Source organism: Paraburkholderia franconis, from assembly GCF_009362735.1.
GTDB lineage: Bacteria > Pseudomonadota > Gammaproteobacteria > Burkholderiales > Burkholderiaceae > Paraburkholderia > Paraburkholderia franconis.
Window position 1 is genome coordinate 57672 of record NZ_WHNP01000027.1, and the last position, 56962, is coordinate 114633.

A 56962-nucleotide genomic window follows, 5' to 3' on the forward strand; every position below is an offset into this window, starting at 1 on the left:
CGAAGTCGCGCTGCACAAGACGCATGTGCTCGGCGTGCCGCTCTCGGAGATCGTCGAAGCGAGCGGCACGGCGCCGCTGCCGCCGCCCGCGCCCGACGGCCTCGCCGCGATGGGCCGCACGAACGACGCGATCCTGTACGGCGGACGCGTGCAACTGACCGTGACACGCGATGCCGTCGCGCGGCGGGTCGCGGCCGAGTTGCCGTCGTCGAATTCGCGCGACTATGGGCGACCCTTCGCCGACATCTTCGCGTCGTTCAATCACGACTTCTATCAGATCGACCCGTCGCTGTTCGCGCCCGCCGAAGTGTGGGCGAGCAGCCTCGAAAGCGGCACCACGTATCGCGGCGGGCGGCTCGACGGGGCGTTGCTACAAGCGCTCTGGCAAGGCGACGCGTTCGCCTGCGCCGACGATCCCTCCGATGAAAACGCCGCCGGACCAGGCACGCCGGGCGTCACCACGCCGGGGGCGCCATGAGCGATCTGCCATCGGCGGGCGGCCTGCGCGTCGCGATCATGACGGACGAAACCGGCTGGCACACGAGCCGCCTCAAGAAGGCTTTTCGCGCGCGCGGCGTGGAGGCGCGCTGCGTCGATCTCGCCACATGCCGCATCGACACGACATGGTCGCCGTACGGCCTTGCGATTCCCGGCTTCGCGCGCGAGCTGCCCGATGCTGTCTTCGTGCGCGGCATCGCGGGCGGCACGTTCGAGCAGGTAACGCTGCGTCTCGGCGTCCTGCATGCGCTGCGCGAATGCGGCATCCCCGTCTATAACGACGCACGCGCGATCGAGCGCAGCGTCGACAAATCGATGACGAGCTTTCTGCTGCATCGCGCAGGCGTGCCGACGCCCGCCGCGTGGGCGACGGAATCGGCGGCGTTCGCGCAGCGCGTGCTGATGCGCGAGACGGCCGCGCGCCGCCAGGTCGTGCTCAAGCCGCTGTTCGGCTCGCAGGGCAAGGGGCTGCGGCGGCTCGGCGCAAGCGCGGCGCGCGACGGCACGCTGAAGCCGCTGCCACCGCTGCGCGGCTATCAGCAGGTCGCTTATCTGCAGCGGTTTGTCGATACGGCGGGAGCGAACCGCGCCGCTGGCGCGAGCCGCGCGGGCTTCGACTGGCGCGTGCTGGTGATCGGCGGCCGTGCTGTCGCAGCGATGCGGCGCGTCGGCGGCCGCGGCTGGATACACAACGTCGCGCGCGGCGCGCAGTGCGAACCCAGCGCGCTCGATCCGACGCACGCGGCCATCGCCGAGCGCGCGACGGCGGCGCTCGGCCTCGACTACGCAGGCGTCGATCTGATCCCCGATCCGTCGATGCCCGACGAAGCCGGCGTGCCGCTCGTGCTCGAAGTGAACGGTGTCGCGGCATGGCGCGGGCTGCAATCGGTGACACCCATCGATATTGCGGCTGCGCTCGTCGACGATCTGCTGGACCGCAAGCTCGCGGGCAGCCGCGCAGCGGCGCTTGCTGCATTGCCGCTCCATGCAGGCCGCTGACGATCCGCTCGCGCGTGCGCCCGAGGCGTTTCTGCGCGCGTGCCGGCTCGACGTCGAAACGGCGAAGCCGGGCAACGTCAGCATCGCCAGCGCGGGACACGGAATGGAAGCCGCGCAGTTCATCGCTAGCGCACATGCTGCTGCGCCCGCGCTCTTCGCGCGAGGCGCGAGCGTCGGCGCGCGCGTTCTCGATGCGGTGACGCGCACGCAGCAGGTTGCCCGCTGCAATACGAACCTCGGCATCGTGCTGCTGATCGCGCCGCTTGCTGCCGCGCTCGAAGTCGGCAACATAACGAAGCATGTCGCGTTGCAGGCATCGGAATGGCGCCGCTGCGTCGAGCGCGTGCTCGCGGCGCTCACGGTGGACGATGCGCGCGCCGCCTATCGCGCGATCGCGCTTGCGAATCCGGGCGGCCTCGGCGACGCGCCCGAACAATCGGTGCACGCGCCGCCGACCGTCGATCTGCGCGCGGCGATGGCGCTCGCCGCCGATCGCGACAGCATCGCGCGTCAATACGCGAACGGCTTCGCGGATGTGTTCGGCACCGGCCTCGATGCGATCGCGAAGTCGCATCGCGCGACGCCCGCCGCGCTCACGCTCGATGTCTTCCTCGCGTTCCTCGGCACGTGGCCCGACTCGCACATAGTGCGCAAGCATGGCGCGGCGGTGGCGCAAAGTGTCACGCAGGAGGCACGCCAGCGTCACGCTCGATGGCGCGCAACGGAGGACGCGCAGAGCGTCGCGCAACTCGATGCATGGGATGCCGAACTGAAGGCGCAAGGCGTCAACCCCGGCACGAGCGCCGACCTGACTGTCGCCACGCTCTTCATCGGCGCGCTGCTCGATCCGCTGCGCTTCGCAAGCGGGCATAGCTAGCCCAAAACGAACGGTCGCAAACGCTGATTGGCATGTTTCCTGTTAGACGAGAACGCGGTGCGTCCCCCTCATACAACTCGCGGCGGGCGTCACGCGTCGCGAGTTCGTCCCACGTAGACAGATCCCAATTCACTGGAGGAACAGCATGGCCAAGATCAACCGCGTCATGGTAGGCGAGTCGCTTATCGGCGAAGGCAACGAAGTGGCCCACATCGATTTGCTGATCGGGCCGCGAGGCTCCGCCGCCGAATCGGCTTTCTGCCACGCGCTCACCAACAACAAGGACGGCTTCACTTCGCTGCTTGCCGTCGTCGCGCCGAACCTGATGACGAAGCCCAATACCGTGTTGTTCAACAAGGTAACGATCAAGGGCGCCAAGCAGGCGGTGCAGATGTTCGGCCCGGCGCAGCATGCCGTGGCGCTCGCCGTCGCGGATTGCGTCGAAGACGGCACGATCCCGAAGGACGAAGCCGATGACCTGTTCATCTGCGTCGGCGTCTTCATCCACTGGGAAGCCGACGACGACAAGAAGATTCAGGAGTTCAACTACAAGGCGACGCGCGAAGCGCTCCAGCGCGCGGTAGCAGGCGAACCGAACGCCGCCGAAGTCGTAGCGAAGAAGGCGAGCGCCGCGCACCCGTTCGCGCCGAACTAGGCGCATTGAAGCGCAGTTCGGGCAGTGGCAGGCGTGTTGCGTGCGCGAGGCGCGGCAGGACGGAAGCGTTCTGCGGCGCCTCGCGTCGCGCGCTACTATCGATGTATGCAGAACGCTCAAGCAGAGGCTTTGACATGACCTCATGTTGTCGCGCGGGCATCGCGGTCGCGGCGCTCGCGTGTGTTTCGCTCATCGCGCCACTCGCATCGGCGGCCGGTTCCGCCGGCGGCGGCGCGCCCGCCAAAGGCTACGACTACCCGACGCAAGGCCGCGTCGAATACGTGCTCGGCTGCATGGACGACAACGGCCACGATTTCGCCAACGTCTACAAGTGCTCGTGCGTGGTCGACAAGATCGCGGCCGCGCTGCCCTATGACGAATACGTCGAGCAGATGACGTTCTCGAAGTACGCGTCGCTCGGTGGCGAAGGCGGCAACGAGTTCCGCGTCGACCGTGCGCGCGCGCAGACCAAAAAGTATCGTGCGTTGCAGGAAGAGGCCTATCAGGCATGCGGGCTCGCGAAGCCCTCGCCTTCCGCGTCGAAGTGATAACCGCGCGGTGAAACCCGCGCGGCGGCACGTTTAACACGGGCGAAGCGCAGTTGCGCAGTTGACAACCCGCCGACACCGGCGGGCACAGCGCGTGCATGCTATGCGTGGCCGTCGCCGCGCCGCCGTTCGATGATCACGCCGACGGCGGCGACGTCGTCGAACTTCGCGGGCTTGCACAGCTTCACACGCACCCAGTGCGCGCCGAATCTCGCGATCAGCAATTGCGCGATCCGCTCGGCCAGCGCCTCGAGTAACTGGACTTTGTGCGTTGCAAGAAGCGTGTGCAGTTCCGCTCGCACGGCGGCGTAATTGATCGTATCGCCGATCTGATCCGTCTCGCACGCGCGCAGCGACGGCACGCCGATCGACAGATCCAGCTGTATGGGCTGCGGCTCGTGCAGTTCGTCCGTGTCGATGCCGATCACCGTCTGCGCGACGAATCCCTCGATATACACGATGTCGAGCGCGGCGCGCGGCGCGGCGGCCGGCTCCGTCCGATCGGCGGGCGCGGGCATCGGGCGCGCGCTCGACGGCAGCACGACAGTGAAATGGAGGGGACTGCTGGCTGGATTGAAACGGTCCATGTATGTGCTCCACCTTGGGCGCATCGTCGTTGATGAAGCCGCGCGCAGCGCCGCGGCGCGTTGCCGGGTCCAATCGGCCTCTGATGCAGGAAGACCCGGCCGGTGATCCGAAGCAAAAAGCACGCGCACTGGCACATACTGGTACGACTATTTATTGATGTATCGCGACACGGGTTGTACAGTGGTTGCTGAGTGCTCTTGAACGCATTCAAATGACATATCAAGCGGTTCATCCACGCGCGCGACAGACGCGCGGCACATCGGAAGTACACGGGGAAACACTTACATACAGCGCCGGCCGTCGCGCCTCGACATGTCGAAGCGGGTATCGAGCCGGACGCATCGGAGACGCCCCTGATGTCATCGCTCGTTGACATAGATTCGCACGTCCGGGATGTACTGAACATCGTCAACAACAAGTCTGCCACGTGTTCGATGAGCCCGTCGGTGGCGCAGTCGTGGACGCGCTGCCTCGTCGAATTCGGCCTGGACCCCGGACGTTTCGTGATGCCGCCCGTGCTCACGGAGCACGAACTGACCATGGCCCGCGAAGCAGCGGGCGATCTGATTGCCTGCTCGAAGCTGGAAATGACGACGCTCTATCAGCAGCTCGCCGATCCGGAACTGGCCGTGATCCTCGTCGATGCGAACGGCGTGATCGTCCATCAGGTTTCGTCGGTGCCGTTCGGCGAGACGGTCGCCGCCGACGGACTGCGCGCGGGCGCCGTCTGGAGCGAGCGCGAAGCGGGCACGAACGGCATGGGCACGTGCCTCACCGAACGCGAGTGTCTCGCTGTTTATCAGCACGAGCATTTCTATCCGCGCTATACGTCGCTCACCTGCTCGGCTGCGCCCATCTTCGACGAACGTGGCTCGATAGTCGGCGTGCTCGACGTGACGAGCCGCTCGAAGATGCTGCAGCAGCATTCGCTCGTGCTCGTCGGCATGTCACGGCAGATGATCGAGAACCGGCTGATCGACTCGCGCTACCGGCGCGCGAACACGGTCCACTTCCATAGCCGTCCCGAGTTCGTCGGCACACTGCACGCGGGCAAGCTCGCCGTCGACGACGAAGGCGTCGTGCTCGCGGCCAATCGCAGCGCGCTGTTCCAGCTCGATCTGCGCTCGCCCGACCAGCTGTGCGGCAAGCGCATCGAAGAAGCGTTCAGCGCGACGCTCGAAGACATGATCGCGCGCAGCATTCGCGGCTCGTTCCATCCGATCACCGTGTATAGCGCGCATGCGAACAACCGCTTCTTCCTGATCGCGCAGACGCCGCGTGACGCAACCACGCTTGCGGGCGCGAATCACGCAACGACGAGCATCGCGCGCGGGCCATGGAGCGACGTGTCGATCAACCGCAGTGGGCGCGCGAAGAGCGCGCGTGACGCACGCGATGTGAAACCCGCCGCAGCGGGACTCGACAAGCTGTCGCATCTGGAGTTCGGCGATCCGCGCATGGCCGCGCAGAGCCAGCTGGCCGCACGCGTGATCCAGCGCAAGATCCCCATCATCCTCAGAGGCCAGACGGGCACGGGCAAGGAAGTGTTCGCGAATGCGCTGCACAGCATCAGCCCGAACTCGGCGGGCAGCTTCGTCGCGGTGAACTGCGCGTCGTTGCCGGAAACGCTGATCGAGAGCGAGCTGTTCGGCTATCGCGCGGGCGCGTTCACGGGTGCGCAGCGTGAAGGACGGCGCGGCAAGATCGTGCAGGCGAACAACGGCACGCTGTTCCTCGACGAAATCGGCGACATGCCGATGGCCTTGCAGGCGCGTCTGCTGCGCGTGCTGGAAGAGCACGAGGTGACGCCGCTCGGCGCGGAAACGACGATCAAGGTCGACTTCCAGCTGATCAGCGCGAGCCACCGCAATCTGCTCGATCTGGTGCAGCGCGGGCTCTTCCGCGAAGACCTGTACTACCGTCTGAACGGGATCGAAATCAATCTGCCGCCGCTGTGCGAGCGCGCCGATCTGCTGCCGCTCATTCACCATCTGCTCGAAAGCGAATCCGACGATCCGCCCGAACTCAGCGCCGAAGCGCGCCACGTGCTGCTCAATTACTCGTGGCCGGGCAACATCCGGCAATTGAGGCACGTGCTGCAAATGGCGATCGCGCTGTGCGACGGGCCGGAGATCCGATGCATGCATCTGCCGGCGGAGATCGTCGGCGAGATCAACGGCAACAACGGCAACAACGCCGCGCATCCGCGCGCATCGGCTCCCGCGCTCGCCGGACCGGCACGCGCGCCCGCGCCGCCGTTCGACGACGAGACCGATCTTTCCGCGCTCAACGCAATCCAGATCAAGGAGCGCGAAACGGTGCTCGCGATGCTCGACGAGCATCGCTGGAACGTGAGCAACGTCGCGAAGACGCTCGGCATCAGCCGCAACACGTTGTACCGGAAGATGCACAGGTTGCACATCCGGCTTTCGCACGACGGCTCGCAGGCTCCGACGGACGTTGCGCCCGGCGCATGAGTGGCATGTGAATCACGCATGAATGCACCGTCGCCCGCCCGCCGCCCCGGCGATTTCCGCCCCGACGCGCGCTTTGCGTGGTGCATCACGGGCTCCGGCCATATGCTCGAAGAATCGATCGACGTGGCGCTCGCGCTGCCGGGCGTCGATCTGTTTCTGTCGGCGGCCGGCGAAGAAGTGCTGCCGCTCTACGGCTGGCCCGTGCCGAAGCTGCGCGAGCACTTTCGCGTGATGCGCGACAACAGCGCTAGCAGCGTGCCCGTCGGCATGCTGTACGAGGGCTTTTATCACACAGTCGTGATCGCGCCCGCGACCAGCAACACGGTCGCCAAGTGCGCGCTCGGCATCTCCGACACGCTGCCGACCAATCTCTACGCGCAAGCGGGCAAGCAGTGCGTGCCCGGCATCGTTTTCGCATGCGACACCGAGCCGAGCGTGATCACGCAAAGCCCGCACGAGTGGGTCGAAGTGCGGCCGCGCGCGCTCGAACTGGAAAACGTCGAACGGCTTGCGCGCATCGAGCACACGACCGTCGCGCGCTCGCTCGACGAATTGCGCGCGGCATTGAGCGAACGGCTATCGAACCTCGGGCTCGCATGGAACACATCGTCTTCCTGACAGGCAGGCTCGCCGAAAAAAGCGTCGTGCAGGTGCTGGAAGGCATGGCGAACGCGCCGTTCACGTGGGAAGTGCGCGAAATCGGCTTGCAGGTCGCCGCGCTGATGACGGCCGATATGATCCGCCGGCGCGTCGCACTGCCACTGCGCGCCGATCGCATGATCGTGCCGGGCCGCTGCCGTGGTGACCTCGACGCGTTGAGCGAGCATTTCGGCGTGCCCGTCGAACGCGGACCGGAAGAAGCGAAGGACTTGCCGCAGCACTTCGGGCAGGCCGCGCGAAAGTTCGACCTGTCGCGCTACTCGACGGAAATCTTCGCGGAGATCGTCGATGCGCCGCGGCTCGATCTCGACGGCATCGCGGCGCGCGCGAAGCTGTATGCGGAGCAAGGCGCGGATGTAATCGACGTGGGCTGTCTGCCCGACACGCCCTTTCCGCATCTCGAAGACACGGTGCGCATGCTGAAGGCAAGCGGCTATCGCGTGAGCGTCGATTCGATGGTCGCCGACGAACTGTTGCGCGGCGGCCGCTCGGGCGCCGACTACCTGATGAGCCTGAGCGCCGACACGCTATGGATCGCCGATGAAGTAAGCGCGACGCCGATCGTGGTCGGACGCGAGCCGGGCGATACGGCGTCGCTGCATCAGGCCATCGACGCGATGCTCAAACGCGGCCGGCCCTTTCTCGCCGATCCCATCCTCGATCCGATTCCGTTTGGTTTCGCCGCGTCGATTGCGCGATACGTCGCGCTGCGCGAGCGGTATCCGGATATCGCGATCATGCTCGGCGTCGGCAACCTCACCGAACTGACCGAGGCCGACACGAGCGGGATCAACGCGGTGCTGCTGGGCATCGCGGCCGAGTTGAACGTGTCCGCCGTGCTGACGACTTCCGTCAGCCTGCATGCGCGGCGCGCGGTGCGCGAGGCCGATGTCGCGCGGCGTGTGATGCATGCCGCGCACGACGCGCAAGTGCTGCCCAAGGGCATCGACCCGGCACTTTCCGCGCTGCATGCGAAGCGACCTTTTCCGTACGATGCCCATGAAATCGCCGCATTCGCCGCACAGGTGCGCGATCCGAATTTCCGCGTGCAGGTAACGACGGACGGCATTCATGTGTACAACCGCGAGATGCATCTCGTCGATGGCGATCCGTTCGCGCTGTATCCGCATCTGAAGCTCGAACACGACGGCGGCCACGCGTTTTATATGGGCGTGCAGACGGCGCGCGCCGAAATCGCGTGGGAGCTGGGCAAGCGTTTCGATCAGGATCAGCCGCTGGATTGGGGATGCCAGGTCGATCGGCCGGAAGAGAATCTCGATGTGTGGTGCGGGCCGGGGACGACGAGGAAAAAGGGCGCTTCTTCGTAACGTCGCGCCTCCTGGTGCCTGAGTGTGTGCAAGAAAAAAAGCTGACGGCCCCGCGCGGGGTACGGTCTACAGGCCGTCAGCCAACCACACAACTGAGACGCACGACAACACGCCCCCGCCAGCGTCACATACTCACACCCTCGCCTGCCGGTCGCGCAACTGCAGGATCATCGGCGTGAAGATAAGTTGCATCGCCAGGCCCATCTTGCCGCCGGGCACGACGATCACATTCGGCCGCGACATGAACGAGTCGTGCAGCATCGTCAGCAGATACGGAAAGTCGATGCCCTTCGGCTTCGAAAACCGGATCACGACGAAGCTCTCATCGGGCTGCGGAATCTCCCGCGCGGTGAACGGATTCGACGTATCGACGGTCGGCACGCGCTGGAAATTGACATGCGTGCGCGAGAACTGCGGACAGATGTAATTCACGTAGTCGGGCATGCGCCGCAGGATCGTATCGACGACGGCCTCATGCGAATAACCGCGCAGCGTCTGATCACGATGCAGCTTCTGGATCCACTCAAGGTTGATGATCGGCACGACGCCGACGAGCAGATCCGCATGCTGTGCGATGTCGACCTTGCTGGTCACGGCCGCACCATGGAGCCCTTCGTAGAACATCATGTCCGTATCCGGCGGAATGTCCTGCCAGGGCGTGAACGTTCCCGGGTCCTGCTTGTAGACGATGGCGTCCGCATCGTCGTGCACGTACCGCCGGAACTGGCCGGTGCCCGACGCGCCATAGCTCGAAAACAGCTGCTCCAGCTCTTCGAGCAGATTCGCATCGGGGCCGAAATGGCTGAAATTTCGGACGCCGTCCTGCTCGCTCTGCCGCAGCGCTTCGCGCATGCCGAGACGGTCATACCGGTGGAACGCATCCCCTTCGATGATCTGCGCATTGATCTTCTCCCTGCGAAAAATGTGCGCGAAGCTTTTCATGACGGTGGTCGTGCCCGCGCCGCTCGATCCCGTCACCGCGACGATCGGATGTCTGACTGACATACGTTGTCTCCTGTCGGCTGGAGTTAGTGCTTCAGCACTTACTCCAGCCCCATGCAGAGCTGTCGGCTGGAGTTAGTGCTTCAGCACTTACTCCAGCCCCATGCAGAGCACTTACTCTGGTCCCATGCAAAACGTCGATGGCAGCAAGCGCTTCAGCGCTACTGCCGTCCTATGCAAGCAACGCGTCAGACCGACGCTTCCGGAAGGAACAACGAGCGCTCACGAAAAAGCGGCGACGTAAAAGGCGCGTCGATGCCCAGATCGTGCTCGCGGTGATAACGGCCGATGCGCGCCACTTCGTTCGCCGAGCCGAGTATCAGCGGCATGCGCTCGTGGAACGCGCGCGGCGCGGCATCGAGCACGCGCTCGCGTCCCGTCGTCGCCATGCCGCCCGCCTGCTCGACGAGAAAGCCGAGCGGGCTCGCGTCGTAGACGGCGGAGAGCCGCCCGCGCATCGCGGAGCGCGTCCGGTAGTCGCGCGGCATCAGGAAGAGCCCGCCGCGCATCAGGATGCGATGCACTTCGGGCACCAGCGCATCGCTCCAGCGCAGGCTGAAATCGCGGTCGCGGCAGCCCGCGCGGCCTTCCCGGCACTCGTGCACATAGCGGCGCACGGGCGGTTCCCAGAAGCGCTCGTTGGAGGCGTCGACGGCAATCTCGCCCGTGTCCTCGGGAATTCGGATCGACGGATGCGTGAGCACGAACTCGTCCGTGTCGCCATCGAGCGTGAAGCCGTGCGTGCCCTCGCCGAGCGTGAAGACGAGAATCGTCGCCGGACCGTAGATCGTGTAGCCCGCTGCCGCCTGCTCGCGGCCCAATTGAAGGAACGACGCGCCGAAAACTTCGCCATTGTGTTCGCCGTCGGACTCGACAGACGCGCCGCCACGAAGCGCGCGGTTCGGCGCATCGCTGCCTTGCGACTGCACGCGCATCACCGAAAAGATCGAACCCGCCGTGCCGTTGATGTCCGCGTTCCAAGGGCAGTTCAGCGGATCGAATGCGAGCTGGTAGGCGGGGCTGTTCGCGTCGTTCGCCCCGGCGCTGCGCGAAGCCGTTTCCGTCAGCTTGCGCCGACGCGCGGAGTACGCGAGCACGGCGCCGCCTGCGACGAAATCGGCGTGCGCGCTCTCGCCGAGCGTGCCGCGAGCGAGAGCGGCCGCGATCGTCTTCACCGATGCGGCGACTTCATGCAGCACCGCCTGCAACGCGGTGGGCGGCCGCGTCGACATCGGATGCCCGGCATCGCCGCTCAGGAACCTCGTCAACGTAATGTTTGCGTGACGCATGATGCTCTCCTGCGAAGTGGGTAACTCGGGTTCGGTGGCGTGGCTCGCCTCGTCACCGATAGATTCGGAGAACACGCTGCTCGCGCGGATATCGGCGGCGTCAGCAGCGTCAGCGCGGCGGGGTCGGCGCTCGCGCCGCTGCTCGGCGTATCCGCGAGCAGGCGATTGGCCTCGCGCAGGCGCGCGCGGTCCCCGGGCGCGCGTCCGACGAGCCGCCGCTGTGCGGCGAATTCGCCGATACGCGTCCTGATAGGCGCGAGACCGCCCGGATCGCGGTCGATTTCGTCAGGCACGCCAGCGATACCCGATTTGCGAAAGAGAGCGAGCAGATCGACTTGCTGCTGCGCGCCAGGCGCTTGCGCTTTCGTCTGCGCTTCGAGCCCGGTCTCGGGCTTCGCTTTGGAGTCCGCTATTAGCTCCGCTTTGGGCTCCGCTTTCGCGTCTTTAACGACGGCGTTCATGACGATGTCTCCCTGTCGACCACAGCTGGCATATCGACGGGAGTTGGCGCGTCGACCAGAGTTTGGCGCTTTGGCGCCTTACTCTTGTCCCGCGCTTACTCCCGTTTCATGCCTTACTCGGGTCCCATGCAAGATGGTTGCCGTATCGCGTTTTTAGCTGGCGCGTCATGGAGGCAATCGGACGCTGGCGCGGTGCGGCGTGCGCCTTCGTCAGCGAATAGCGCTGCGCGCGCCTTATGGGAAATGCTCGCGGGCATCGACGTCCGCGAGCCTTGCAGGTCAATGTAGGCGGCACGCGGGATGAAGTGAATTCACGATTTTTTTCAGCAGGCTTAAGCGATCCGTTAAGACGCGTGCACATAACGCAAAATGCGCCCACAATGGGATATCGGCTCGTGGAACACTTTGCTGCGGTTCCGCTACAGTAAGGCGCGTAAGCTGGTTCGGGGCGCGTCGCAAAGTACCATTTCCGGCAGTTTGGGTGTCTGGTACGGCAGTTGCATGAGCAACATGGGCCGACGCGATCGGGTGTCCTGTAAGTCACAGAGGGCGTCGGTCGCAATGGGACCGCCGTTTCACTCGTAAAGGAGGACGACTATGCAATGGACTACCCCTGGCTACACCGATATGCGTTTCGGCTTTGAAGTCACGATGTATATCGCTACTAGATAGCCGGCCGGGGCCGGCTCGGTTTTCGGGCTGGCCCTTTGTTTTTTATGTCTGCGACGCTGTTTGGTTTTTCTGACGTCTGCGACGCTGTTTTCCTTTGCCCTTATCGCGGGCAGCTGCGATTGCGGTTTGTGTCTGTGACGGCTTTTGTTTTGGTCTTTATGGCTTGCCGCCGGCATCCGCGATTGCGCCTCGCGGCGCGGGCGTTGCCCCTGTGCGGGGCGGCACTCACTTTCTTTGCCGCCGCAAAGAAAGTAAGCAAAGAAAGCGGGCTCACACCGCCTGTGCTTGACACTTACCCACGGGCTCTCAACGTCCCCGTTTTTCTTGCACCGATGTGCTGGCTTGCATTCGTTGCCAACGCTCCGGCTAAACGCCTGACCCGCTTCATGCAGGTGTGGCACGGCTAAGGGCATCGAATGCTTCAGCGCCGCATGTCGGTAGTGAACGAGGTTGCAGTGTTGTACACGTCAACGCCCGCCACTTGTAGCCGCATCGCGTAGCGAGGGTGTCCTGTGCGGCGCGAATACCTACACACAGTTTGCCGCAAGGGGGCTTGGGAATATTCAATGTCGCGCGCCGCAGTTCAGGTGCATGATGCAGGTGAGGCGTCAAATAAACGCGCTGGCAACGCGTGTGAGATAGCGCTCTGCCGTATGAAGCATGGGGACGTTGAGAGCCCGTGGGTAAGTGTCAAGGACTGGCGGTGTGAGCGGCTTTCTTTTGCCTACTTTTCTTTGCCGCTGCAAAGAAAAGTAGGTGCCGCCCCGCACAGGGGCAACGCCCGCGCCGTGAGGCGCATCGCGGATGCCAGCGCGAGAGCAAGAACACCACAATTAAAAGCCGTCGCGGACACAAACCGCGGATGCCTGCAGCAAGCCATAAAGGCCAAAACAAAAGCCGTCGCAGACAGAGAAAACCACATCCATGATCCATGAAACAGTAATCACAACAGCAGCAGCCGACGGCCACCCCCACGTGGCGCCGATGGGCGTGCGCTTCGAGCATGGACTCGCGATCCTGGCCCCGTTCAGACCGTCGAAAACCCTCGACAACATCCTCGAAACCCAGGCTGCCGTCATCAACTTCACGACCGATGTGCGTGTCTTCGCCGGCTGCGTGACGGGCGCGCAGCGCGACTGGCCGACCCGCGCCGCGAGCCGCGTCGGCAGTGTGCGGCTGCAGCAATCGCTCGCGCACACCGAGCTGCTGCTCGACCACATGACCGACGATCCGCAACGCCCCGTGCTCCACATGCGTTGCGTGCACAGCGAAATGCACGCGCCGTTCGGCGGCTTCAATCGCGCGCAGGCGGCCGTCGTCGAAGGCGCGATTCTGGTGAGCCGCCTGTTCATGCTGCCCGCCGACAAGGTCGACCGCGAAATGGCCTATCTGAAGATCGCCATCGACAAGACGGCCGGCCCCGATGAACTCATCGCGTGGCAATGGATCACGGCCGCCGTCGAACGCTTTCGCGCAACAGGCACCGCGTCGGAGCCGGGGAAAAGCAGCGCGCCCGCGCCGTCGCACGCCGGCACGACATGATGCCGCCATCCGCGCATCGCCTACGCATCGCCCTTTCGGAGACTTCGATGACCGCATTGCTAGCCAGCGTTCGCTCGACGGAAGAAGCGCTCGACGCCGCCGCTGCCGGCGCCGATCTGATCGACCTGAAGGAACCGCTCGACGGCGCGCTGGGCGGCGTGCGCATCGACGATCTCTGGCGCATCGCGCATGCGCTGCGCGCGCGCTACCCTGTCAAGCCGATCAGCGCGACGATCGGCGACCTGCCTTCCGATGCGCTCGATACGATCGCGGCGCGCGTCGCCGAAGTCGGCGATGCAGGCGTGGACTTCGTGAAAGTCGGCGTGATGCCGGGACCGCATGCGCACGCGTGTCTGACGCACCTCGCCGGCCTGGACGCGGCCGTGCTTCCCGTGTTGCTGTCCGACGACGGCGTCGATGCAGCGCTCGTCGACCATGCGGCGACGCTCGGCTTCGAAGGCATCGTGTTCGATACGGCGGGCAAGGCGGGTCGCACGCTCTTTGATTGCATCGACGGCGCGACGCTCGCGCGCTACGTCGCGACGATCCGCGCGTCGGGCGCGATGGCGTGCATCGCGGGCTCGCTGGGCTGGCTGCAACTCGATCAGATTCGCGCGCTCGCGCCCGACGTCGCCGGATTTCGCACGGCGCTTTGCGAAAACGGCCGCACGTCACGGCTCGATCCGCGCCGCGTCGCGCAATGGGCGGATGCGCTGCATCACGCGGCACCGAGCGCTGCCGCGTGATGCGATGCCGTATGCGCGATGCGACGTAACGTAACGTAACGTGATGCGATGCGATGCGGTGCGATGCGATGCGATGTGACGTGACGTGATGCGATGTGACGTGATGCGACGTGACGTGACGTGATGCGTATGCGCAAACGCGCAGTGCGTCGTGCGCCTTGCGCACAGCGCCCGCACAGACGCTCAAAACCGCTCAAACCGCCGATGCATTCAGCAGCCGCTCGCGCACCAGCGCGACATCCGTCTTGCTGAACAGCTCGACCTCGTAGTTCGCCTCTTTCACGTAGTGGACGAAGCCCGGATCGACCACGCCCTTCGACGCGAGTGTGACGAGCGGCACGCCCTCGCCGATCGGGCATGACTTCACGACCATCAGGCGCTCGGCGTTCAGCGTCGTCGACAGCCACGCGGCGAGGCTGTCGGACGTCGTGTCCCAGTTGGTCATCGAATCGGGCGTGACACGCATCAGGCACACGGGCATCCACACGGCGACCTTGCCCTTGCGCAACGCGCGCCGGATCAGCTCCTCGTTCGTCGCGAGCACGAGATCGGGCAGGACGGCCTGCATGAGAAGCGCGTATTGCGTCATCGCGAGCAGACACATGTTGTGCGCGGCGAGATCGTCGAACTGCCATTCCTGCTGATACGCGCGCACGCAGTCCGCAAAGTCCCCGCCGCCGGGCACGATCACGACGCGCCCGCCGCCGACTTCCCAAAGCTGCGTGAGCCAGTCCCGCAGCGACGGGTCGTGACTCAGGCTTCCCCCGATCTTCACCACCCACATGTCCGTTACCTCGCTCTCGTTCGACTCCACGGCGGCGTTGTGCCGCGCTGATGGCCCCCGCTGATGCCCGTCCACGCCCTGCTACGCGTCACCCGCCCGATGCCGCGAGCCTGCATGCGGCCACGCGTGTAGCGCACCGAAGCGCGCCGCATGCCGCGCGGACGCGCACGTGGGGAAACACTCACGCGGCGCGCCCCATGCTCGCGCAGCCGCATACGCTCGCGAAAACATTCACGCAGCGCGCGTCGACGCCCGCCGCTCCTCGAACCCGTTCGCCATCAGCAATGCGACGGCGACACTCGGCGCACACGTCGCGATCCATTCGGCGGCGTGCTCGGGCGCACTCGCCGCCGTGCGCGTCAGCGTGCCGAAGTCCACGTAATCAAGCGCATTCGCGCGCGCCAGCGACGCCGCCAGAAATCTCCCGCATCCCGCGCCGACGATGGGCGCCCCTTGCAACGACGGATGCGCTTCATACACCTGCGCGAAACTCGCGCCGATCGCCTGCAACTGCGCGTCGCGCCATGCGTGCGCGAACTCGCGCCATTCGTGCTCGGGCGCATCGGCGGCATCGCGGCCGATCATGCGCGCGAGCCGCGCGCAACTCGCGGCCACCGTCTTCGGCCCGTTGTCCGCGCTTGCGTGCTGGTCATGCGGTGCCCACAGCTCGCCCGTCAGCCGGTACACGTCGGCGCTCGTCGCGAACCATTCGTTCATTACGCCCGTCGTCTCGCCGCGAAACGCAATCCGATGCGCGATGCCGCACAGCGGCGTGCGCACGACGCCGTGATACGCGAGCTCGCCCGTCGCGAGCCGCGCCGCATCGTTGGAGCCGCGCGCCGCGACGCGCCCCGCGACGACGGGCACGATATCCGTCGTCGTGCTGCCGATGTCGATCAGCACGCAGTCGCGCATGCGCGTCGCGATGTATTGCGCCGTCGCGAGCCAGTTCGCCGATGCCACCGCTCGCCACTGCGTGACACTGTACGCGGCGTCGAGCCAACCGGAAGCGCCCGCAAAGAAGACCGTTGCTCTGCCGATGCGCGCGGCGAGCGCACCGACGATCGCGCGCACACCGTGCTCGCGGTCCGCGAAGAGATCGACCATTTCGCCCGTCATCGTCACCGCATGGCGCGAGCGCGCGTGAAGCGCATCGGGCCAGCGCGCCGCGACATCGTCGATCGCGCGATGCAGATGTTCCAGCCCCTGCCACAGCGGACAGGCCCATTGCGCGATATCGGCGACGGCGCCCGATGCATCGACGCGCGACACCTTCACGTGCGCGCCGCCGACATCCCAACCGAAGATCGCGAATTCGCTCGAAGCAGAGGATGGGCTCATGTTGCCGTTCCGCAAGTGGAGAGCGCGTTATCGGCAGCGGGACGCGCGCGGACATGCAGGCCGTGCGCAGCGAGCACGTCGGCGGCGAGATTGCGGCCCAGCCGCGCGGACTGACCCGCATACGCAACGGTCGCGCGCGGATTCACTTCGATGACGACAGGGCCACGGCTCGGGTGCCACACGACATCGATCCCGACGAACCCGCGCAGTCCCGGCAGCGCGGCTGCGACCTGCTGCGCCAGCGCATCGAGCGCGCGGCCTTGCGCGCCGTTGCGGTCGATGCAGCCGATGTCCACGCCTTCGAAGCCGACGACCTGACCCGGATGCCCCGCCACGGCCGCCGCCACGCCGATGCGCTGCAGGTTGATGCTGACGAGCGTCGTGCGCGATGTATCGCAGCCATCGCAGATCAGCGACACGCTCAGCGGATCGCCGTCCACCCATTCCTGAAGCACCGTATCGCGCCCCGCCGCGCAGCGCGCCGCATATTCGGCGCGCGCGCCGTCCGCGTCGTCGAACACATGCGTATCGAGACCGCCCGCGCCGTCGTCGGGCTTGACGACCCAGCGCCGCTGCGTGCGCGCGTCGATCCGCGCGGCCTCGAGCGCGGGCGTCACGGCGATGCCGCGCGACGCGAGGCGCTGCGCCGTCGCGCGCTTGCTCGACGCGAGCGCGATCGCTTCCTTCGTGCAGCCGATCCAGCGCGCGGGACCGACGGCATCGGCGAGATCGAGCATCAGACCGTCGCACTCGGGCGCGACGATCCACGCATAGTCGTGCTCGCGCGCCGCCCTCGCGACGAATTCGAGCATCGTTTCGCCGGGTTTCGCGCGACAATGCGCGACGCCTTCGTCGACGGTCTCGAAGCGCGAGCTGGCGAAGCTGACCTGCACGCCGTCGAGCTGCCGCAGATCGCCGACAATCGCATCGCGCATCATGCGTCCTTCGACGACGAGCGCGCTCAGGTCCGCGAGACTGCTGTTGTCCGCGAACTGCCGGTCGATGCCTCCGCCGGTGAGATACTCATAAACCCAGAGCTTCATCAAGGAACGTCTCCGCATGCAGGTGATCCCGGTTCTCGATCTGCTCGACGCTCACGCGGTGCGCGCGATACGCGGCGACCGCGCAAACTATCGGCCCATCCAGTCTTCCCTCTGCGCGACGAGCGAACCGCTCGCCGTCGCCCGCGCGCTGCTCGCCGCGAGCCGCACGCGTGTACTCTACGTCGCCGACCTGGGCGCGATCATGTCGCGCGATGCCGACCCGTCGACGCTCGCCGCACTTGCCACGAGCCTCGATGATCCACGCCGGCATGACCCGCAGCGCGCGCCGCTCGAAATCTGGCTCGACGCCGGCTATGCCGACTTCCCGTCGGTGCTCGGCCACTTCGCGCGCATCGCTTCCGCTATCGGCTCCACGCATGAACACGAGGCGATTGCGCGCATCGTGCCCGTGTTCGGCTCCGAATCGCTGCGCTCGCCCGATGCGTTGCGCGAAGCCGAAGCGGCCGGCTACGCGCCCATCCTGTCGCTCGACCATCGCGGCGGCCAGCTCATCGCAACCCACGACATCGCCGATGCGCTGCGTACACCGTCGACCTGGCCTGCGCGCGTGATCGTGATGACGCTCGATCAGGTCGGCGCCGATGCAGGCCCCGACCTCGATACGTTCGGCCCGATCCGCGCGCAAGCGGGCCAGCGCACGCTGATCGGCGCGGGCGGCATCCGTCATCGCGACGATCTCGATGCGGCGGCACGCAGTGGCGCCGACGCGTGGCTGATCGCGTCGGCACTTCATGACGGCAGGCTCATCGACACGCATACAACACGCGCACGATGAACGCGGACGCTTCGGCGTGATCGGCGAAACAATATCCATGCCACGCGGACTGCGTTGCAGCAACGGCGCGCGTCGCTTGCTCATTGCGCGTCGTCGTGTCCCGAAGTGACACACTGTTGCAGCGCGGAGCACATACTGTGCTGCACGCGCCTGGCCGCGCGAAACGCGGAGCCGCTTCATTCGCTGAACGTGCGCACTTGCGTTCGACGGTTCGCTGCGCCGGGCCCAAAAGCGTGTGACGCGTGGGCCATCGGCAAGCACCGCGAGAACGCGCAATAGCGCAATAACGCGTACGCACGCGTCGCGCCATGCGAGCCGCCCCCCATGCGTGCACGACGCGCGGCATGCACGAAATCGGCACGGACCTTGCTGAACGGTTCCCATGCACGAGTCCGACTCCCACGTCACGAAGGCCAATGCGGCGTCGCCCGCCGATGAGCCATTGACGTTCGCCGCGGCGACAACCGACTGGACCTGCCCGTTCTGCCCGCTGCTGTGCGACGACATCGAGGTCCATCCCGGCAACGACGGGACGCTCGCCGCGCCCTTCACCGATTGCCCGCGCCTCGCGCACGCGCTGACGCGCTACGACGCAAGCGACAACGTGTGCTCGCCTTCGATCGACGGCACGCCCGCATCGCTCGATGCCGCGCTCGACGAAGCCGTCACCGTGCTCGCCCGATCGCGCCGCCCGCTGTTCGGCTGCGCGACGGACATCGCGGGAACGCGCGCGCTGTACGCGCTGGCGGCTGGCTGCGGCGCCATCGTCGATTCGCTGCAGGGCGACGCGATGACGGCCGCGACGCTCGCATTGCAGGATCGCGGCGCGTTCTTCACGACGCTCTCGGAAGTGCGCTCGCGCGCGGACCTGCTCGTCGTGTTCGGCTGCGAGCCATCCGCGCAGCATCCACGCTTCTACGAACGCATCGCGAGCGGCACGGCGATGCAGCGCGAAATCCGCTTCGTCGGCTGCGAGATCGATCCCGTCGCGAGCCGCCTCGACGACGCGCGCGCTGGTTCGATTCTTTCCGCCGCGTCGCTGCACGACGTGCTAGCGCTGTGGTCGGCGATTGCCGAAGGCCGCAAGCCCGAAGCGCTCGAAGACGGTACGGGCATCGCAACCGAGCTTGCGTCGCTGATCGCGCGCATACACGAGGCGCGCTACACCGCATTTGTGATCGAGCCCGCCGCTTTGCCGCAGCCGCATGCGGCGCTGCTGATTGAAGCGTTGCACCGTATCGTCAAGGCGATCAACCGGACGAGCCGCGCTGGCGTGCTGACGCTCGGCGGCGCGGACGGCGCATTGAGCGTCAATCAGGCGGTCACGTGGCTGTCGGGGTTTCCGTTGCGCACGCGCGTGTCGAAGCCTGACCGTCTGCCGGGCACGCCGCCGCTCGATCACGATCCCTATCGCTATCGGATGGCGCGCCTGCTTGAGGCAGGCGAAGTCGACGTGCTGTTGTGGATCGCCAGCTTCGAGCCGCACACGCTGCCCGCCGAACTGCGCGACGATGTGCCCGTCGTCGTGCTCGGCGCGCCCACGCTCGCATCGTCGATCGCGCCGCGCGGCGCGAAGACCGTGTTCATTCCCGTCGCTACGCCGGGGATCGACAGCGACGGCCATCTGTTTCGCGTCGATGCGTCCGTCGTCATGCCGTTGCATCCTGCGCGCAACATTGCGCTGCCCAGCGTCGCGACGATCGCCGCGCGTCTTGCCGACGACCTCGCCGCGCGCGCCGCGTTGACGCGGAGGCCGTCATGAGCATCGCGCGACTGCGGGGCGGCCGCCTCTACGATCCCGCTAACGGCATCGACGGCGAAGTGCGCGACATCTATATCAGCGAAGGCCGCATCGTCGCGCCGCCCGCCGATGGCGCCGTCGATGTGGACTACGACGCGCAAAGCATGGTCGTGATGGCGGGCGGCATCGATCTGCATTCGCACATCGGCGGCGGCAAGACGAACCTGTCGCGGCTGCTGTTGCCCGAAGATCATCGCGACGACGCGCCGCGCGATGCATCGTATGAAGCCGTGCAGGACGAACGGGGCCGCTATCTGCGCATGCCGTCGTGCGGGATCTGCACGCCCGGTACGCTCGCCACCGGCTATCGCTATGCGGAGATGGGCTACACGGCCGCGTTCGAGCCCGCGATGATCGCGTCGAATGCACGCCACGCGCATCTGGAAATGGGCGACACGCCGATCATCGATCACGGCGCTTACGTGATGCTCGGCAACGACGAGCTGTTCTTGCAAATGCTCGCCGCGAAGGACGACTTCGAGCGCTTGCGCGATTACGTCGGCTGGACGATGCACGCGAGCCGCGCGCTCGGCGTGAAGGTGGTCAATCCCGGCGGCATTTCGGCGTTCAAGTTCAACCAGCGCTCGCTCGATGTCGACGAGGCGCACGCGCATTACGGGATCACGCCGCGCGACGTATTGCGCACGCTGACGCGCGCGCTGACGGAACTGCGCGTGCCGCATCCGTTGCACGTGCATGCTAGCAATCTCGGCGTGCCGGGCAACATCGATTCGACGATCGCGACGATGGATGCCGCCGACGGCCTGCCCATCCATCTGACGCACATCCAGTTCCATAGCTACGGCACGGAAGGCCCGCGCAAGTTTTCGTCGGGCGCGCGCGCGATCGCGGAGGCCGCGAACGCGCGGCCCAACGTGTCGATCGACGTGGGCCAGATCATTTTCGGGCAGACAGTCACGGCATCCGGCGACACGATGATGCAGTTCAAGAACGCACCGCTCGCACGGCCGCATAAATGGATTGTCGGCGATATCGAATGCGATGCCGGTTGCGGCGTGGTGCCGTTCCGCTATCGCGAGCAAAGCTATGTGAATGCGCTGCAATGGATCATCGGCCTCGAAATTTTCCTGCTGGTGAACGACCCGTGGCGCGTGTCGATGACGACCGATCATCCGAACGGCGGACCGTTCACGAGCTATCCGCATCTGATTCGCCTGCTGATGGACAAGCCGTTCCGCGACGCGCAGCTGGATCGGCTGCATCCCGAAGCGAAAGTCGCGAGCGCGCTACAGGAATTGAAGCGCGAGTACTCGCTGTATGAGATCGCGATCGTCACGCGCGCGGGCCCTGCGCGACTGCTCGGCCTGAAAGACCGCGGCCATCTCGGGCCGGGCGCCGCCGCCGATATCGCCGTCTATCGCGACGACGCCGATCGCGAGCGGATGTTCACGTCGCCCGCGTATGTGTTCAAGGACGGCCAGTTGGTCGCGCGCGACGGCAACCTCGTATCGACGCCGACGGGCGGCATCCACTTCGTCTCCCCCGATTTCGACAGGAGCATTGAAACGACGCTGCGCCAGTACAGCGAAGCGAATCTGGCCACCAGTTTCGCCCATGCCGCGATCAGCGACGATGAAATCTGCGCGTGCTGTCGCGGCGGACGGCTGTTGCCCGTCGCATGTTTCGCGCGGGCGTGAGTCGCACGACAAAGACGAGGACAGACAGGGCCAACGCGCGATGCAGATCAACGACACCCTGATCGACGACACGTTCGCAGAAGCCTTCCCGATGAAGGCGACGCGGCTCGTCATCACCGCGCACACGCCGCGCTGGGCGCGTGCGGCGGCCGATTCGCTGACAGGCTTCGCGACGTCGGTAATCGACTGCGGCTGCGAGGCTGGCATCGAGCACGAAATAACCGCCGACGCGACACCTGACGGCCGGCCCGGCATCTCGGTGCTGATCTTCGCGGTGTCGTCGAAGGAGCTGGCGAAGCAGATCGTGCGGCGGGTCGGCCAATGCGTGCTGACGTGCCCGACGACGGCCGTCTACAACGGCATCGATCCGGCGACCACGCGCGCGCCACTGTCGGACGCTGCGCCGCTCGGCGGCTCGCTGCGCTTTTTCGGCGACGGCTGGCAGATTTCAAAGGTGCTGAACGGCGTGCGCTACTGGCGCGTGCCCGTGATGGACGGCGAGTTCGTCTGCGAGGAAACGGTGCAGACGGTGAAGGCCGTCGGCGGTGGCAATCTGCTGCTGCTCGCGCGCGACCTCGACAGCGCGTTGGAAGCAGCGGAAGCCGCCGTCGCCGCGATGCATCGCCTCGCGAATGTGATTACGCCGTTTCCTGGCGGCGTCGTGCGTTCGGGATCGAAGATCGGGTCGAAATACAAAGGCGCGGTCGCGTCGACGAACGATGCGTTCTGTCCGACGCTGATCGGCTTGTCGCACCGCAGCGAACTCGATGCGCAGACGGGCTGCGTGCTCGAAATCGTGATCGACGGACTGACGGATGCCGACGTTGGCGCGGCCATGACGGCGGGCATCGACGCGGCATCGGCGGCAGGCAGTGGTGTCGTGCGCATTTCCGCGGGGAACTATGGCGGCAAGCTCGGGCCCTACCATTTCAGGCTGCGCGAACTGGCGGCGGGCATTGTGCAGCGCGAAACGGGCGACACATCAGGTAGCGCGACGAACGCCGCGAAGGACGGCGCGCCATGACCGCCATCACGTTGCGCGTGAAGCATGCGCCGGGCTTTCGCGTCGACGGCTCGCCGCTGCTGCCGTCGGCGTTGTCGGCGCTGTCGGGCGACGCGATCGAGCGGCTCCTGCTGTCTGCCGGCAACGAAGCGTGTGCGGTCGGCGATCTGTTCGACGTATCGCTCGCGACGAACGACGATGAAGCGCGCGTCGTGATCGAAGGCGATGCGCGCTGGCTGGACGGCATCGGCGCGCAACTCGATGCGGGCAGCGTGCGCGTGACGGGCCCAGTCGGCGATTACGCCGGCTTGCGAATGACGGGCGGCACGCTGGACATCGAAGGCGACGCGGGGCATTTCACCGGCTGTGAGATGCGCGGCGGGCGCCTGACGGTCGAGGGCCACAGCGGCGATTTCGTCGCGGGCGCGAGGCCAGGCGGAATGGAAGGCATGACGGGCGGCACGCTGGTCGTCGCCGGCAACGCGGGCGCGCGCCTTGCCGACCGGATGCGGCGCGGCACCGTGCTGATCGGCGGCGACACGGGCGATTACGCGGCGTCGCGGCTCGTCGCGGGCACGATCGGCATCGCTGGCCGTCTGGGTGCACACTATGGCTATGGCATGCGGCGCGGCACACTGTTGCTGCTGCAACGGCCGGAACGCGTGCCGCCCACTTTTACGGCAGGCGGGCGCGGCTTCGACGTGTTCTGGTCGCTGTTCGCGCGTGCACTTGGCGCGCAATGCAGCGGGACGGCTCCTGCATCTGCGTTAATAAAGCGACGGCTTACGCCGTTTGCAGCGCTCGATGCGCACAGGCTGCCGCAGCGCTACGCGGGCGATCTTGCAGTCGATGGACGCGGCGAACTGCTGATCGTCGAATAATGCAGGCGCCGCCGAATGATCGAGGGAACCGACATCATGAACGCCACACGCTCGACCGACGTCGCGCGCACGGAAAGGGAGGCGCCAACGCGCTACCCGATGCCGCTGATCGTGCTGCACTGGCTGATCGCGTTCGGCATCATCGCGATGCTGGCGATCGGCCTGTACATGGTCGGCTTGCCGCGCGGCCTGCCCTTCAAGGCCGCGCTGATCAACTTTCACAAGTCGCTCGGCTTGACGATTTTCCTGCTGGCGCTGATCCGCATCGGAGTTCTCATGGTATCCGGCAGGCCGCCGTTGCCGCCGATGCGAGCGTGGCAACGCGCCGCCGCGAGCGCCACGCAGGTTCTTTTATACGTTTCGATGATCGCGATGCCGGTGACGGGCTATCTGGGCTCGTCGTTCAACACGTACGGCACGCGCTTCTGGGGACTCCTGCTGCCAAAGTGGGGCTGGGACGACAAGCCGATGCGCGACTTGTGGTTCGGCATTCATCAGATCGTCGCATGGATCTTCATCGTCATAATCGCGCTGCACATCGCGGGCGCGATCAAGCATCAATTGATAGACCGCGACGGACTGTTGCGCAGGATGCTGCCATGACTGCCATGACACGCAACGCTCATCAGTCGAAGCGCTTTTTCACGGCCTATTCAGGAGCGCGCGGACAATGAAGATCAAGGTGCTCGGTTCGTCGGCGGGCGGAGGCTTTCCGCAGTGGAACTGCAATTGCCACAACTGCGACGGCGTGCGCAAGGGCACGCTCAACGCGCAGCGGCGCACGCAGTCGTCGATTGCGGTGAGCGTCGACGGCATCGCGTGGCTGCTCGTGAACGCGTCGCCCGATATCCTCGCGCAGATCGCCGCGAATCCGGAGATGCAGCCCGCGCGCCATGCCCGCGATACGGGCATCGCCGCCGTGCTGCTGATGGATGCGCAGATCGATCACGTGACGGGTCTGCTGATGCTGCGCGAGAATAGCGCGCCGCTCCCGCTGCATGCAACCGGGGCCGTGTGGCAAGACCTGTCGACGGGCTTTCCCATCGTCTCGATCCTGTCGCACTACTGCGGCACCGAGCGCCACACGATCGCGCTCGATGCAGGCCCGTTCGAAATCGGCGCGCTGCCCGGCGTGCGCATCGAAGCGCTGCCGCTGTCGAGCAAGGCGCCGCCCTACTCGCCGCATCGCGCGGCGCCCGAGCGCGGCGACAACATCGGCCTGCTGCTCACCGCGCCCGATTCGGGCAAGCGCGTGTTTTACGCGCCCGGCCTCGGCGTGCTCGAGCCACACATCCGCGAGGCGATGCGCAGCGCCGATCTGTTGCTCGTCGACGGCACGACGTGGACGAACGACGAAATGATCGCGCTGGGCCTGTCGAAGAAAACGGCCGCCGACATGGGCCATCTCGCGCAAACAGGTGCGGGCGGCATGATCGACGTGCTGGATTCGCTCGATAGGCCGAACGCGCGAAAGGTGCTAATACATATCAACAACACGAACCCGATCCTGATCGACGACGGACCCGAGCGGCGCATCCTCGCGCAGCACGGCATCGAAGTCGCGCACGACGGGATGCTGTTCGAGTTGTAGGCGGCAGCGCGCTGCCAGTACAGACATGGAAACGGAGAATCGATCGATGACTCTCAAGAGCGACACCGGCCCTGCATGGACCCGCAAAGAATTCGAAGCGCAATTGCGCGCGAAGGGTCAGGCGTATCACATTCATCACCCGTTCAACGTGAAGATGAATAGCGGCGGATGCTCGCGCGAGCAGATTCGCGGCTGGGTCGCAAACCGCTTCTACTATCAGATCAACATTCCGCTGAAGGATGCCGCGATTCTCTCCAATTGCCCCGACCGCGCGACGCGCCGCCGCTGGGTGCTGCGCATTCTCGATCACGACGGCTACGGCAACGACGAAGGCGGCATCGAAACGTGGGCGCGGCTGGGCGATGCCGTCGGCCTGTCGCGCGACGAACTGTGGTCGCTCGAACACGTGGTGCCCGGCGTGCGCTTCGCCGTCGACGCGTATGTGAATTTCGCGCGCCGCGCGCCGTGGCAGGAGGCCGTCTGCTCGTCGCTGACGGAAATCTTCGCGCCGCAAATTCACAAGGACAGGCTCGCCACGTGGCCCGAGCACTATCCGTGGATCAAGCCCGAAGGACTCGCGTATTTCCGCTCGCGCATTTCGCTTGCGCAACGCGATGTCGAACATGGCCTCGCCGTCACGCTCGATCATTTCCGCACGCGCGAGCAACAGGAACGCGCGCTCGACATCCTGCAGTTCAAGCTCGACATTCTGTGGACCATGCTCGACGCAATCGAGAAGGCTTTCCCCGCATGAATACGCCCACGAACACGCCGCACGACAGCGCCGCGCAAGGCGGTGAACAACGCGGCCCGAAGCTCAGCAGCCTGTTCCGTCTGCAATGGGAACCGGCGCAGGATGCGCATGTGCTGCTGTATCCCGAAGGGATGGTGAAGCTGAACCAGAGCGCCGCGCAAATCCTGTTGCGCTGTGACGGCACGCGCGACATGCCGACGCTCGTCGCCGAGCTGGAACAGGCGTTCAACGCGACAGGACTCGCGCCCGAAGTCCAGGCATTCGTCGACCACGCGCGCTCGCGTGGCTGGCTGGAGTAACACCATGAGCGATCTCGCGATTGCGGAACGGGAGCACGCGCGGCAGGCGGCGCGCAGCGACGTCGGCCCGCCGTTGTGGCTGCTGGCGGAACTGACGTACCGCTGCCCGCTGCATTGCGCGTTTTGCTACAACCCGGTCGACTACACCGACCATCGCAACGAGTTGAGCACTGCGCAATGGATCGGCGTATTGCGCGAGGCGCGCAAGCTCGGTGCCGCGCAGCTCGGCTTTTCAGGCGGCGAGCCGCTGATGCGCGACGATCTCGAAGAACTCGTCGCCGAAGCGCACAAGCTCGGCTTCTACACGAACCTGATCACATCGGGCGTCGGCCTGACGGATGCGCGGCTCGACGTGCTCAAGGCGAACGGGCTCGATCATATCCAGTTGTCGTTTCAGGATTCGACCCAGGAGCTGAACGACTTTCTGAGCAGCACGCGCACGTTCGACCTGAAGAACCGCGTCGCGCGCGCGATCAAGGCACACGGCTTTCCGATGGTGCTCAACTGCGTGCTGCATCGCTACAACCTGCCGCACGTCGACAAGATCATCGACATGGCGCTCGCGATGGGCGCCGAATATCTGGAGCTTGCGAACACGCAGTACTACGGCTGGGCGCACGCGAACCGCGCGCAACTGATGCCGACGGCCGAGCAGCTGCGCGAAGCGGAAGCCGTCGTCGAACGCTATCGCAAGGAGATCGGCAACCGCTGCAAGATCTTCTTCGTCGTGCCCGACTACTTCGAAACGCGGCCCAAGCGCTGCATGAACGGCTGGGGCTCGGTGTTCCTCGGCGTCGCGCCCGATGGCGCCGCGTTGCCCTGCCATTCGGCGCGCTCGCTCCCCGGCCTCACGTTTCCGAACGTGAAGGACATGCCGCTCGCCGACATCTGGTACACGAGCGACGCGTTCAACCGCTTTCGCGGCTTCGAATGGATGAAGGAGCCGTGCCGCAGTTGCGACGAAAAGACCAAAGACCTCGGCGGCTGCCGCTGCCAGGCGTATCTGCTGACACACGACGCCGCCAATGCCGACCCCGTCTGCGACAAATCGGAGCATCACGAGCAGGTCGTGAAGGTCGTACGCGATGCGGCCCGACGCGGCGCGGCGCTTGCACCCGACGAACAGCCCGTCACGTTCCGCAACGACGCGAACTCGCGGCGGTTCGTCGGCGATGCACAAAGCGGTGCGCAAAGCAGTCCGCATGGCGGCACGCGCGCGGCAACGGGAACGACGGCGACGGCGACAGCGACGCCATCCAAAGAGAAAGCGCGATCATGACGACGCCCGCCATCTCCGTGCTTCTCGTCGACGATCACGCCGTCGTGCGCGAAGGCTATCGACGTCTGCTCGAACTCAGCCCCGATGTGCGCGTCGCGGGCGAAGCGGCCGACGCGATGCAGGCTTACCAGCGCTTCTGCGCGTTGCAGCCCGATGTCGTCGTGATGGATCTTGCGATGCCGGGCGCAAGCGGCATCGAAGCGATGCGCCGGATGCTTGCGCGCGAGCCCGATGCGCGCGTGCTGATCTTCAGCGTGCACGAAGAGGCGCTCTTCGTGCGCCGCGCGTTCGATGCGGGCGCGAGCGGCTATGTGACGAAGGCGAGCGCGCCCGATGTGCTCGTCGAAGCGGTGCGCGCCGTCGCGCGGCGCGTGCGTTATCTGAGCGCTGACGTCTCGCACGCGCTCGCGTTGCGGACGATGTTCAACGAAGGACCACCGGGACGCCAGTTGTCCGCGCGCGAGTTCGAAGTGCTGCGTCTGCTCGTGCAGGGCTATACGCTGCCCGTGATCGCCGAGCGGCTCGGCCTGAGCCAGAAGACGATTGCGAATCATCAGTCCGCGATCAGGCAGAAGTTCGGCGCGAACAACGGCGTGCAGCTCGTGCAGATCGCGCAACGCCTCGGACTTCAGTTCTCCGAGCTCGCCGCGCCTCACGAGCTCTTCGGCTCATCGGGTTCGATGGGTACGCTCGGAACGCTAGGCTCGGGCAGCCCGACATGAGGCGGCACGCGGGCGCATAGCAGAAAGCCTCGTCCCGGCTCGCTCGCGACATGGAACTCGCCGCCGAGCGCCTCGACGCGCTCGCGCATGCCGACGAGCCCTAGCCCCGTGCGAGGCTTCGACAGATCGGCGCCGGGGCCGTCGTCGGCGACCGTCACGACGATCTCGCCGCCGCGCTCGCCGTCAAGCGGCGCTCTCACCAGATAGATCTCGACGCTCGACTCGCGCGCGAACTTCGACACGTTCGTCAGCGCTTCCTGCACGAAGCGGTAGAGCGTGATGTTGAGCGCGTCGGTGAAGCCATCGAAGTCGCCGTCGATGGTGAGCTTGAACGACGCATCGGGCAGCCGCTCGCGCCAGCCTTCGACGCAATGCTCCAGCGCGCTCGGCAAGCCGAGGTCATCGAGGCCGATGGGCCGCAGCTTGCGGATCATCCCGCCGATCTGCCGGTAGACGAAGCTCGCGCTTTGCAACACGGCAAGCGACGCGCGATGAATCTCTTCGCTATCCGCCGACAGATCGCGAATCCGCGCGGCATCGAGCGCGATCGCGTTCAGGTACTGGCCCAGTTCGTCGTGCAGCTCGCGCGCGAGATGCCGGCGCTCCGCTTCCTGCGCTTCGATGCCTTCGCTCGCAAGGCGCCGGTTGTCGGCCAGCAGCCGCTCGGCCTCCTCCTCCGCTGCGCGCCTGCGCAGCAATTCCCTCTGTGACTCCCGATAGCGCCGCCATGCAAACCATGCGCAGCCCGCCGCGAGCACGAACATCGTGACGGGCAGTTCGTCGAGCTGATAGCGCTCGCTATTGCGGCTCCAGCGATACGCGAGCTCGCTGACATCGAACGTCGCACACAGCGCCCAGACGATCGCAGTCAGCGTCACGACACATGCGAACTCGATCCATGCGGCTGAGTGCGGTTCTTTTGCGCGGTCTCTGCCGTGACTTTTCGCGTGGCCTTCATCCCGCGGTGGCATCGCGCGCTGCTGCGCGGCGGGCGCTTGCGTCGCGCTCGCCGCATCGGCCCGGCTGCCTGCTGCTTGCCGCGCGACCGGCGCCGGGTTGGCCGGATTCACTGGAGAGAGAGCTTCGGGCATGAGCGTATCGATGGAAGCAGTGACTCATTCTACTCATCCGACGGGCGCTTTTCGCATCGTCGATGCGTGAGGGAAGGCTTCCCGAAAGAATCGGGAAAGCTTCCCGCGCGATCCACGTCCCTCGTATGCGACTCTGCATTGAGCGGCGATCAGGGCAGAAGCAGGCAACGAGCAGCAGACAGGGCATTCATGCGCAGCCCGAACGACCGGCCGCCGCCGATAACGCTAGAACAACCCGCTGGAGAGGACAACCATGAAACATCCGCGGCGCACATCGCGGCGCGCGCGCCTGTATCCGCGTAACGGCGCGTTTCAGATCGTAGTCGGCAGCGCGCTGGCGAGTCTTTGTGCGGCCTCGTGGTCGCAGGAAGCCGCTACAACGCCCACCAGCATGCAGCAAGCGACAACGCAGGAAACACCACAAAACACGGCGCAAAACGAGTCGCAAAGCGGGTCGCAAGACGTCGCGCAAAACCAGAACCCTCCGCAGCAAACCGAACAGCCGTCGATACTCGTGATCGGCACGACTCCGCTCGTCGGCATCGGCACGGCTATCGAACTCGTGCCCGCGAACGTGCAGACCATACGCGGACGCGAGATCGACGGGCAGCATCCGAACACGCTGACCGACTACTTCGCGAGCAATCTGCAGAGCGTCGATATCAACGATGCGCAAGGCAATCCGTCGCAAGTCGACATCAACTATCGCGGCTTCACGGCCTCGCCGCTGGTCGGCACGCCGCAGGGGCTGTCTGTCTTTCTCGACGGCGTGCGCGTCAACGAGCCGTTCGGCGACGTCGTCAACTGGGACCTGATACCGCAAGCCGCAATCGAAACGATCCAGCTGATTCCCGGCTCGAATCCGACCTTCGGCCTCAACACGCTCGGCGGCGCGATTGCGATCACGACGAAGAACGGCAGCACATCGCCGGGCGGCGAGGCCGAGATCAGCGGCGGCTCGTGGGGACGCAAGAGCGCGCAGATCCAGCAAGGCGGAATGATCGGCGGCAACCTCGACTACTACTTCACGGCAAACGCGACCAACGACGACGGCTGGGCCGATCACAACGGCAGCCGTCTGCGCCAGGCATTCGGCAAGCTGCGCTATCACGATGCCGACAACACGCTGTCGATCTCCGCTGGCGGCGCGGACAACACGCTCGACGGCTCGCAGACGATTCCGCGCTCGTTCCTCGACAACCGTTCGCAGGCTTACACGTTTCCGGATCAGAACCGGAACGAGGTCGGCTATCTGACGATCGCAGGCGAGCATTACTTCACGCCCCATATCCAGCTGAGCGGCAATCTCTACTATCGCCACTACCGCAACGAAAACGTGAGCAGCAACGTCAACGACGACTTCGATCCCGGCAATCCCGACGATGTGTCGCCCGCGACCAACCTGCAATCGACGATCTTCACCGAAAGCTACGGCGGCAGCCTGCAGCTGTCGCTGCTGCAACAGCTCTTCGGCAAGCGCAACGACCTGGTGCTCGGCATGGCCGCCGATCTGGCGAACTCGCATTTCACGCAGTCGTCACAGGACGCGCTCTTCACCGACACGCGCGCGACGATCGGCACGGGTCCATTCGTGCCGGCCACCGATGCGAAGACACGCAACGAAACGTATGGCATCTATTTCAACGACACGTTCTCGTTCAACGAGCAATGGTCGATGACGCTTGCAGGCCGCTACAACTGGTCGCGCACGACGATCGGCGACGAGAGCGGCCAGCAGCCGCTGCTCGATGGCCGCCATGTGTTCTCGCGCTTCAATCCCGCTGTCGGCGTCAACTGGAATCCGACCGACAACTTCACCGCCTACGCGTCTTACAACGAAGGCATGCGCTCGCCGACGTCGATCGAGCTCGCGTGCGCGGACCCGGACGCGCCATGCTCGCTGCCGAACGACTTCATCGCCGACCCTGCTCTGAAACCCGTGATATCGAAGACGTTCGAAATCGGCGCGCGCGGAAGGCTCGGCAGGAATACGACATGGAGCGCGGCGCTCTATCGCACGACGCTCGACGACGACATTCAATTCGTCAGCAGCAATGGCGCGTCGAGTACGCTCGGCTTCTTTCAGAATGTCGGCAAGACGCGCCGTCAGGGCATCGAGCTCGCGGCGCGCACGAAGTACGGCCCCGTCGGCGTGAGCGCGAGCTATAGCTATGTGGACGCGACGTATCGATCGACGTGGACGGAAAGCAGCGCGAGCAATTCGAGCGCCGACACGAACGGCAACATCACCGTGAAGCCGGGCGACCGCATTCCCGGCATTCCCGCCAATACCGTGAAAGTACGCGTCGACTACACGCCGATCGCGAAGTGGAACATCGGCACGAACCTCACGTACCGGGGCGGTATCTTCGCGCGCGGCGACGAGAACAATCAGGATGTGAACGGCACGGTGGCGGGCTACTTCCTGATCGATCTCGATACGACCTACAACGTGACGAAGCAGCTACAGGTATTCGCGACAGTCAAGAATCTGCTGAACAGGCACTATGCGAACTTCGCGATTCTCGGCGAGAACTTCTTCAATGGGCCGAACCATACGTTTGATCCGAACAATCTCACCAACGAGCAGTTTCTCGGTATAGGCGCGCCGCGCGGCGTGTGTGTCGGCTTGCGCTACGCGTGGAAGTAATTGAAGCGTGCCCGCTTTATATTCCCGCTTACCACCAAAGTCATATAGCCCTGAGCGCCTGCGAAAACCATACTGGGTTCAAGCCGCGTGGCCGCACAGTCATCTTTCGCATGGCCGAGCTTTCGCGAGGCTGACTACGTGTCAACGAATTCAATCCTGTCTTGCCACAGATTCTGATGGTTGTGCACGTCTAAAGGTCGGCGTGGCTGTCCGCTTTCTTCGAATGCGACCCACGCTTTCGTCCCGGTCTGGCGCAACCGCGTAATGCGCTGCAATTGTTCGATGGAGACTCAAATGAAGACGATGCTCATCCTCTGCGGCGGCGCGCTCTGCCTGTCAGCCTTGCAAGCGTATGCGCAGGAAAGCGCTACCGGCACGGCAACCTCGACGTCCACCACGCCGGAAACCGTTCTCAACTCGGAAGGCCCCGGCATGTCGGCAACGTCGATGTCCGGCAGCGCAGCCATCTCGCACGGAAAAACGCGCGCTGAGGTCTATCAGGATCTCGTACGCTCGCAAAAGAGTGGCGAAGCCGATCGCCTGAACGAACTCTTCAAGGGTGGCAACTGAGCGAAACGGTTGCATGCCGTTCGAAAGCCCGGCACGAAGCGGGGCCCGTCAGCGATGACAGGCCCCTTTGCACATTCATCTTACGGATCGATGCCGCGTTTCTTCGATCGGCGTGACTTAAAGCGGCCCGCGCCGCCCCGCTCCGCTGGCAATTTCGGCAGCCACGCATGCTCTCCGACGGGCACGGTAGGCGGGCGCGCCGTGGCAGGACAGGTGTCGACAAGCTCATGCGGCGATGCGCCCAGCGTGGCTGGGTCTTCATCGGTCGCCTTCTGCTCGATCCACTTGCGGCTCGCGAGCGGCTTCGTCGTCGGCGCGATCTGCGCTGCATTCTTCGCTGCAATCTTCGCTGCTTTCTTCGACGCATTCTTCGACGCGTTCTTCGCGGCCGTCATCGGCGTGAGGACTGCGGCCTCTCCTGTTACCTTCGCTTGCGCGAATAAACGCGATACCTGCGGCGCGGCCGCGCTCGTCCCCGTGATGGCGGCGAGGCTCCCGCTGCGCGTGCTCGCGCCCAGCACGCCGGCGCAGGCGGGCGAGTCCTCGCTGACGGCAGTCGCATCGGGTCCGTTTCTCTGCTTCGTGCGAAGCGAAGGTCCCGTCGATGAATAGAGCGCGGCCTTGCCGTCCGTGCGCCGATAAGCGCCGACCACGACGGTATAGTCACCCGTCGCGATCGAACTCAATGTGCTGCTGCGCCTTATCCACGATTCCGTGTTGCCTTTGTCGAAATCCCTCACATGCGAACCCGAGATGAAGCGCTTGTAAAGCGGATCGTCGAAGCGCGACTGGCGTCCGCGCATCGGGTAGCCAAACGCCGTTTCGTTGCGCTGTACCCACGCGTGTATGTTCAGCGCTTCGCCACGGCGCGCCGTGTTCGAGACGGTCACGCTCCAGTTGCCTGCCGGCGTTGCGTCGCGCGAAGGATCGCGCGTGATCGTGGGCGCAAGCGCGATCAGGATCATCCTGTTGTCGCCCGTCGCGACGCGGTCCAGATACACGGATGCGCACAGCACATTGCTGCCCGGTTGCCACGCGTAGAAATTTTTCACCGACATGGCAGGGCTTTTATCGCCCGTCGGCGGACACACCTGGATTTTGACCTTCGACGGATCGGCATGCTCAGGCAACCAGATCTCCAGAAAACTGGGCGTCGCGCAATCCGGCAGCACACGCCATGTGAGGCTCTTCGATTCGCCATGCGCAAGCTCGACGTTCGCATGACAGCGCAGCACGTTGCTGTTTCCAGCGGGCACGACGACGCACAGATCACGATGCTGATCGATCAGCTCGTCGATGGCTCGTTCGATGATCGAGCTGCCGTCATGCGCTCCCGCCATATAGCCGTAGCTCAGATTGAGCACCACACAGTAATCGTGGCCGTGACTTTGGGCGAGATCGTCGGCGCGGCGCAGGATGTAGCGCATCGCATCGAGCGCGTGTGTGGCGAACCAGAGTCCCGACGTATCGCGCACCGTTCGCCCAGGCGTCCTGAACTGCACGCCGATCAGCCGCACTTTCTCGAGCGCCTTCGTTTCGTCGCCCAGCCGCTGCAGGAAAGCCGCATGCAGATCGCCGGGACGCACGCCGCCTGCCAGGTCCATCGCTTCCGTGCCGTGCGCCCAGCGCTTGCGCACGCCGATGTACCCCGCCTCCCGATGCACGGCGTCTTCATCGATCAATCCGCCTTGCGTGTAACGCGCGAGCATATCGTCTATGCCGGCCTTCGACAGTTCGCGCCCATAGTGCAGACCGGCCAGCGTGCCGGGCGCGTCGTCCTGATTCCAGAAGTATTCGATCCGCGTGGCCGATGGATCGCCAGAAGAACGAAAGCGTTCGTGCGCGAATGCGAGGCCATCGTCCATCACGCCGAGGAACACCATGCGCTCGCGCTTCGCGCCCGCTGCCCTGGTCTTTGCCTGAGAAGCGGCAGCGAACTGCGGGCCCGTGCCCGTTGCGAGCACCGTCGCAGCCTGCGATGCGCCGACAGGCTGATCGTCGGGCACGATCGGCATGCCGAGTTCGAAACGCTTCACGAAGCCCTTGAGCGTCGTGTCGAGCTTTGCAAAGAACACCTTCGTGACGGCGGCAGTCAGGAAGTGCGTGTGCGCGAGATCGCGCGGCGGATAGCGATAAAGCGACGACACCCGTAGCCACGCTTTCCACGCCGCGTGCGTGCTTTCGAGACTCTCTGCGAACGACTGTGCCGTCAGCGGCGTGCCATCCGGTCCGAACACTTCGAGTTCGATGATGACGCGCACCCAGCCCGCAGGCGGTCCGCCCAGGTCGGCGAACAGCGTCGCATCGGCCCATGCGAGATACGGGTCGGCCCGCGCTACGCCGTTCGCGCGCCCCGTCCAGTCCAGACCGCTCCACGCGCCGGCCTTGCCTGTCAACGATTGCCAGGTCATCGCCCACCTCGCTTGAACAGGATCGAAGGGCTAGAACGCCGTGTTCGCGAGGGCGTTGCCATTCCACTCGCTCTCGGCCTGATTCCACAGCCACGACAGAATGTTCGAACCGTCGACGGATTGCGCGCCCGGCTTCTTCCAGCCGAGAAACGGAAACTTCGCCACCACGGCAGGCTTCGACATCTTGTGCGCCTTTGCGTATGCATCGACATCGTCGTCGCTCAACGGCTCGTGATAATCGAAATCGGGATTGCCGTCCGGGCTCTTCGCCGACAGCACATGTCCTTTGAACTCGCGCGACGTGATCTTGCCGTCTGCGAGAGGATCGCGCTTCGCATTCGGACCACCTTTCGGCTTCCTCAGGTTGCGCGTGCAGCGCGCGACGAAGTACTCGCCGAGCGCGGTGCCGAGCACATGGCCCGCAATGCTGTCGATGGGGAAATGAACGCCCGCCACCGTTCGATTGACGGCGACGCGATACGCCTGGCGCATCGCCTGCTGGTAGTACACGGAATCGCGGCCCTGCTTGAACAGCGCGCACAGCACGACGGCGATGATGAACGCCTGGGTCGAGTGGCCGCTCGGCAGCGAGCCGTGCCCCGGCGTCTGGATCATCGGCTGCACCTGCTGCGAGTACTCCAGCGCTCTTGCCGCCGCGATTGCGTGCTTGAAGCGGATCTCGACGAAAATCGCGAGGCGCACTGCCGTGTCGAGCAATTCGATCGTCTTCGGCGTGCGGCTCGGATGCAGATAGATCAGCATGCTCCAGAAGGCCACCTGCGGCCCCATCTGGCAGAGTATTTCCGCAGAGCGATCCTCGCGAAGGTCCGCATAGAAGTCGAGCCATTCGGCCTGCTTCGCGAACACGTCCTTGTCCGGACGATGCAGGCTCACGATATCGACTTCGGCGCCGCCCTTCGCCGGCCGGTGCGAGAGCTGCGGATACGCGAGCGACTTGCTCCCTTCGTTCTGTATCCGGAATTGCAGGTTGGACAGCAGCTCGAAATCGAACACCGTCGCGCGCACCCACGGCTCCCATCGCCATAGCTGACGGTAGTCGTCGATTGTCCGGAAGTTCTGCTTGTCGAAATCGACCGTGACGCGCTCCGGCGGATGCCAGCTGCCGACAATGCCATCGCGATGCCCGATCAGCGCCCCGGCGAGAAGCGGCCCATCGGGCGACCCACCGCCCGCATCGTACACACCGCCCGCGCCGCCGCCGCCCGAAGGCACGCCTGCACCGCCCGCTCCGCCTGCCCCGCCTGCACCGCCTGCACCACCCGCTCCGCCTGCTCCTCCTGCACCGCCAAGTCCGCTCACGATAGGCCTCCTCTGTCAGGAATCCTGCACCGCATTCAAACCTTCTTCTACGCAGGCAAGCCTGCCTGCCGCAATGCTTCCGACCATATCTTCCCGGTCTTATACGCGCCGCTCGGCGAGCGTTCGAGATAGCTCGTGACCGTCAGCGTCGGCTCGATGGCGAGCACTTCGTTGAGCGTCAGCCTCGCGGCATAAACATCGCCGAGCAGCGATTGCGCGATCGCCAGCGCGCGCAACGTCGATGTATGGGTGCGATTCACGCGTAACGAGCGCTGCGCGAGCTCGACGGCGCGCTCATAGCGCCCGGCCGACAGCGCCGCCGTCGCGCCCAGTGATTCGTAGAAGTAGCGCAATGGATCGAGCGGCGACAGGCGCAACGCGCGCTCGGTCGCGTCGACGGCATCATCGCCTTCTCCTTCGAATGCGAGCAGCGTGCCTTTGAGCAGCCACGCAAGCGAATCGTTGGGATTGACCGCGAGCGCGCTTTCGTAGCGCTGCTGTCCGACGTCGAGCTGCTTGAGGAGGTTCGTATGCACGAAGCCGTCGATCGTCATCGCGAGCGAGCATTCGGGATCGGCGTCGAGTGCGCGGCGCGTGCAGCCAAGCGCGGCCTGCGCTTCGGCAGCGCGATCGTTGGTCCAGCCGCGATTGAAACGCAGTACGTGCCATTTTCCGAGCCACGCATGCGGCAAGGCCTGTCTGCGCGCGCGCTCGATCAGCGCTTCGAGCATGTCGCGCGCGCGGTTGAAGTCATGCGAGACACCGCGATGCATCAGCACGATCGCGCTCATCAGCAGCGTCGAGCTTTCGAGCGTCGGCAGCGCCTGCGAGCGCGCGCGCTGCAACTCGCGGTCGATGATCGCGCCGCTCGTTTCGGCGACGATGCGATCGATCATTTCGTCTTCGCCGAGCATGACGTGCGTCGCGCGGCCTTTGATGCTCGCCGTCCACAGAATGTGGCGCGACTTCGCTTCCGCGAGTTCGGCGACCAGCACGACCTGATCGCCCGACGTCCGATACGCGCCCGACAGCACGTAACGCGCGCCGAGAAACGCGCTGATTTCGTCGAGCGTCGCGTCGCGCTCGCGAAACGCCGTCGTCGACAGACGCGAGATGACTTGCAGCTCGGCCGTGCGCGACAGCGACGAGATGATCTCGTCCGCCATCACTTCGCCGAGCACCTGTTGCCCCGCCTCGCCGCCGCGCGACACGAAAGGAATCACGGCGATCGTGGGGCGCAGCTCGGGCAGGAACGCGGTCCCCCGCTCGATCACGGGACGCGGACCAGGCGGGCCGATCCGATACGCGCGCACGGGCTGATCGAAATGCTTGACGTGGCATTCGCCCAGATCTTCGATGTCGGCATCGAGATCGGGTGTCAGCTGGTCCCGCACCTGCGCCGAAACGACGATCTCTCCGGGCCCCGCGAGCGTATAGAGCCGCGCGGCGAGATTCACGCCACGGCCATATACGTCGCGCTCGTCTTCGTAAAGCTCGGTGACGTGCAGGCACATGCGCAACAACATGTGCTGCTGCGGCGGCAGCCCCGTGTTGGCTTCGCCCGACGCGTGCTGGATCTCGAAGGTCGCCATGAGTCCATCGCGCAGTTCGACGAACGTGACCATCAGTCCGTCGCCTTCCGTTCTGATCAGACGTCCGCGATGCGCGGGTACGATGTCGTTCTCGATGTGCGCCTTGAACTTGCGCCACCGTCCCGCTGCTTCCACTTCGTTGTCCTGGATCAGCCGGCACGATTCCACGAGGTCCATGAACAGAACCGTGCGGACGACGCGCGCCAATCCGTCGGATGGGCAGGAAGAATCTGTGATCACTTTCTTCAAGCCTTTTTAAAGAGCACCTGCTGCCGGCTCACGATCCGTTTCCTGGCGATGAGGCAGTTCTGCGAATGTCTCGCAATGCAATTGCGGCACACGCGCCATGCGGCGCTGCGCAGAGTTGATCGAACAAACGGATGGTTCGCCTGTCTTGCCGGGCGCTGTGGAATACGCCCGGCACCTCGGATCGACGTGCGATTGCTATGTGTTATAGATCAAAAAGCACCGTTTAAAACGGGCTTTTTTCTTCCAGAGCACTTGCGTCATGCAAGGGCGGGAAACGGGGCGCAGCGATTGGTATCGCGTATGTAAATAAACCGCTGCAAACGAAACTAGTTTTTCGAGCGCAGCGTGTCCGCTTCGAGTCGCCGCGTGATCAGGTGGATCAGATACGTCGCGAACTCGGGGTCCTGGTAGTAGAGGCGCATCGCGTCGGTGGCCGATACCATCAGCAGTTCGCAATCGGTGATGCAGCGCGCGGTGCAGGTGCGCCGTCGGTCCGGCGAGAAGAGTCCGATCTCGCCGAGTATCGCGCCGCGTCCCACTTCGATATTGATCTCCGCGAGACTCACGGTGCCGCGCACGACGTAGTACAGCGCATCGCTGGGATCGTTCTTGTGAAAGAGCACTTCGCCGGACTTGAAGCGCGTGGGCGTCGTGAATGCGAGCAGCCTGCCGACGGAAAGCTGGCCGTCGAGCGCGCGATGCAACTGCGCATCGCCGATCTGCCGCAGCCGCGCAGCCGCTACGCTCGCCTGCCCGCGGCTGCCGACCTTCAGCGCCTTGTACACGGTGTACAGATGCACCTTGACGGTGCCCTCCGTGATGTTCAGCTGCTTCGCGATCGACTTGTTCGTTTCGCCGCGCGCCGCCAGCGCGAGCACCTGGATCTGGCGCGGCGTCAGCACGTGCTCTTTGATTTCGTCGGCGAGCGCTTCGGATGCGCGCACATCGTTCGCAGATGCGGGCAGCGCTGCTTCATCCGGCACGAGCGGCGTCGACGCAGGATAACGGCTGCCCGCGAGCAGAAGACGCAGCGCATCCAGCAGCGCCTCGCCCGATTCCGATTTGTCGAGATGGCCCGCGACGCCCGCCGCGACGAATTCCTCGACGGTCTGCGGATCGACGGCCGTCAGCAGCACGAGCACGGGTAGTCCTGTCTGCAGCCGCTGCGACGCGTTGGCCACGCTGAGCGCGTCGGGCACGCTGTCGCCGTCGAGCACGACGAGATCGGCGAGCCGTTCATCGTCGAGTACGTTCGAGGCGAAGTCCGCGCATTTCACTTCGACGCACTCGGCCAGGTCGCCGAGCAGACGCGCGACGCCATCGCGAAACAGACCTGCGGGAGCGATGAAAAGAATCAGCATGCGCGTGAAGTGCCTTCCGGATGGTCCAGAATCCCTACGCGCAGCTTGCGGCCATCTTTATCGTATGAATATAGTGTCGTGGCGAGATGAAAGCGTGCGCATCGCTAACCGTTATAGGCGATGCGTCTCGCTGCCGATTGGGTTTCAGTGCTTCAACGCACGAACGTCTCGACGATTCCAGCACCTGCGCACAACAGCACGACGAACAAAGGCCGCACATTCCAGCGCGTGAGCAGCAACAGCGACACGACTGCGACGGCGAAATCGGTTGCCGACAATACCGCGCTCGTCCACACGGGCGCATAAAACGCGCTCGCAAGCAGACCGACGACGGCGGCATTCGCGCCCGCAAGCAATGCAGCAACGGACGGACGCGTTCTCAGCGCCTGCCAGTGCGGCAGCACGGCGATGACGAGCAGCAGTCCCGGCAGAAAGATGCCGACGGTTGCGCAGAGTGCGCCGAGCCAGTGAGCGGATGACGGGCTCATCATCCAGCCGAGGTACGACGCGAACGTGAAGAGCGGACCCGGAACGGCCTGCGCCGCGCCGTAGCCCGCAAGAAAATCATTCGCAGAAATCCATCCGCTTGCGACCGTCGCCTGTTGAAGCAGCGGCAGCACAACATGGCCGCCGCCGAACACGAGCGCCCCCGAACGATAGAACACGTCGAAGACCCTGATCGTCCACGTGGCAGGCAGAAGCGCTTCCAGTGCGGGCAAGCCTGCGAGCAGCACGCAGAACAGCACGAGCGCAATGCCGCTTGCGGCGCGCGGCAACGCGAATGCGCGCGCATCGGCGGACGCGTTGCTTGCAACCGGTGCAGCGGAAGACGACGATGCCGGCGACATTCGCGACACGACAGTGCCGAGCAACGCGCCACCGCCGATCACGATGAGCTGCGCGTACACCGTATCGAGCACGCTCAGCAGCGCGAGCGCGGCGAGCGCGATGGCCGCGCGCGCCCGGTCGGGACACAGGCGGCGCGCCATGTCCCAGATCGCTTGCGCGACGACGGCCACGGCGACGAGCTTCAACCCGTGAACGAGTCCCTTGCCGAGCGTGTTGTCGAGCAGTCGCGCAAGGCTCGCGTAACCGGTCAGCAAGACCGCCGAAGGCAGCGTGAAGCCCAGCCACGCCGCGAGCCCGCCCCACCATCCCGCGCGCAGCAAGCCAATCGAAAAACCGACCTGGCTGCTGGCCGGTCCGGGCAGGAACTGGCATAGCGCGATGAGATCGGTGTATGTCGTATCGTCGAGCCAGCGGCGGCGCTCGACGAACTCGCGGCGGAAATATCCGAGGTGCGCAATCGGCCCGCCGAAGCAGGTGCAGCCCATTTGCAGGAACACCCATAGCACTTCGAATGCGTTGCCTGCGCGCGTCTGCTGACGCGACGTGCTTTCACTTTCCATAAAGGTCGCCAACAGGCGTGAAGTCCGGATTTGCGGATTGCGCCGATGCGCGTTGATATGCACGGCGATGCGCGCATCACTCTAACGCAAACCGCGAGCGCGAGGTGTTATCCAACTTGCGTGAGTGCGTCGGCAGTGAGATGAACGGGACACAGCGCGCCGGGTCTCGCGCCTGAAACCGGCGTGCAGAGCGGGCATCGTGTGCCGATCGCCCGCCCTGCTTCGCGCTTCACTTGAGATCGACGGTCACGAAGCTGCGCGCGTGATTGCGCTGGATCAGCAACGCGGCCTTCTTGCCCGCCTTCGACGCGAGCGACGCGAGTTCATCCTGCGATGCGACCAGCGTGCCGTTCAGCGACAGCACGACATCGCCGGGCTTGATGCCGGCGCTGCCCGCCGTCCCCGACACGTCGTCGACCATCAGGCCTTCGGCGAGGCCCGTGGTGCGCCGCTCGTCATCCGTGAGGGGATGCATCGTGAGGCCAAGACGATCCAGCGGACCTGCACCGCTCATGCTCGTGCTCACGTCCGTGCCCCCGGCTGCATCCGGCTGTTGCGCCGATGCGCCGACGCCGACCATCACCGTCATCTGCTTGCGATTGCGAATGAGCGTCAACGGGACTTTCGTTCCCGATGGCAGCGCCGCGTCCTGCGCGGCGAAATCGGCTGCGTGTTCGACGGGCTTGTCGGCGAGCTTTACGATCACGTCGCCGGGCTTGAGATTGCTCGCCGCCGCCGGACTGCCGGGCTCGACGGCGATCACGAGCGCGCCCGCCGCGCGCGGCAGGCCGAATGCGCCCGCCAGCCCCGGATCGACATCCTGCACCTGGATGCCCAGGCTGCCGCGCGCGTTCTTGTCCTGGCTTTGCAACTGCGCGCGCACCTTGTTCGCCATATTGATCGGGATTGCGAACGTCAGGCTCTGGGAGCGTTCTCCATCGCCGTACACCTGCACGTCGATGCCGACCACTTCGCCCGCGCGGTTGAACACGGGGCCACCCGAATTGTCGGGGTTCAACGAAACGTCGGTCTGGAAGAACGGAAACGTGCTGCCATCGGCGAGCGTGCGCGAGGTCGCGCTGACGATGCCCGCCGTCACCGTGTTCTGGTAGCTGTCGGGCGAGCCGATCGTCAGCACCTGCTCGCCGACTCGCACGCGCGTCGAGTCGCCGAGCTTGACAGTCGGCAGCTTCGTCGCGTCGATCTGGATCAAGGCGACGTCGCTCTGCGTATCGACGGCCACCACCTTGGCCTTGAACTCGCGCCGGTCGGTCAGACGAACGGTCACGTCATCCGACTGATCGACGACGTGCGCCGTCGTCAGAATGAGGCCGTTTGGGCTCACGATAAAACCCGAGCCGACACCCGAGATCGCGCGCGGCGAACTACTCTGGCCGTCCTGCGAATGGGGCATGGCCTGCTTGAAGAACGCGAAGAGAGGATCGTCGCCGTCGATCGCTTCGGAGCCAGGCCCCGAAGCCGGCGCGGAAGCCGAAGCGGGCACCGCGCCCGCCGGCGTCTTGTCCTGCACCACCGCGCGGATGTTCACGACAGCCGGCCCATAACGCTCGACGATCATCGGAAAGTCGATGGACGTGTTCGCCGGTGCGGACCGCTTCTCTTTCATTGGCGTGACGGCCGACGCGGATGCGGACGCGGACGCGGCGGCGGGAGACGCGGTCGCCGCGAATGCGTCGGTGCACGGATAACCGGCAAGACATGCCGTCGTCACGGCGATGTAAAACCCGGTGCGGGATACGGTCGAGTGAAACACAGCGCACCTCCATGGCGGTCGTTATGCCTGGCACTGTGAAGAAATTATTTCGCGCGCGGCGGCGAGCGAGTGTGACGCAGCACACCGATGAAGTCGAAAAGAAAAGGAGCCCCGTCAGCCGGCGCGACGGATAGAGCCAGGCGCTCCATGCGCGAGCGCGTATGGATGAGATCGACCCGTTATGCGTTTTTCGGCGGATCGAAGCCGACGTGAGATTCAGCTGCATGTTTGCCCGCGATGGACAATCAGGGACGCGAACGATTCGCTCGCACGCGCATTCTCAACGGCTTCGTCCGTTGTGAAGATCGCAGCGTTCGTCCTGAGTTATTTATAGGGAAGCGCCGGGCAAATTGCAGCGAGTACAAATCCTGGCGTGCGGCGAATGCACGGCTGCCGGTACGCCCATCATTTCAGGTGCGTTGAATGCCAAGCCGTCACGGCTTCTGATCACGCTTGCTCGCGATCACGCAGAACGCATCGCCGTCCTTCTGTGTCAGTTTTGCGTCGGCGAAACCGGCGCCCGTGACGCGTTCGAGAAGGCCGTTTTGCTGTTGACCCGAATGGACGGTGAAGGCGAGCGCGAGCGTTGCGCCCGGCCTCATCACGCGCCGCAGTTCGGCAAGACCCGCAGCCGCGTCGGGCCAGACCTGCATCGAGTTGATTGCGAGCGCCTTGTCGAATGTGTCGTCGTCGAAGGGGAGGCGCCCGGCCGAGCCCTGGCGCAGATCGACCTGTCCGCGCGCGATCGCTTGCGCGTTGCGCGCGGCGGCCTGCGCGAGCATCTCCGGCGACGGATCGACGCCCGCGATCTTGCCCGCCGTCGCCTTCTGCGCGAGAAGCCGAATGCCGACGCCCGGTCCGAAGCCGATCTCGATCACGCGGTCGCTTGCGCGGACGTCGAGCAGATCGATCGCCCACGCCGCGCACGCTGCGTTCATGTTCGCCATGATCTTGCCGCCGATTCGTCCCAGCACGCCTTGCGGGCGGCCGAACGTTCGCAGCAGGACACACCTGAAAAAGCTCACGTCTGCTCCTCTGGTTAAGCCAAAAAAAAAGCGCTGGCAAGCACGCGCCTGCCAGCGCTTCGACATTTGCGGCGGACCGCTATTGCGCGCTTTGCAAGTCCGCAATGGTGGCCGCGAGAAAGCGCGCCGCCTCGCCGCCCGTGACCACGCGATGATCGAACGTGAGGCTGAGCGGCAGGATGCGGTGCACGGCGGGCACGCCCTCCGCCGCGACGACCTGCTCGTGGATGCGCCCCGCGCCGAGTATCGCGACGGTCGGCGGCACGACCACGGGCGCCGCGTATTTGCCCGCGATCATCCCGAAGTTCGACAGCGTGATCGTGTTGCCGCGCATCTCTTCGGGCGGAATCTTGCGCGCGCGAATGTCGGCGCGCATCCGGTCGAGCCCGCCGCGCAGATCGGCGGCGTCGCGATGCGCGACATTGCGCAGCACGGGGACGAAGAGTCCATCGGGCAGATCGACGGCGATGCCGAGATCGATCTTCTCCAGCACGTGACGCCGCCCCGTATGGCCGTCGAACCATGCGTTCAAACCCGGCTCCACGCGGCAGCCCGCGACCAGCGCGCGGATCAGCCGGATCGTCACGTCGGTGTGCGGCGGCCACGCGTGGATGTCGGCGTCGTCGATCACGGTCGCCGCGGCCACTTCGCTCTGCGCGCGCGCCATGTTGTGCGCCATCGCGCGTCGCACGCCACGCAGCACTTCGGGCGGCCCGAGCTCGCCGAGTATCTTCGCGACGCGCTGCACGTCCGCCGCCGTGATGACGCCTTCGGGCCCCGACGGCGTCACCATCGACAGATCGACGTCCAGCTTGCGCGCGAGCGCGCGCGCGGCCGGAATCGCCTTGATCACGCCGCCTGCGCCCACACCCGACGTGAGCGGCGCGGGCGCCTCCTGCACGACATGCTGGCCGACCTCCACGTGGCCGACCACGGTGCCCGCGTCGGCGGCGTCCTCGCCCTCGCCTTCAAACGCGACGAGCGGCGCGCCGAGATGCACGATATCGCCCGTCTGTCCGAACAGCTTCGCGATGCGGCCGGATTGCGGCGACGGAATATCGACGATCGCCTTCGCCGTCTCGACCGACAGCAACGGTTGATCCGCGCGGACTTCATCGCCGCTCTTCACGTGCCACTCGACGATTTCCGCTTCCTGCAAGCCTTCGCCCAGGTCGGGCAGTTTGAAGATCTTCATGGCCTCACGACGCCTCCAGAGCCTGCCGGACGGCCGCGACGATGCGCGCGACGCCGGGCATGTATTGATTCTCGAGCCGGTACAGCGGCACGACGACGTCGTAGCCGGTCACGCGCTGCACGGGCGCGAGCAGCGAGTAAAGCCCGCGCTCCGCGATGTTCGCGGCGATCTCCGCGCCGATGCCGCCCGTGCGCGAACCCTCGTGCACGATCACGCAGCGGCCCGTCTTCGCGACCGATGTGAGAATCGTGTTCATGTCGATCGGCTTGAGCGTCGCGACGTCGATCACCTCGGCCATCACGCCTTCCTGCGCGAGCAGATCGGCGGCGGCCTGCGCGTCCTGCACCGCGCCGCCCCAGCTGACGAGCGTGACATCGGAGCCGTCGCGCAGCGTGAAGCAGGTGTCGAGCGGCAGCGCTTCGCCCGTGTCTTCGACCGTTTGCCGGTAAAGACGATAGAGGCGCGTCGGCTCGAAGAAGATCACCGGGTCGGGATCGCGGATCGCCGCGAGCAACAGGCCGTACGCGCGCGCCGGCGACGACGGCGTCACGACGCGCAAGCCCGGAATGTGCGCGAACAGCGCCTCGGGGCTTTCGGAGTGATGCTCGGGCGCGTGGATGCCTGCGCCGCACGGCGCGCGGATCACGAGCGGACACGCGAGGCGTCCGCGCGTGCGGTGCCGCAGGCGCGATGCGTGATTCAGCACGTGATCGATCGTCGGATAGAGGAAGCCGCTGAACTGGATCTCCGCGACGGGCCTGAGCCCCATCGCCGCCATGCCGATGGCCGTGCCCGCAATGCCCGCTTCGGCGAGCGGCGTATCGAGCACGCGCTGCGCGCCGAAGCGCGCCTGCAAGCCGGCCGTCGCGCGAAACACGCCGCCGTTCACGCCGATATCTTCGCCGAGCAGCACGACGGCGGGATCGTGTTCGAGTTCGTAGGCGAGCGCCTGATTGAGCGCATCGATCATGTTGAGATCAGCCATGACCGTTCTCCTGACCGTTGCTTTGCCCATTTACCCGGCCATTCGCCTGCCCATTCGCCGCAACGGGCGCGAAGCGCTGTGCGGCTTCGAGCTGCTCGCGCAATGCGTGAGGCAGGCTCTCGTACAGGTGATCGAACATCGCGGACACATCGGGCGGCGGCACGGCGAGATACGCTTCGACAGCCTCTTCGACTTGCGCATGACAGGCCTTGCCGAGCGCTTCGTCCTGCGCCTTGTCCCACACGTTCATCCGCATCAGATACGTGCGCAGACGCAAGAGCGGCTCATGCGCCCATTGCTGGCGTATGACTTCGGAGTCGCGATAACGGGTGGCGTCGTCGGCTGTCGTGTGATCGCCGAGGCGATAGCTGAGCGCTTCGATCAGCGTCGGGCCGTCGCCGCGCCGCGCTTTCTCAAGCGCCGCATGCACGACCTGACGCATCGCGATCACGTCGTTGCCGTCGACCTGCAAGCCGTCGATGCCCGCCGCTATCGCTTTCTGCGCGAGCGTCTGCGACGCGCTCTGCATGCTGCGCGGCACCGAGATCGCCCACTGGTTGTTGTTGATGACGAGCACGAGCGGCGCCTGCCAGACGCCTGCCATGTTCATCGCTTCGTAGAAGTCGCCTTTCGACGTGCTGCCGTCGCCGAAGATCGCGACGGCCACGCGCGGCTCGCCGCGCAGCTTGAACGCGTACGCCGCGCCCGCTGCATGACACACCTGCGTGCCGATGGGCACGCAGTTCGGAAAGTCGAGACGGGGTCCGCTGAAATCGCTGCCGCGCTCGTCGCCGCCCCAGTAAAGCAGGCTTTCCGTCATCGTGACGCCGCGCAGCAATTGCGCAGCGTGATCGCGGTAGGAAGGAAACAGGACGTCGTCGGCGTGCATCGCGCTCGCGACGCCGACGCCGATCGCCTCTTGCCCCACCGACGAAGCGAACGTCCCGAGCTTGCCGGTGCGCTGCAGCGCAACCGCTTTGGTATCGAAGGCACGCGTCAGCACCATCGCGCGATAGAGCGGGATCAGCGCCGCCGGTTCCCGCGCGAAGGCCGGCAAGGGCTGCACGGGCTCGCCGTCGCGGCCGAGGTATTGCGTATACCCGATGTGAAAACTGGCAGTCGTGGTCATGACCGCCCTCCTTGTTCGTTCAGATCTGAATGCGTGCAGGAGCTCACGTGCACATCCTGTGCCGGTTGGCGCGGGCGTGCCCGGCTGCCGAGGACGCGACGCCTGACAGCCCTCTCCTTTGACAACCGAAGCGGGCATAAGGTGCGAACTTTTTGTCGATTTACACGTAACGCGGGCGCAGGGGCGCGCGGCCGTTGTCGCAATGCAATAACCGCCGGCTTTGACACGCGCAGCTACTTCCGACAAATCCGCGACATCGGCGCGCTTTACCTTTAGGTTGCGCGCGCTTTAGGTTGTGCGAGCCGTGCAGTCTCTTTCATTTTTCGTGGTGCGATGTTCATCGCCGCGCATGGTGACAATGAATAGAACGATCGTAATTTCGGATTGCAAATCTCTTTATGCACGGTTCCATTTTTCATGCAGCACTGTTGCATATGAACGAAGAGGAATCGATGGGAGGACAGTCCGCAAAGCCTTCGATAAACTGATGATCGAGCATGTAGCTATCCGCCGAAAAACACCCGCACTCGCGGCCTCACCGATCAATGCGAGGTTGAGCATGGAAACGAAACTGACCGCCCATTTGCCGACCGTCGACGTGGAAATCACACGACGCAAATTGCCCGATCTGGGAGCGGAAAGCATCGCGATTCACATCACGGCCGTGCCGACCGTCGAAGCGGCCGCGCAATGGTTCTTGCAACCCAGCCTCTTTTCGCTGATGTCTCCGCTCATGTCTCCTGTTTCGATGTGGGCGATGTGGATGCGCGCGTGGCAACCGTGGCTCGCCTCCGTCGCCGCGCCGGGGCACGCGGCGCAAGCGCGCGAAAAACGGCTGCCGGATGACAATGCGGCCTCTGGTACGCGTTGACGCAAACGCACGCCGCCACAGCGCGCTAACATTCATCTTGCACATGTGAATCGACGGGCCGCATGACGCGGTTGCGCGATTCAATCGGTAGCGGCCATCGCTCGCTCCGTGCGAGGAGGATTGATCATGCGCGCCATGGTTTTCGACGGTTCGAGTCCGCAACTCGCAGAACGCGATCTGCCTGACCGCGCGCCCGCGGCAGGCGAACTGCTGATCGACGTTCACGCGTGCGGCGTGTGCAGAACCGATCTGCATGTCGTCGATGGCGAGTTGAGCGAGCCGAAGCGTCCCGTAATTCCGGGTCATGAAATCGTCGGCAGAGTCGCGGCGCGTGGCGCGGATGTGACCGCGTTCGAAATCGGCGATCGCGTCGGCGTGCCGTGGCTCGGCAAGACATGCGGCGTCTGTCCGTACTGCACGGGCGGCCGTGAAAACCTCTGCGATGCGCCCGCCTTTACCGGCTACACGATCGACGGCGGTTACGCCGAGCAGGTCGTCGCCGATAGCCGCTACTGCCTGCACCTGCCCGCGAACTACGACGACGCGCAGGCCGCGCCGCTGCTTTGCGCGGGGCTCATCGGCTACCGGACTCTCAGCATGGCGGGCGAAGCGCAGCGCGTCGGCATCTACGGATTCGGCGCGGCAGCGCATATCGTCGCGCAGGTCGCGCGTCATCAGGGCCGCAGCGTGTACGCGTTCACGCGCCCCGGCGACACCACCGCACAACAACTCGCACGCAGACTCGGCGCCGTTTGGGCAGGCGGCAGCGACGAAACCGCGCCCGATCCGCTCGACGCCGCGTTGATCTTCGCGCCCGTCGGCGCGCTCGTGCCGGTCGCGCTGAAGACCGTCGTCAAGGGCGGCATCGTGGTGTGCGGAGGCATCCACATGAGCGACATCCCCGCGTTCCCCTATGCGTTCCTGTGGGGCGAGCGCCGCGTGGTGTCGGTGGCAAATCTGACGCGAGCCGATGGCGCAGCGTTCATGAAAATCGCCGGCGAAACGCAGCTCGATATCGAAGTCACGCGCTACCCGCTCGCCGAAGCAAACCGCGCGCTCGACGATCTGCGCAGCGGCCGCGTCTCAGGCGCGGCTGTGCTGATCGTGCGTCAGTGAAAAGCAAAGACTGATTGCGGCCGGGAACACGGACAATGCGCCGCCTACGGTGCGGACTTGTCCCTTGTCGCACGAAGCGCGGTAAGAATGCCTCGAAGCAGTTCCACGGGCGGCGGCGGACAGCCCGGTACGGTGACATCCACGGGAAGAAGATTCGACAGCGGCCCGCATACCGCGTAACTGCCGCCGAAGATGCCGCCCGTGCACGCACAATCGCCGGCGGCAACCACCAGCTTCGGATGGGGCGTGGCCTCCCACGCGCGGCGCACGGCCTCCTTCATGTTCAGCGAGAGCGGCCCCGTGACCAGCAGCATGTCAGCATGCCGCGGACTCGCGACGAATTTGATGCCGAGACCCTCGATGTTGTAGTACGGATTGTTCAGCGCGTGGATTTCGAGTTCGCATCCATTGCACGAGCCCGCGTCGATCTGGCGAATGCACAGCGCGCGGCCAAGCACGTCGAGAATCTCCGCGTGCAGTTGCTGATGCTCGGTTCTCCACGCGTCGTTGTCGGTGGGAATGCGCTGGGACGGAATGTCAGTCCGCGCGATCTGCTTGAGAAGTTGCCACATTAGAGATCGTGTCCCGCGTAGTTCAGATTGAACGACTTGTTGATCAACGGGAAATCGGGAACGATGTTGCCGATGATCGCGTGCTCCAGCGCCGGCCAGTTCTGCCATGATGGATCGTGGCAATGACAGCGCGAGATCGTCCCGTTTTCGCCCGTCTCGATCGCGACGAACACATCGCCGCGCCAGCCTTCGACCCAGCCCACGCCGCAAGACGGCGGCTGGCCAGCGTCGATTGATTCTGCAATGTCGCCATCGGGCAGGCCGTCGAGAAACGCGCAAATCAACCGCAGCGACTCGTAGACCTCGTTGAACCGCACGGCGACGCGCGCGGCCACGTCGCACCGGTTGTCGGTGACGACTTGCGCCTCGACTTCGTGATACGGCGCATACGGATGATCGGCGCGCACATCGATTTTCAGCCCGCTCGCCCGTGCCGCGAGGCCACACACGCTGAAATGCGTCGCAACGTTTGCGGCGAGCCTGCCTGCGCCCGCAAAGCGGTCCTGCAAGCCCGACTGGTCGTCGTAGATGCGCTGCATCACGCGGACTTCGGCTTCGATCCGTTCGCATTGGTCCGCGAGGGCCGCGATGAAATCCGCAGCCACGTCACGCGCGACACCTCCCGGCACTATCTGATCCATCAGATAGCGATGACCGAATACCCGATCGTTCAGGCGCAGCCAGTCTTCCTTCATCCGGGAAAACTGCGCGAGGCCGAATGCGAATCCCGCATCGTTGCCGAGCGCTCCCAGATCGCCCAGGTGATTGGCGACGCGCTCACGTTCGAGCAATAGCGCTCTGAGCCACTGCGCACGCGGCGGAACGAAGACGTTCCACGCGCGTTCGACGGCCATGCAATACGCCCACGAAAAGGCAACCGTCGTGTCACCGGCAATGCGCGCAGCGACGCGCTGGCCGAGCAGCGCGGGCGTCTGCTCGAACAGCCGCTCGATGCCCCGGTGCGCGTAGCCCAGCCGCTCCTCCAGCCGCAGCACCTTCTCTCCGACGACCGAAAAGCGAAAGTGCCCCGGCTCGATAGTGCCCGCGTGAATCGGCCCAACCGCTATCTCGTGAACGCCGTCGCCGGCGACGGGCACGAACGCATAGTCCGCTTCTTGCGACTCGAAGCGCTCGGTTCCGGACGACAGCTTCTGAAGCGGAAAGTAATCGGCGGGCCAGTTGCCATGATTCAGCCAGGGCCGCGTATCGGCGGCTCCCGTCGCGCGCACGCCGAGCAGATCGTAGATCGTGCGCTGCATCCGCGATGCACACGGAAAGATGCTGGACAGGTCCGGATAGCCGGCGTCTCCGTCGTCGTCTCGCGCGACGGGCAATTGCGCCCACAGCAGACCATCTTCCATCGCATAGGCAGCCGAAACGACGAACGCGCCCGTCGCCGCTTCCTTACCCCACAGCGAAATCATGCGCCCGCCATGTTCCCTAACCGTGCCGGCAACGCGAACCCACGTCGCGGAATCGACTTGTGCCAGAAAGGCCGACGCCTTGCCGGTGAACACCGACAGCCGCACGACATCAGAAAGCCCGAGTGCGTCGATTCGCATGCATCACCCCGCGAGCATCGCCGCCGCCTGCCGATACCACGTCGCAAGGTAAGGCGGAATGTAAAGCCCGAGCATCAAACCCAGGCCCAGGTGAACGAATACGGGCAGCAGCGCCGGCGGATGCTCGAGCGCCGTCGCCGTGGTCTTGCCGAACACCATGTGCTGCACGCGCGCGAAAATGATCGCGAACGCCACGGCAAGCGCGAGAAGCAGAAACGGTGTCGCCCACGGCAGTTCGCTGATTGCCGTCGTCAGAATCAGGAACTCGCTTGCGAACACGCCGAACGGCGGCATGCCGAGGATCGCGAGCGCGCCGAGCATCATGCCCCATCCGACCGTCGGGCTCACACGCAACAGTCCGCGAATATCGTCGATCACCTGCGTGCGCGCCTTCTGCGCCGCGTGCCCGACAGTGAAAAAAATTGCGGACTTGACGAGCGAATGGACCGTCATATGCAGCAGAGCCGCGAAGGTTGCGGTAGGACCGCCGAGCCCGAACGCGAATGTCATCAGGCCCATGTGCTCGATCGACGAATACGAGAACAGGCGCTTGACGTCTTTCTGACGCAGCAGCGAAAACGTCGCGACCAGCACCGACACCAGTCCGAATCCGATCAGCAGCCGGCCCGGCAGACCGTTTTGCAGAGCGCCGTCGGCGAGCACCTTGCAGCGGAGCACCGCATACAGCGCGACGTTGAGCAGCAGCCCGGAGAGCACGGCGGAAATCGGCGTGGGACCTTCGGCGTGCGCGTCGGGCAGCCAGTTGTGCATCGGCACGAGGCCGACTTTCGTGCCGTAGCCGATCAGCAGGAACACGAACGCCAGCGACATGATCGTCGGGTCGAGTTGGCCCTTGACTGCGTTCAGGCTGCTCCACAGCAATGCGTCGCCACCGCTCAGATGCCGGCTCGCTGCCAGATAGAGCAGGATCGTGCCAAACAGCGCCTGTGCAATGCCGACGCCGCACAGGATGAAGTACTTCCACGCCGCTTCGAGACTCGCCGCCGTGCGATAGACGCTGACGAGCAGCACGGTGGCGAGCGTCGCGGCTTCCATCGCGACCCAGAGGATGCCGACGTTGTTGGTCAGCAGCGCCAGCAGCATCGCGAACACGAACAGCTGATACATGCTGTGATAAAGGCGCATGCGCGCGCCCGTCATCTTGCCGCGGCTCTGTTCGATCCGCATGTACGGTCGCGAGAAGATCGACGTCGTCCACCCGACGAATGCCGTCAATGCAACGAGAAAGACGTTGAGCGGATCGACGAAGAAGAGCTTGCCGAGCGCAAACGCGGGCCCGTGCGCGACCGTTTGCTCTGCGAGCACCATCGCGGCGATGAAAGTCAGGAAGCTGAATCCGACGTTCAGCTCCGGCGCCACGGCATGCTGCCCAACGAGCGCGAGACAGGCTCCCGCGCACAATGGAATCGCGAATACGAGCAGCAGAACCCAGGCGTCAGTCATCTTTGAGCTTTTCCAGGTGATGGATGTCGAGGCTGTCGAACTGCTCGCGAATCTGGAACATGAAGACACCGAGAATCAGGATGCCGACCAGCACATCGAGCCCGATGCCGAGCTCGACGATCATCGGCATGCCGTTGGTCGCTGCCGCGGCCGCGAAGAACAGGCCGTTCTCCATCGAAAGAAAGCCGATCACCTGCGGTATCGCCTTTGAGCGCGTGATCATCATCATGAACGACAGCAGCACGCACGCGAGCGCGATGCCGAGCGTGCCGCGCGCAACGGACGACGCGAGCTGGCTGATCGGCGTCGCGACGTTGAACGCGACGATCACGAGCACGATGCCGATCAGCAGCGTCGTCGGGATGTTGAGCAGCGTCTCGACATCCGTTTTCACGTTGAGGCGCTGCACCAGCCGGTAGAGAATCCACGGAATCACGCCGACCTTGAGCACGAGCGTCAGCAGCCCGGAAATGTAGAGGTGAACGTCGTCCGTGACGAAGCCGAGCACGAGGTTCGCCGAAACGAGCGCGATGCCCTGGAGCGTGTAGAGGTGGATCAGCGAGAGGATTCGCCGCTGGCTCAGCATTGCGAACGACACCATCAGCAGAACGGCGGCCAGCAGGTTGATGATCTGCGTCGCGAGACCGTGCATTCACGCCCCCAGCAGAAAATGCACAAGCATGCCGATCACAGCGAGCAGGAACGCTGTGGCGAGAAACTCCGGCACACGGAAGATGCGCATCTTCGCGTTCGTGGTCTCCACGACCGCAAGCGCGGCGCCGCCGATCAGCAGCTTGACGAACAGCGCGGGAATTGCGAGCAGCAGCGCAACGGGATTGCCGGCCTCGGCAATGCCCCACGGCACGAAGAGCGCAAGCCCGATGCACGAATAGGCAAACAGCTTCAGACTCGCGGCCAACTCCATCAGCGCGAGATGCCGGCCCGAATACTCGAGGATCAACGCCTCGTGGATCATCGTCAGCTCGAGGTGCGTCGTCGGATTGTCGACGGGCAATCGTGCGTTCTCTGCGAGCGACACCATCGTGAACGCAATGCCCGCGAACGCGAGGCTCGGGTAGATCGCAAGCTCTTGATGGCTCAACGTGCCGACGATGTGCGTGAGCAATGTGGAATGCGTGATCAGCGACGCGGAGAACAGCACCATCAGCAGGGCCGGTTCGGCGAGAAAGCCGACGAGCATTTCGCGGCGCGCGCCGAGCGTGCCGAATGCCGTGCCGACATCCATCGCCGCCAGTGAGATCGCGACGCGTGCCAGTGCGAAAAGCCCGACGAGCGCGATCGCATCGGCGGCAGGCGACAGCGGCAACTCCGTCGACAGCGTCGGCACGATCGCACACGCGAGCGTCATGCATGCGCAGATCACATACGGCGCGCCGCGAAACACGGGACTCGCATGCTGTGCGACAACCGATTCCTTGTTGAACAGCTTGTGCAGCGTCCGGTACGGTTGCCAGATGGAAGGCGCGCGTTTGTTCTGCAGCCACGCGCGGCACATGGTGATCCAGCCGGACAGCAACGGCGCGGCCGCCAGCGCCAGCACGATTTCGAGCATCTGCGAAAGCAGTCCGGAGGGCGTCATCATCGCCGCACCAGGATCAGCAGGACGATGAGCACAAGGAAGCTGTACATCAGATACACGGCGATACGGCCCGTCTGAAGCAACCCCGCCACCGCCGCGATACGCGCGACGATGCGTTCGATCGGCTGGTAGATCAGCGCCCATGCGCGGTCCGTTACGACCACGCGATACACGGGGCGTGCATCGAAAGGCGAAGGCAACTGCCGTTCGATCCGGAAGAGCGGCGCAAAGATTTCGCGGATCGGCTGTCCGAAGCCTTCGGCCGTGTCCTGCATGCGCGCGTTCACGAACGGATGGCCGCATGCCCACGGAATCGCGCGACGCAACCGCCCGTGATAGAAGCGGCGCACGAGAATCCAGACAAGCGCGCAGAACGCAAGGAGGAACAGCAGAAACGCGACGGGCATGTAGCTCGCGCGTTCGACATTGACGGGTGCGAGCAGCAGCCAGCCGTTGCGGGCGACCGTCTGGCCGATCCCCGCTCCGATCATCGCGTGTGTCACCCGGTCGAGCACCGCAACGAACTGCACCGGCAACAGCCCGAGCAACACGCACATCGCCGCGAGCCACACGAAGCCGGCCCGCTCCCACGGGCTAGCGTCGTGGGCCTCACTCAGTTTTGCTTCGCGCGGCTGTCCGAGAAAGATGATCCCGAAGAACTTGACCATCGTGTAGCCGGCAAGTGCGGCAACGAGTGCGATCAGCGCCGCGACGAGTGGAACGATCATGTTCAGGAACGAATTGGGCAGCTCCGGCGTGAACAGGAAGCTCTGCAGCAACAGCCATTCGGAGACGAATCCGCTCAAAGGCGGCAGCCCCGCGCTCGCGAGCGCGCCCAGCAACGCGACCCATGCGGTCCATGGCATGAAGCGGATCAGTCCGCCGAGGCGTCCGAGATTGCGTTCGCCCGTTGCATGCAAGACGGAGCCCGTCGCGATGAACAGCAGGCTCTTGAAGGCCGCGTGGCTCGCGATCTGATAGAGCAGCGCGGTCAGCGACAGCGCCGCGAGCGCCGGCATGTCGAACGCACGGAAAAGAATGGCCAGCCCCATGCTGACGAACATCAGACCGATGTTGTCGATCGACGAATACGCGAGCAGCCTCTTCATGTCGGTCTGGATCGCGCTGAACACGACGCCGAACAGCGCCGTGAAGAGCCCGAGCGCGAGCAGCACCACGCCCCACCACGCGATCTGCACGTGCAGCAGGTCGAACACCGTGCGCAACACGCCGTAGAGCCCTGCCTTCAGGACAAAGCCGCTCATCAATGCCGATACGGGCGATGGCGCGGCTGGATGCGCCTCCGGCAACCAGACATGCAACGGAAAGATGCCCGCTTTTGCGCCGAATCCGAACAGCGCAAGAACGAACGCAATGGAGGCCCAGAATGTGTCCAGATGCTGCTGCCGCATGCCGGCAAACGTGTAGTCCCCCGTATTCGCCTGCAGCAAGCCGAAACACAGCAGCAAACCAAGCGCGCCGACGTGCGAGATCAGGAAGTACAGGTAGCCGGCACGGCGGATTTCGTCGATGCGATGATTGCTCATCACGAGAAACGTTGCCGCCAGCGTCATCGTTTCCCATGCAACCATGAAGCAGTAGGCATCGTTGGCCACGAGCACGAGCGCGAGGCCCGCGAGGCACACGTGATATTCAAAGCAGAGCAGACCGGGTGGCGTGCCTTCGCCCTTGCGGAAATAGCCAGCGGAGAACGCGCTGACGCCGGCGCCGACCATGCCGAGCACGGCGAGGAAGTACGAGGAGAGGCCATCGAGCCGCACATGAAACGGCAGGCCGGGCAGCCCGAGCGGCAGGACCGTTTCCTGAGGAGCGAAAAACACGCCGGCAAGTCCCAGCGCGCACAACAGGACCCCGAACGCCGCGCCAGCCGGAAACAGCCCGTGTGCCACGACGCGCGTGCGGCGCAGGCTGGCGAGCCCCAGAACCGCGATGGCGAGCCACCCCGCAATCACGAGCAGCACGGCCTGAAGGATGGTGGGAGAAGCCATCGCGTGTCGTTTCTTCTTGTGCCCCTAGGGGCGGACAGCGATGACACCGGTCCACGCCGGGCGATCGACGGTTCTCGCACAGCCTTTAGTGCACCGTGGGCGCGAGCGCTTTCCTTCGCGTCCTTCCGTTTGAACAGGCTGTCCGTCTGCCGCAAATCCGCACTGCATGGGATGTCTCCGCTCGATGTCGGGACCCGAAACATCGGTCCCGCGTCAGGAACATACAGTTATCAGAGTATGATAATGGCGTTATCATCCTATCAGCTTTGCCCGCAGGATTCCATACAACGTCGATGACGTGCGCCGCTTCATGCCGGCACCTCCGTTTTCGCCGCTGCTCCACTGCGATCCGTGCTTTGAACCCAGGGCCAGCGTGAAATCCGACGCGCAGGAGATCACGCCCCATACGTACACGCGTACACGCCACGCGGCGACAGCAGTCGATCTCACATGCCAGCACAGTTTTTTCGAACATTGACGGGAAGGGACCGGAGTACCGCGGCAAACCGACGCCTCGGGTTTTCACTTGCGTTCGTCGCGGGCGCGGCGAATGCAGGCGGATACCTGGCCGTCAGGCAGTACACGTCGCACATGAGCGGCGTGGTCTCCTCGATCGCCGACGATGCCGTGCTCGGCGATTTCGCGCTGGTGCTCGCGGGTATCGGCTCGCTGATTTCTTTTCTGCTGGGCGCCGCGTGCTCGGCCGTGCTCGT

At 65.0% G+C, this 56962-nt stretch carries 52 protein-coding genes (2 of these 52 only partly in view); 28 read left to right on the forward strand and 24 right to left on the reverse strand.

Annotation, left to right across the window (positions count from 1 at the left end):
- The 5 genes from mch to GCT13_RS25925 form a co-directional block, all read left to right on the forward strand.
- Positions 1 to 478, forward strand: the end of a protein-coding gene (gene mch, locus GCT13_RS25905; RefSeq protein ID WP_152762979.1) for a methenyltetrahydromethanopterin cyclohydrolase. Its footprint begins 644 nt before the window's first position; only the last 478 of its 1122 coding nucleotides appear in the window; its start codon lies off the left edge, out of view; its stop codon occupies positions 476 to 478.
- Positions 475 to 1497 carry an ATP-grasp domain-containing protein gene (locus tag GCT13_RS25910; protein ID WP_152762981.1) on the forward strand — a complete coding sequence of 341 codons (1023 nt, stop codon included), beginning with the start codon at positions 475 to 477 and terminating at the stop codon, positions 1495 to 1497. Before mch ends, GCT13_RS25910 begins: the two co-directional genes overlap by 4 nt.
- Positions 1484 to 2374 carry a triphosphoribosyl-dephospho-CoA synthase gene (locus GCT13_RS25915; RefSeq protein WP_152762983.1) on the forward strand — a complete coding sequence of 297 codons (891 nt, stop codon included), beginning with the start codon at positions 1484 to 1486 and terminating at the stop codon, positions 2372 to 2374. The genes GCT13_RS25910 and GCT13_RS25915 overlap by 14 nt, the downstream gene beginning before the upstream one ends.
- A 145-nt stretch (positions 2375 to 2519) precedes the next feature.
- Positions 2520 to 3029, forward strand: coding sequence for a formaldehyde-activating enzyme (fae, locus tag GCT13_RS25920; protein WP_152762985.1), 510 nt, complete (start codon positions 2520 to 2522; stop codon positions 3027 to 3029).
- 134 nt (positions 3030 to 3163) lie between these two features.
- Complete coding sequence (locus GCT13_RS25925) at positions 3164 to 3577, forward strand: hypothetical protein (RefSeq protein WP_152762987.1); 414 nt, start codon at positions 3164 to 3166, stop codon at positions 3575 to 3577.
- 101 nt (positions 3578 to 3678) lie between these two features.
- On the opposite strand, the gene GCT13_RS25930 is transcribed toward GCT13_RS25925, so the two are convergent.
- A complete protein-coding gene (locus tag GCT13_RS25930) occupies positions 3679 to 4164 on the reverse strand; it encodes a dihydroneopterin aldolase (protein ID WP_152762989.1) in 486 nt (161 codons plus the stop codon).
- A gap of 357 nt (positions 4165 to 4521) precedes the next feature.
- On the opposite strand from GCT13_RS25930, the gene GCT13_RS25935 reads away from it, so the two are divergent.
- From GCT13_RS25935 to GCT13_RS25945, 3 genes are read left to right on the forward strand one after another with little or no spacing between them, the layout of a single operon-like run.
- A complete protein-coding gene (locus GCT13_RS25935; RefSeq protein WP_152762991.1) occupies positions 4522 to 6642 on the forward strand; it encodes a sigma-54-dependent Fis family transcriptional regulator in 2121 nt (706 codons plus the stop codon).
- A gap of 18 nt (positions 6643 to 6660) precedes the next feature.
- A complete protein-coding gene (locus GCT13_RS25940) occupies positions 6661 to 7260 on the forward strand; it encodes a flavoprotein (RefSeq protein WP_152762993.1) in 600 nt (199 codons plus the stop codon).
- Positions 7239 to 8630, forward strand: a complete 1392-nt coding sequence (locus tag GCT13_RS25945) for a DUF6513 domain-containing protein (RefSeq protein WP_152762995.1) — start codon at positions 7239 to 7241, stop codon at positions 8628 to 8630. Before GCT13_RS25940 ends, GCT13_RS25945 begins: the two co-directional genes overlap by 22 nt.
- A 132-nt stretch (positions 8631 to 8762) precedes the next feature.
- Here the strand turns inward: GCT13_RS25945 and GCT13_RS25950 are convergent, their stop codons facing one another.
- The 3 genes from GCT13_RS25950 to GCT13_RS49510 form a co-directional block, all read right to left on the reverse strand.
- Positions 8763 to 9635: a phosphoribulokinase gene (locus GCT13_RS25950; protein ID WP_152762997.1), complete on the reverse strand. Its 873-nt coding sequence runs from the start codon at positions 9633 to 9635 to the stop codon at positions 8763 to 8765.
- A gap of 185 nt (positions 9636 to 9820) precedes the next feature.
- Positions 9821 to 10921, reverse strand: a complete 1101-nt coding sequence (locus GCT13_RS25955; RefSeq protein WP_152763070.1) for a class 1 fructose-bisphosphatase — start codon at positions 10919 to 10921, stop codon at positions 9821 to 9823.
- Entirely contained in the window at positions 10897 to 11382 is a 486-nt protein-coding gene (locus GCT13_RS49510) for a hypothetical protein (RefSeq protein WP_227747011.1), read from the reverse strand. The genes GCT13_RS25955 and GCT13_RS49510 overlap by 25 nt, the downstream gene beginning before the upstream one ends.
- 597 nt (positions 11383 to 11979) lie before the next feature.
- Here GCT13_RS49510 and pqqA point away from each other — a divergent pair.
- The 4 genes from pqqA (at position 11980) to GCT13_RS25985 (ending at position 14342) form a co-directional block, all read left to right on the forward strand.
- On the forward strand, positions 11980 to 12054 hold the full coding sequence (gene pqqA, locus GCT13_RS25970; protein ID WP_082426903.1) for a pyrroloquinoline quinone precursor peptide PqqA: 75 nt from the start codon (positions 11980 to 11982) through the stop codon (positions 12052 to 12054).
- Between the two features lie 44 nt (positions 12055 to 12098).
- Positions 12099 to 12461 (forward strand): hypothetical protein, encoded by a 363-nt coding sequence (locus GCT13_RS48545; RefSeq protein ID WP_193727763.1) that lies wholly within the window; start codon positions 12099 to 12101, stop codon positions 12459 to 12461.
- Positions 12462 to 12978: 517 nt separating this feature from the next.
- The gene (locus GCT13_RS25980; RefSeq protein ID WP_152763001.1) at positions 12979 to 13596 is read left to right on the forward strand and encodes a DUF447 domain-containing protein; all 618 of its coding nucleotides are present in this window, start codon (positions 12979 to 12981) and stop codon (positions 13594 to 13596) included.
- A 47-nt stretch (positions 13597 to 13643) separates the two neighbouring features.
- Positions 13644 to 14342 carry a (5-formylfuran-3-yl)methyl phosphate synthase gene (locus GCT13_RS25985; protein ID WP_152763003.1) on the forward strand — a complete coding sequence of 233 codons (699 nt, stop codon included), beginning with the start codon at positions 13644 to 13646 and terminating at the stop codon, positions 14340 to 14342.
- A gap of 193 nt (positions 14343 to 14535) precedes the next feature.
- On the opposite strand, the gene GCT13_RS25990 is transcribed toward GCT13_RS25985, so the two are convergent.
- From GCT13_RS25990 to GCT13_RS26000, 3 genes are all read right to left on the reverse strand, one after another.
- Positions 14536 to 15126, reverse strand: coding sequence for an amino acid kinase family protein (locus tag GCT13_RS25990; RefSeq protein ID WP_152763006.1), 591 nt, complete (start codon positions 15124 to 15126; stop codon positions 14536 to 14538).
- 231 nt (positions 15127 to 15357) lie between these two features.
- Positions 15358 to 16467 carry a hydantoinase/oxoprolinase family protein gene (locus GCT13_RS25995; RefSeq protein WP_152763008.1) on the reverse strand — a complete coding sequence of 370 codons (1110 nt, stop codon included), beginning with the start codon at positions 16465 to 16467 and terminating at the stop codon, positions 15358 to 15360.
- Positions 16464 to 17510, reverse strand: a complete 1047-nt coding sequence (locus GCT13_RS26000; RefSeq protein ID WP_152763010.1) for an ATP-grasp domain-containing protein — start codon at positions 17508 to 17510, stop codon at positions 16464 to 16466. The genes GCT13_RS25995 and GCT13_RS26000 overlap by 4 nt, the downstream gene beginning before the upstream one ends.
- 16 nt (positions 17511 to 17526) lie before the next feature.
- Here GCT13_RS26000 and GCT13_RS26005 point away from each other — a divergent pair, with 16 nt between their 5' ends.
- From GCT13_RS26005 to GCT13_RS26055, 11 genes are all read left to right on the forward strand, one after another.
- Positions 17527 to 18306, forward strand: a complete 780-nt coding sequence (locus GCT13_RS26005) for a HisA/HisF-related TIM barrel protein (protein WP_152763012.1) — start codon at positions 17527 to 17529, stop codon at positions 18304 to 18306.
- Positions 18307 to 18688: 382 nt separating this feature from the next.
- Positions 18689 to 20068: a molybdopterin-binding domain-containing protein gene (locus tag GCT13_RS26010; RefSeq protein WP_193727764.1), complete on the forward strand. Its 1380-nt coding sequence runs from the start codon at positions 18689 to 18691 to the stop codon at positions 20066 to 20068.
- Positions 20065 to 21765 carry a formylmethanofuran dehydrogenase subunit A gene (locus GCT13_RS26015; RefSeq protein WP_152763014.1) on the forward strand — a complete coding sequence of 567 codons (1701 nt, stop codon included), beginning with the start codon at positions 20065 to 20067 and terminating at the stop codon, positions 21763 to 21765. Before GCT13_RS26010 ends, GCT13_RS26015 begins: the two co-directional genes overlap by 4 nt.
- Before the next feature lie 40 nt (positions 21766 to 21805).
- Positions 21806 to 22789, forward strand: coding sequence for a formylmethanofuran--tetrahydromethanopterin N-formyltransferase (gene fhcD, locus GCT13_RS26020; protein WP_152763016.1), 984 nt, complete (start codon positions 21806 to 21808; stop codon positions 22787 to 22789).
- Positions 22786 to 23649 carry a formylmethanofuran dehydrogenase subunit C gene (locus GCT13_RS26025; protein WP_152763018.1) on the forward strand — a complete coding sequence of 288 codons (864 nt, stop codon included), beginning with the start codon at positions 22786 to 22788 and terminating at the stop codon, positions 23647 to 23649. Before fhcD ends, GCT13_RS26025 begins: the two co-directional genes overlap by 4 nt.
- A 36-nt stretch (positions 23650 to 23685) precedes the next feature.
- Entirely contained in the window at positions 23686 to 24252 is a 567-nt protein-coding gene (locus GCT13_RS26030; RefSeq protein WP_152763020.1) for a cytochrome b, read from the forward strand.
- A gap of 67 nt (positions 24253 to 24319) precedes the next feature.
- Positions 24320 to 25240: a pyrroloquinoline quinone biosynthesis protein PqqB gene (gene pqqB / locus GCT13_RS26035; RefSeq protein ID WP_152763022.1), complete on the forward strand. Its 921-nt coding sequence runs from the start codon at positions 24320 to 24322 to the stop codon at positions 25238 to 25240.
- 46 nt (positions 25241 to 25286) lie between these two features.
- Positions 25287 to 25994 (forward strand): pyrroloquinoline-quinone synthase PqqC, encoded by a 708-nt coding sequence (gene pqqC / locus GCT13_RS26040; protein WP_152763024.1) that lies wholly within the window; start codon positions 25287 to 25289, stop codon positions 25992 to 25994.
- Entirely contained in the window at positions 25991 to 26293 is a 303-nt protein-coding gene (gene pqqD, locus GCT13_RS26045) for a pyrroloquinoline quinone biosynthesis peptide chaperone PqqD (RefSeq protein ID WP_152763026.1), read from the forward strand. The genes pqqC and pqqD overlap by 4 nt, the downstream gene beginning before the upstream one ends.
- A gap of 4 nt (positions 26294 to 26297) precedes the next feature.
- Positions 26298 to 27572 carry a pyrroloquinoline quinone biosynthesis protein PqqE gene (pqqE, locus tag GCT13_RS26050; protein ID WP_227747012.1) on the forward strand — a complete coding sequence of 425 codons (1275 nt, stop codon included), beginning with the start codon at positions 26298 to 26300 and terminating at the stop codon, positions 27570 to 27572.
- The gene (locus GCT13_RS26055) at positions 27569 to 28294 is read left to right on the forward strand and encodes a response regulator transcription factor (RefSeq protein ID WP_152763028.1); all 726 of its coding nucleotides are present in this window, start codon (positions 27569 to 27571) and stop codon (positions 28292 to 28294) included. Before pqqE ends, GCT13_RS26055 begins: the two co-directional genes overlap by 4 nt.
- On the opposite strand, the gene GCT13_RS26060 is transcribed toward GCT13_RS26055, so the two are convergent.
- Positions 28225 to 29265 (reverse strand): sensor histidine kinase, encoded by a 1041-nt coding sequence (locus tag GCT13_RS26060; RefSeq protein WP_152763074.1) that lies wholly within the window; start codon positions 29263 to 29265, stop codon positions 28225 to 28227. The two genes, GCT13_RS26055 and GCT13_RS26060, sit on opposite strands and share 70 nt — an antisense overlap.
- 373 nt (positions 29266 to 29638) lie before the next feature.
- Here GCT13_RS26060 and GCT13_RS26065 point away from each other — a divergent pair, with 373 nt between their 5' ends.
- Together GCT13_RS26065 and GCT13_RS26070 are read left to right on the forward strand one after the other, a co-directional pair.
- The gene (locus tag GCT13_RS26065) at positions 29639 to 32035 is read left to right on the forward strand and encodes a TonB-dependent receptor (RefSeq protein WP_152763030.1); all 2397 of its coding nucleotides are present in this window, start codon (positions 29639 to 29641) and stop codon (positions 32033 to 32035) included.
- Positions 32036 to 32329: 294 nt separating this feature from the next.
- Positions 32330 to 32605: a hypothetical protein gene (locus GCT13_RS26070; protein ID WP_152763032.1), complete on the forward strand. Its 276-nt coding sequence runs from the start codon at positions 32330 to 32332 to the stop codon at positions 32603 to 32605.
- An 80-nt stretch (positions 32606 to 32685) separates the two neighbouring features.
- Here GCT13_RS26070 and GCT13_RS26075 read toward each other — a convergent pair whose 3' ends face one another.
- The 10 genes from GCT13_RS26075 to pdhA form a co-directional block, all read right to left on the reverse strand.
- A complete protein-coding gene (locus GCT13_RS26075; protein WP_152763034.1) occupies positions 32686 to 35016 on the reverse strand; it encodes a S8 family serine peptidase in 2331 nt (776 codons plus the stop codon).
- 30 nt (positions 35017 to 35046) lie between these two features.
- Entirely contained in the window at positions 35047 to 36336 is a 1290-nt protein-coding gene (locus tag GCT13_RS50935) for a phosphatase PAP2 family protein (protein WP_321574625.1), read from the reverse strand.
- 47 nt (positions 36337 to 36383) lie between these two features.
- On the reverse strand, positions 36384 to 38105 hold the full coding sequence (locus tag GCT13_RS26085) for an adenylate/guanylate cyclase domain-containing protein (protein WP_227747013.1): 1722 nt from the start codon (positions 38103 to 38105) through the stop codon (positions 36384 to 36386).
- 398 nt (positions 38106 to 38503) lie between these two features.
- Complete coding sequence (locus GCT13_RS26090) at positions 38504 to 39538, reverse strand: LuxR C-terminal-related transcriptional regulator (RefSeq protein WP_152763038.1); 1035 nt, start codon at positions 39536 to 39538, stop codon at positions 38504 to 38506.
- Between the two features lie 152 nt (positions 39539 to 39690).
- The gene (chrA, locus tag GCT13_RS26095; RefSeq protein ID WP_152763040.1) at positions 39691 to 40947 is read right to left on the reverse strand and encodes a chromate efflux transporter; all 1257 of its coding nucleotides are present in this window, start codon (positions 40945 to 40947) and stop codon (positions 39691 to 39693) included.
- A 229-nt stretch (positions 40948 to 41176) separates the two neighbouring features.
- Complete coding sequence (locus GCT13_RS26100) at positions 41177 to 42721, reverse strand: trypsin-like peptidase domain-containing protein (protein WP_321574626.1); 1545 nt, start codon at positions 42719 to 42721, stop codon at positions 41177 to 41179.
- Between the two features lie 434 nt (positions 42722 to 43155).
- Complete coding sequence (locus GCT13_RS26105; RefSeq protein ID WP_321574627.1) at positions 43156 to 43746, reverse strand: class I SAM-dependent methyltransferase; 591 nt, start codon at positions 43744 to 43746, stop codon at positions 43156 to 43158.
- A gap of 79 nt (positions 43747 to 43825) precedes the next feature.
- A complete protein-coding gene (locus GCT13_RS26110; protein WP_152763042.1) occupies positions 43826 to 44941 on the reverse strand; it encodes a dihydrolipoamide acetyltransferase family protein in 1116 nt (371 codons plus the stop codon).
- Between the two features lie 4 nt (positions 44942 to 44945).
- Positions 44946 to 45926: an alpha-ketoacid dehydrogenase subunit beta gene (locus GCT13_RS26115; RefSeq protein ID WP_152763044.1), complete on the reverse strand. Its 981-nt coding sequence runs from the start codon at positions 45924 to 45926 to the stop codon at positions 44946 to 44948.
- Positions 45919 to 47055, reverse strand: a complete 1137-nt coding sequence (gene pdhA / locus GCT13_RS26120) for a pyruvate dehydrogenase (acetyl-transferring) E1 component subunit alpha (RefSeq protein WP_152763046.1) — start codon at positions 47053 to 47055, stop codon at positions 45919 to 45921. The genes GCT13_RS26115 and pdhA overlap by 8 nt, the downstream gene beginning before the upstream one ends.
- Before the next feature lie 358 nt (positions 47056 to 47413).
- On the opposite strand from pdhA, the gene GCT13_RS49520 reads away from it, so the two are divergent.
- Together GCT13_RS49520 and GCT13_RS26130 are read left to right on the forward strand one after the other, a co-directional pair.
- Positions 47414 to 47926 (forward strand): hypothetical protein, encoded by a 513-nt coding sequence (locus GCT13_RS49520; RefSeq protein WP_227747014.1) that lies wholly within the window; start codon positions 47414 to 47416, stop codon positions 47924 to 47926.
- A 126-nt stretch (positions 47927 to 48052) separates the two neighbouring features.
- Entirely contained in the window at positions 48053 to 49042 is a 990-nt protein-coding gene (locus tag GCT13_RS26130) for a zinc-dependent alcohol dehydrogenase family protein (RefSeq protein ID WP_152763048.1), read from the forward strand.
- 44 nt (positions 49043 to 49086) lie between these two features.
- Here GCT13_RS26130 and GCT13_RS26135 read toward each other — a convergent pair whose 3' ends face one another.
- The 6 genes from GCT13_RS26135 to hyfB are packed head-to-tail and all read right to left on the reverse strand — an operon-like array spanning position 49087 to position 56249.
- Positions 49087 to 49614 (reverse strand): NADH-quinone oxidoreductase subunit B family protein, encoded by a 528-nt coding sequence (locus GCT13_RS26135; protein WP_152763050.1) that lies wholly within the window; start codon positions 49612 to 49614, stop codon positions 49087 to 49089.
- Positions 49614 to 51176 (reverse strand): hydrogenase large subunit, encoded by a 1563-nt coding sequence (locus GCT13_RS26140; protein ID WP_152763052.1) that lies wholly within the window; start codon positions 51174 to 51176, stop codon positions 49614 to 49616. The genes GCT13_RS26135 and GCT13_RS26140 overlap by 1 nt, the downstream gene beginning before the upstream one ends.
- 3 nt (positions 51177 to 51179) lie before the next feature.
- Positions 51180 to 52640, reverse strand: coding sequence for a hydrogenase 4 subunit F (locus tag GCT13_RS26145; RefSeq protein ID WP_152763054.1), 1461 nt, complete (start codon positions 52638 to 52640; stop codon positions 51180 to 51182).
- Complete coding sequence (locus GCT13_RS26150; protein ID WP_087736440.1) at positions 52633 to 53292, reverse strand: formate hydrogenlyase; 660 nt, start codon at positions 53290 to 53292, stop codon at positions 52633 to 52635. Before GCT13_RS26150 ends, GCT13_RS26145 begins: the two co-directional genes overlap by 8 nt.
- Complete coding sequence (locus GCT13_RS26155; RefSeq protein ID WP_152763056.1) at positions 53293 to 54243, reverse strand: respiratory chain complex I subunit 1 family protein; 951 nt, start codon at positions 54241 to 54243, stop codon at positions 53293 to 53295.
- A complete protein-coding gene (gene hyfB, locus GCT13_RS26160; RefSeq protein ID WP_152763058.1) occupies positions 54240 to 56249 on the reverse strand; it encodes a hydrogenase 4 subunit B in 2010 nt (669 codons plus the stop codon). The genes GCT13_RS26155 and hyfB overlap by 4 nt, the downstream gene beginning before the upstream one ends.
- A 450-nt stretch (positions 56250 to 56699) precedes the next feature.
- On the opposite strand from hyfB, the gene GCT13_RS26165 reads away from it, so the two are divergent.
- Positions 56700 to 56962, forward strand: partial view of a YoaK family protein gene (locus tag GCT13_RS26165; RefSeq protein ID WP_152763060.1) — the 5' end (the start) only. It continues 508 nt past the right edge of the window; only the first 263 of its 771 coding nucleotides appear in the window; its start codon is at positions 56700 to 56702; its stop codon lies off the right edge, out of view.

Bases quoted from the DNA above. Each gene is read 5' to 3' on its own strand.
- GCT13_RS25910 (WP_152762981.1), top strand. From the start codon at position 475: ATGAGCGATCTGCCATCGGCGGGCGGCCTGCGCGTCGCGATCATGACG.
- GCT13_RS25915 (WP_152762983.1), top strand. From the start codon at position 1,484: ATGCAGGCCGCTGACGATCCGCTCGCGCGTGCGCCCGAGGCGTTTCTG.
- fae (WP_152762985.1), top strand. From the start codon at position 2,520: ATGGCCAAGATCAACCGCGTCATGGTAGGCGAGTCGCTTATCGGCGAA.
- GCT13_RS25925 (WP_152762987.1), top strand. From the start codon at position 3,164: ATGACCTCATGTTGTCGCGCGGGCATCGCGGTCGCGGCGCTCGCGTGT.
- GCT13_RS25930 (WP_152762989.1), bottom strand. From the start codon at position 4,164: ATGGACCGTTTCAATCCAGCCAGCAGTCCCCTCCATTTCACTGTCGTG.
- GCT13_RS25935 (WP_152762991.1), top strand. From the start codon at position 4,522: ATGTCATCGCTCGTTGACATAGATTCGCACGTCCGGGATGTACTGAAC.
- GCT13_RS25940 (WP_152762993.1), top strand. From the start codon at position 6,661: ATGAATGCACCGTCGCCCGCCCGCCGCCCCGGCGATTTCCGCCCCGAC.
- GCT13_RS25945 (WP_152762995.1), top strand. From the start codon at position 7,239: ATGGAACACATCGTCTTCCTGACAGGCAGGCTCGCCGAAAAAAGCGTC.
- GCT13_RS25950 (WP_152762997.1), bottom strand. From the start codon at position 9,635: ATGTCAGTCAGACATCCGATCGTCGCGGTGACGGGATCGAGCGGCGCG.
- GCT13_RS25955 (WP_152763070.1), bottom strand. From the start codon at position 10,921: ATGCGTCACGCAAACATTACGTTGACGAGGTTCCTGAGCGGCGATGCC.
- GCT13_RS49510 (WP_227747011.1), bottom strand. From the start codon at position 11,382: ATGAACGCCGTCGTTAAAGACGCGAAAGCGGAGCCCAAAGCGGAGCTA.
- GCT13_RS48545 (WP_193727763.1), top strand. From the start codon at position 12,099: ATGTCTGCGACGCTGTTTGGTTTTTCTGACGTCTGCGACGCTGTTTTC.
- GCT13_RS25980 (WP_152763001.1), top strand. From the start codon at position 12,979: ATGATCCATGAAACAGTAATCACAACAGCAGCAGCCGACGGCCACCCC.
- GCT13_RS25985 (WP_152763003.1), top strand. From the start codon at position 13,644: ATGACCGCATTGCTAGCCAGCGTTCGCTCGACGGAAGAAGCGCTCGAC.
- GCT13_RS25990 (WP_152763006.1), bottom strand. From the start codon at position 15,126: ATGTGGGTGGTGAAGATCGGGGGAAGCCTGAGTCACGACCCGTCGCTG.
- GCT13_RS25995 (WP_152763008.1), bottom strand. From the start codon at position 16,467: ATGAGCCCATCCTCTGCTTCGAGCGAATTCGCGATCTTCGGTTGGGAT.
- GCT13_RS26000 (WP_152763010.1), bottom strand. From the start codon at position 17,510: ATGAAGCTCTGGGTTTATGAGTATCTCACCGGCGGAGGCATCGACCGG.
- GCT13_RS26005 (WP_152763012.1), top strand. From the start codon at position 17,527: ATGCAGGTGATCCCGGTTCTCGATCTGCTCGACGCTCACGCGGTGCGC.
- GCT13_RS26010 (WP_193727764.1), top strand. From the start codon at position 18,689: ATGCACGAGTCCGACTCCCACGTCACGAAGGCCAATGCGGCGTCGCCC.
- GCT13_RS26015 (WP_152763014.1), top strand. From the start codon at position 20,065: ATGAGCATCGCGCGACTGCGGGGCGGCCGCCTCTACGATCCCGCTAAC.
- fhcD (WP_152763016.1), top strand. From the start codon at position 21,806: ATGCAGATCAACGACACCCTGATCGACGACACGTTCGCAGAAGCCTTC.
- GCT13_RS26025 (WP_152763018.1), top strand. From the start codon at position 22,786: ATGACCGCCATCACGTTGCGCGTGAAGCATGCGCCGGGCTTTCGCGTC.
- GCT13_RS26030 (WP_152763020.1), top strand. From the start codon at position 23,686: ATGAACGCCACACGCTCGACCGACGTCGCGCGCACGGAAAGGGAGGCG.
- pqqB (WP_152763022.1), top strand. From the start codon at position 24,320: ATGAAGATCAAGGTGCTCGGTTCGTCGGCGGGCGGAGGCTTTCCGCAG.
- pqqC (WP_152763024.1), top strand. From the start codon at position 25,287: ATGACTCTCAAGAGCGACACCGGCCCTGCATGGACCCGCAAAGAATTC.
- pqqD (WP_152763026.1), top strand. From the start codon at position 25,991: ATGAATACGCCCACGAACACGCCGCACGACAGCGCCGCGCAAGGCGGT.
- pqqE (WP_227747012.1), top strand. From the start codon at position 26,298: ATGAGCGATCTCGCGATTGCGGAACGGGAGCACGCGCGGCAGGCGGCG.
- GCT13_RS26055 (WP_152763028.1), top strand. From the start codon at position 27,569: ATGACGACGCCCGCCATCTCCGTGCTTCTCGTCGACGATCACGCCGTC.
- GCT13_RS26060 (WP_152763074.1), bottom strand. From the start codon at position 29,265: ATGCCACCGCGGGATGAAGGCCACGCGAAAAGTCACGGCAGAGACCGC.
- GCT13_RS26065 (WP_152763030.1), top strand. From the start codon at position 29,639: ATGAAACATCCGCGGCGCACATCGCGGCGCGCGCGCCTGTATCCGCGT.
- GCT13_RS26070 (WP_152763032.1), top strand. From the start codon at position 32,330: ATGAAGACGATGCTCATCCTCTGCGGCGGCGCGCTCTGCCTGTCAGCC.
- GCT13_RS26075 (WP_152763034.1), bottom strand. From the start codon at position 35,016: ATGACCTGGCAATCGTTGACAGGCAAGGCCGGCGCGTGGAGCGGTCTG.
- GCT13_RS26085 (WP_227747013.1), bottom strand. From the start codon at position 38,105: ATGGACCTCGTGGAATCGTGCCGGCTGATCCAGGACAACGAAGTGGAA.
- GCT13_RS26090 (WP_152763038.1), bottom strand. From the start codon at position 39,538: ATGCTGATTCTTTTCATCGCTCCCGCAGGTCTGTTTCGCGATGGCGTC.
- chrA (WP_152763040.1), bottom strand. From the start codon at position 40,947: ATGGAAAGTGAAAGCACGTCGCGTCAGCAGACGCGCGCAGGCAACGCA.
- GCT13_RS26110 (WP_152763042.1), bottom strand. From the start codon at position 44,941: ATGAAGATCTTCAAACTGCCCGACCTGGGCGAAGGCTTGCAGGAAGCG.
- GCT13_RS26115 (WP_152763044.1), bottom strand. From the start codon at position 45,926: ATGGCTGATCTCAACATGATCGATGCGCTCAATCAGGCGCTCGCCTAC.
- pdhA (WP_152763046.1), bottom strand. From the start codon at position 47,055: ATGACCACGACTGCCAGTTTTCACATCGGGTATACGCAATACCTCGGC.
- GCT13_RS49520 (WP_227747014.1), top strand. From the start codon at position 47,414: ATGAATAGAACGATCGTAATTTCGGATTGCAAATCTCTTTATGCACGG.
- GCT13_RS26130 (WP_152763048.1), top strand. From the start codon at position 48,053: ATGCGCGCCATGGTTTTCGACGGTTCGAGTCCGCAACTCGCAGAACGC.
- GCT13_RS26135 (WP_152763050.1), bottom strand. From the start codon at position 49,614: ATGTGGCAACTTCTCAAGCAGATCGCGCGGACTGACATTCCGTCCCAG.
- GCT13_RS26140 (WP_152763052.1), bottom strand. From the start codon at position 51,176: ATGCGAATCGACGCACTCGGGCTTTCTGATGTCGTGCGGCTGTCGGTG.
- GCT13_RS26145 (WP_152763054.1), bottom strand. From the start codon at position 52,640: ATGACTGACGCCTGGGTTCTGCTGCTCGTATTCGCGATTCCATTGTGC.
- GCT13_RS26150 (WP_087736440.1), bottom strand. From the start codon at position 53,292: ATGCACGGTCTCGCGACGCAGATCATCAACCTGCTGGCCGCCGTTCTG.
- GCT13_RS26155 (WP_152763056.1), bottom strand. From the start codon at position 54,243: ATGATGACGCCCTCCGGACTGCTTTCGCAGATGCTCGAAATCGTGCTG.
- hyfB (WP_152763058.1), bottom strand. From the start codon at position 56,249: ATGGCTTCTCCCACCATCCTTCAGGCCGTGCTGCTCGTGATTGCGGGG.